Below are 47,083 nucleotides of genomic sequence, written 5' to 3'. Positions count from 1 at the left end.
TGGCGGGCCATCGCCACGCGCTACGAAAAGACCGCCGCCAGCTTCACCGGCGTCCTCTGCCTCGCAGCCGCCCTCGATTGGCTCAAGCGATGACACGCCCTAGCTTCGAACGCATCTGCACCTGTTCGTCGATGCCTACAACCACGCTCGTCGGCTCAAGACCCTGCGGGGCCTGACACCCACCTAGTTCACCCTGAACGCCTGGACGAAAGAGCCCAATCGCTTCAAGATCGACCGTCACACCTCATCCCGGGACCATACACGCGTCCGGGCTGATCGAATCACATGTAAAGCGTCGCAAGATCGAACGTCGCCGATTCACGATCTCCGCTGATCGCATCGGTCAAAGATCGCGGCCCGACTGGAGGGTTGCGCACGGATCTGATCGGGCGCTTCGAGCTGACACGAGGGGCATCCTTTTCCCAAGGTCGAGACTGAAGCAACGCTGCCGAAACTCAGGATGGAAGAGGCCGCACCCAATGAAATAACTGGCGCCAATCGCGGACTGGGGCCAAATCATCGCGCAACATGCGCCCCTGGTCGATTTAACCTTTGCCGCATCAAGACTCAGCAGCTGAGCCTATCGCGGTCCGCGACGCAGAAGGGGGCAGGACAAACGGCCGCTTGTCGAAGCGTTTCGGACCCCGATCGAGCATGTGACCACTCATCCGAGATCACCACGACAGAGATTTTAGGTCCGAGTACTATTGCGTCTCTCCGAACTGATCGGTGAGTCAGCGTTTCGGCGCGAGCGCTATAGTGGGGGACTGGTGGTGCCGCAAGAGGGATTCGAACCCCCGACCCCCTCATTACGAATGAGGTGCTCTACCAGCTGAGCTATTGCGGCACGAGGCGGTGCGGACGGGTGCGTCGGCGCGGCGTCGTTGGCAGGGTTCATATCGGGCCGCCTTGCGGTTGGCAAGACTCTGCGTGCGTCGAAGGCGCCGGGGGTGGAGTGCGATGCAACGGTGCCACTATGGGACGGCATCGGAGAACCGAAACACGCCTGAGGAAATGGCTTGCTTGACGGACCGGGGGGTACCTCGCAGGGTCCGGCATCGCCCGTTCAGGAATCGCCATGTCGCTCATCGCCCGCCTGCGTGCCTATGCCGCCGACGCTTTCGGGCTTCGGGGAACCGCCGATGCCGTGGGGGAGGCGGACGAACGCCTCGCCGCCATCGCGCTGCTCGTCCACGTGGCACGGGCCGACGGCATCCTGGCGCCGGAGGAGACCGAGCGCCTCGCCCGCCTCGTCGAGGGACGCTTCGCCGCGACGCGGTCCGAGGCCGAGGCTCTCATCGCGCGGGCCGCAGCCTACGACGCGCAGACCCGCGACATGGCGGCCCTCGTCGAGGTCATCGGCCACGAGGCCGGGCACGAACAGAAAGCGCGGCTCCTCGCCATGGCGTGGTCCGTCGCGGGAGCCGACGGCGAGGTCCATGAGTTCGAGGAAGCCCTGGTCTGGCGCCTCGGCGGTCTGCTGGGCTTCGACGAGGCCGGCATCCTCCTCGCCCGCGCCGGCGATCCCCTGGCGGCCCGGCCTTAAGACGGAGCCGTGCGATGATCGTCGGCCTCACCCTGATCCTCGCGGCTCAGCTCGTCGGGGAAGTCCTGGCTCGAGTCACGGGTCTTCCCGTGCCAGGCCCGGTCATCGGCATGGCGCTGCTGCTGATCTTCCTCGTGCTGCGCGACCGCTACGCCCGGACCGCCGCCCGCATCCTGCCGAAGCCCCTCGTGGACGGGCAACTCGAAAGCACGGGGCGGGGGCTGCTCGCCAACCTTTCGCTGCTGTTCGTCCCGGCCGGAGCCGGCATCGTCGGGCGCCTCGATGTGATCGCCGTGAACGGGATGGCGCTCGCCGTCATCGTGGCGGTGTCCACCCTCACGACCCTCGCGGCCACGGCCCTCACCTTCGTGTGGGTGGCGCGGTGGCTGCGGACGGGGGAGGAGCGGTGACGGGCGATTTCGCCGTATGGGTCTATCTCTCGCGCACCCCACTCCTGTGGCTCACGGTGACGCTTCTGGCCTACGCGGTCGCCGACCGGATCGCCACGGCGACGAACCGCCACCCCGTGGCGAATCCCGTGCTCATCGCCATCGCCCTGACGGCTGCGGTGCTGGAGGTGACGCGCACGCCCTACGCCACGTATTTCGAGGGGGCGCAGTTCGTTCACTTCCTTCTCGGCCCCGCCACCGTCGCGTTGGCGTTCCCGCTTTACGAATACCGCGCCACGGTCCTGCGCGCGCTGGCGCCGATGCTGGCGGCCCTGCTCGTCGGCTCGGTTGTGGCCCTCACGTCGGCCCTGACGCTGGGGCATCTCCTCGGCGTGCCGCGCGAGGTGATCGTGTCGCTCGCGCCGAAATCGGTCACCACGGGCGTCGCCATGGGCATCGCCCAGACGCTCGGGGGCGACCCGACGCTCGCCGCCGTCCTGGTGATGCTCACCGGTATGACCGGGGGTATCCTCGTGACCCCGCTGATGAATCTCCTGCGGATCCGCGACATGCGGGCCCGGGGTTTCGCCGCCGGCCTGGCCGCCCACGGGGTGGGGACGGCGCGGGCGTTTCAGGTCGATGTGGTCGCGGGCGCCTTCGCGGGCATCGCCCTCGGGCTCAATGCCTTCCTCACGGCGATGCTGGCCCCCATCGCCGTGAGCTTCCTGAAGTAGCGCGCCTCAGCCGGCGACGGGCGTCGGCACGAACCGGCCGTCCGCGCCGGCGCGCATCTCGATGCGCCGGTCGTGCAGCGCGTGCAGGGTCGAGCGGTGACCGATGGAAACGATGGTGGTCTCCGGCAGACGCTCCCGCAGCATCCGGTAGAGGGCGGCCTCGCTCGGCTCGTCGAGGGCGGCGGTGGATTCGTCGAGGAACAGCCATTGGGGTTTGGCCAGCACCGCGCGGGCGAGGGCGAGGCGCTGCTGCTCGCCGCCCGACAGACGCTGGTCCCAGGCATCGACCTCGTCGAGGCGATCGACGAGTTGCGGCAACTGCGCCGCCACCAGGGCTTCGCGAATCGCGGTGTCGGAGAACTGGTCGGTGGTGGCGGGGTAGACCACGGCGCCGCGCAGCGTCCCGAGGGGAAGGTAGGGCCGCTGCGGCAGCACCAGGGCCGACTGGCCCGGCGGCACCGCGATCCGGCCCTGGCCGAACGGCCAGATGCCCGCGATGGCCCGGAAGAGGGTCGATTTGCCCGCGCCCGACGGGCCGGTGACGAGGGTGGCGCCGCCACGGGACAGGGTGAAGCGGTCGGCCCGCACGATCTCGCGGCCGTCGGGCAGCGCCAGGGTGACGCCCTCGGCGGTGACGTCGCTCCCCGAGGCGTTGGCCTGGGCGAGGCCGTAGCCGGCCCCTGCCATGGCCTCGGCCTTGGTCATGGCCCGCTTGAACGACGACAGGCGGTTGGTGTTGGCCTTGTAGGCCGCGAGGGTGGTGTAGGCGTTGATGAAGAACGACAGCGACGATTGTACGTTGCTGAAGGCGTTCACCGTCTGCTGCAGGGCGCCGAAGGTGATCTTCTTCATGAAGTACGAGGGCGCCGCGATGACCAGAGGCACGATGGTGCTGGCCTGGGTGTAGCCGAACGAGAAGGCGATGAGCTTGATGCGCCGGAAGATGATCTGCACGTAGTTCTCGATGATCCCGTCGAACAGGGACCGGAGCCGCACGGATTCGGCGCGCTCACCCCGCAACAGGGCGATCTGCTCGCCGTAGATGCGGCTGCGGGCCAGGGAGAAGCGGAAATCCGCCTCGACCCGCTCCTGGCGGAAATCGAGGCCGATGAGCGGTTTGCCGATGAGATGGGCGAGCCAGGTGCCGACGACCGCGTAGGTGATGACGGCCCAGACGAGGAAGCCCGGCACCACCGTGTCGGTGAACGGCAGCACGAAATCCCGCGACAGGGTCCAGAGGATCACCATGAAGGAGACGAGCTGGGCAGCCTGCGACAGCAGACGGATCGACAGGCTCGCGGTCTGCGAGATGAAGGCGTTTACGTCCGCCTGGATGCGCTGATCCGGGTTGTCGGCATGCTCGTCGGTGAAGGGGATGCGGTAATGCGTGCCGTCGCCCAGCCAGCGCTCGTAGAAGCTCCGGGTCAGCCAGGTCCGCCAGCGGATATGCAGGGACTGGTCGACGAACAGATCGAACATGCCGATGCTGACGTTGAGGATCGCCAGAGGCACGAAGATCCACAGAATCTGGTACCAGAACGCATCGAGGTTGTATTCCTGGATGGCATTGTAGAGATCGCGATACCAGAAATTGAACCGCAGGGTCAGGGCGACATCGGCGAAGCTGACGAAGATCGAGAGCGCCACGAGGCGCTGGCCGATCTTGCCCTCGGTGCGGCCGAACCAGCGGAACAGGCCGATCTCGCGGGTCGGGGCATCACTGTTGGCGAAGTAGGGATCGGCGATGAGGGTGATCGCCCGGATCGCCTTGAGGTGCGAGATGGCGAGCACGATCCCGGCGAACACCACGGCGCCCGTGGCGGCGAAGGCCGGCGGCAGCAGGGCGGCGAGGGTCGGCGCCAGCAAGCCCAACGCCGCCAGCAGTTTGGCCCCGGCGAACAACAGGTAGCCTATGCCGTAGACCGAGATGAAGATCTTCAGGTAGGCGGAGATCTTGCCCGAGGCGAGCAGGATGCCCGCCATGGCGAAGCCGCTCAGGGAGACGTAGAGGGGCGGCGTGGCCTCCCCGGGAAACGCCACCAGAACGAGGGCGAACAACGCCGTCGCGACGGCCTGCAGGCCGAGGCCCGTCCTCAATACGCCCACGTGCTCGTCTCCCCCGAACGTCGCTTCAGCCCGCGCGTCGCGGCGGCGTGCCGGGCGCGGGCGGGGTTCGGAGTGACGGGGGGTCGTGGCGAGATCGTGGCCGTCTCAAAGCGGACCGGACAAAAGTCCTGCCGGGCACGCGGGACGAAACGTCCTACTGCCAGTCCCAATCGCCGTAGCCCGGTTCGCGGCAGCGATAACCGATGGGGCATTCCGGGTTGTCCCGGGTCGGCACGAATTGCAGATCCGCGATTTCCGTGAGTTCGCAGAAGCTGCGGTCACGCACGAAACGACGGTAGGTCTGGCCACCGGTATCGAGGAAAACCGCCCCCCGATCCTTCACCAGCGCCATGGCGTCGGTACAGATCATGCGGTTCGTCGTCCCGGCATTCTGGGCGCTCGCCGGCACCGTCAGGACGGCCCAGAGGGCGAAGGCGAGGCGGCGCGTCACGAGGGCTGGGGGCCGTTCCGTTGATTTCAGAGGCTCCAAGCATGGCAGTTTCCGAATGGCGCGAAAAGGCCTCGGACCCGTCCTGCCGTTCGGGTGCCGCAATCCTCGGGTCTATCCACCGGCCATTGCGCTCAACAGGCACACTGTCCCGTACAGTCGGGTACGGCGCCAACCATAACGGACCTTCAGATGTCGGGACTTTCCATTCTCAACCTCGATGCCGTGCGCAACGCACCCCTGTCGCGCGAACCCTATACCTATTTCCTGGGGACGGATGTTCTCGATCGGGCGGCCATCGACGGGATTCGCGCGGACTTCCCCGCCATCGCCAAGCCCGGGTACCTCACCGTCGACGAGGTGGCGCTGAAAGGTCGGTTCAAGGCGCTCATCGACGAACTCGAGAGTGACGCGTTCTCCCGCATCCTGGGCGAGAAATTCGGCATCGATCTCGTATCGTGCCCGCGCCTCACCACCATCATGAAGAAGAGCCAGCTGAAATACGGCTCGATCCACACGGACGGCCCATCGAAGGTGATGACGCTGCTCGTCTACATGAACGATGCCTGGGACGCGCCGGCCGCCGGGCGCCTGCGGGTGCTGTACGACGGCAAGAACTACGAGCCCTTCGCCGTCGAGGTCCCGCCCACCATGGGCACGATGTTCGCCTTCCTGCGCGCCGACAATTCCTGGCACGGCCACGAGCCGTTCGAGGGCGAGCGCCGGGTGGTGCAGGTCGCCTGGGTCCGGGACGCGGCCGAGCTGGAGCGCAAGAAGAAGCGCAACCGGACCGCCCAGTTCCTGAAGGGCATCTTCGGCCGCTGAGTCCGGCCGGGCGCCGCCCCGGTCACGGCGAGACCGCCGCAACGGGCCTCGGGGGCGGGCGTCCCTCGTGTCAGGGGCGGCGGCGATCTCGACGGCGCCCTCCGGCCACAGCCACCGGGCGGCCCTGCGACCGTGATGGGGCCATCCTGGAACACCCCACAATGCCGCCCTCGGTCGGATCGACGGGATCGGAGACGGCTGCGCGCTGCCCGGCGTGAAGCTCCTCGACCGCCTCTTTCCCGACGCCCCGCCGCGCGATCTCGGCCTGCTCCGACGCCGCTCCGCGCGCGGAGGCGTCGGACGAGGCCGTCCGTGCCTGTCGGTGCATCCGGGACGATCGGCTTTGTCGGGGAAGCGACCCTATCTCCTCCAATCCAGTCCCGCATACACAACGATTGTCCCCGTGCGGGACTCTTGAGGGAAGACTCAACCAGCGATTCACCTTACGAAGTTGCCTCGGGGTCCAGGCATGTCCCGTTTCGGCAAGTGAAACCCCGGCCTGTCGCGGCAGGCTTGGAACGGATCGTTTGGTATGGTCGGCAAGTTGATCGCGGTCGCCAACATGAAGGGCGGTGTCGGAAAGACGACCACCGTCATCATGCTGGCCGAAGCCTTGGCCGCGGGGGGAGCCCGCGTGCTGGTCGTCGATCTCGATCCGCAGGCGAGCGTCTCGGTCTGCCTCGCCGGGGAAGCGCTCCTGGGGGAGCTCATCGCCAAGGGGCGGACCCTCGAAGCCTATCTCGCCCTGAAACTGATTCTCCGCGAGAAGCCGCAGCTCCAGCCGCGCATCCGCTCGGGCCTGAGCATCACCACCCATCGGGGCGCGCCCCTCGCGCTGTCGCTTCTGCCCGCGGGACCGCACTTACGGTTGGTGGAGCGGGAAATCCTCTACACCCTGAGTGCCCGTGAGCTGTCGATGAAGGAGATCGACGCCAAGCTGCGCCGCCTCTTCGCCACGGATTTCCAGCCCCTGGCACGGGCCTACGACTATATCCTGTTCGATTGCGCACCCGGATTGTCACCGATGACCGAGGTGGCCATCCGGGGAGCGGATCTCGTCCTGGTCACGTCGATTCCCGACTATCTCTCGACCTACGGCCTCGACGCCTTCGTCCAGACCCTGTGGGCCTGGGACGAGGAGGAGGCACTGCGGTCCCGGCGTCCGCCGCATATCCTGGTGACCCGGTTCCAGCGCCAGATCCGTCAGCACAAGCAGATCCTCGCCCGCCTGGAAGCGGAATCCGAAGCGAGCGATGCCGGATTTCGGCTCCTCGCCACCCGCGTTCCCCAGGCCGCCTCCCTGGCCGAAGCCCTGGTGCCGCACACGGTGCCGCCGACCTTCGTCGGCAAGTACGGCCCCTACATCGCCACCGTCCTCAGCCCGCTGGTCGATGAGGTGAAAGGCATTTTTCATGCAGCTTGACGTGGACGGCGTCGCCCTTCTCAGGGCGATCGCCCAGACGCCCGGAGCCTTTCCCGACATCCGGGAAGAGGCCGCCAAGGTCGCCCGCGCCCTCGTGATCCGGCAGCTGAAGGCAAGGACCTTTCCGCTCGCCGGCATCCGACAGATCTACGACATCCTGGGGCACGCGGCGTTCACCCTGGTGATCGACGGGCTGACGGAGACCGAAGCGCGCGCCCTCGTCTCCCGCTTCGATCCCCGCCATCCCGACGGGAAGACCGCCCCAGCCCATTGGCTGCGCCGTCAGATCGTCGCCCTGGCCGGCGGCGCCGCCCCATGCGCCCATGGCGCACCGGCGAAAGCGCCCCGCTCACCGCCCCGCGCCGAGGCCCCTGTGCCGCGCGCCATCGGGTCCGCCGCCTTCGGCGCTCGCTGGGACGGACGGGACCACGACCCACCCGCGCGCAAGCGCAAAGGGGGAAACTAAGCCAGTTTCCGACACTGCTCCGGTCGGTCCATTCGGTTTCCGACGCGGGCCTGCCCCCTCCAGGAAGGACAGAGCGATCGCGGATGGCCCCGATTCGTCATCCCGGGACGCCGGAGGCGAGCCCGGACCCGGGAGCCGCCGATGGCGAAGAACCTTTGCCCCCTGCGGTTCTCGATCACGGGTTCCGCTCCGTGGCCCCGGGATGACGACCGGACCGGGCCTTCCGAAAGATCAATAATCCATCCCCGATCGCCCTGCCTGTCCGGCAGGGGTGCCCGTCCCGCCGTGTCGATCCGAGGTGATCAATCGAGGACAGCGCCCCTTCGAGGCCCGTGGGCGTCCACGACAGCAAAAAAGGGGCCTCCTCGCGGCGGCCCCTTTCTGTCGATCTCTCGAAGTCAACCTCGTGTCGAAACCCGGCCGACCGGGCTTGGACACCTTGGTGGGGTCTTGGGCGTCTGGACTTCTTAGAAGTCCATGCCGCCCATGCCGCCGCCCATGCCGCCGGCGCCACCCATGGGAGCGCCGCTGTCCTTCTTCGGAGCGTCGGCGATCATGGCCTCGGTGGTGACGAGGAGGCCGGCGATGGAGGCGGCGTCCTGCAGGGCGGTGCGCACGACCTTGGCCGGGTCGACGATGCCGGCCTGGATCATGTCGACGTACTCTTCGGTCTGGGCGTTGAAGCCGAAGGTGATCGAAGAGGTGTTGTCGGTGATCTTGCCGACCACGATCGAGCCTTCGACGCCCGAGTTGGCGGCGATCTGACGGATCGGGGCCTCGAGGGACTTCAGCACGATCTTGATGCCGGCCTGAACGTCCGGGTTGTCGCTCTGGAGAGCGCGGACGGCCTCACGGGCGCGGAGCAGGGCGGTGCCGCCGCCGGGGACGATGCCCTCTTCCACCGCTGCGCGGGTGGCGTTGAGCGCGTCGTCGACGCGGTCCTTCTTCTCCTTGACCTCGACCTCGGTCGCGCCGCCGACGCGGATGACCGCGACGCCGCCGGCGAGCTTGGCCAGGCGCTCCTGCAGCTTCTCACGGTCGTAGTCCGAGGTGGTCTCCTCGATCTGCGCCTTGATCTGGCCGACGCGGGCCTCGATGTCGGCCTTCTCGCCGAGACCGTCGATGATCGTGGTGGTCTCCTTCTCGATGCGGATGCGCTTGGCGCGGCCGAGCATCGGCAGGGTGACGTTCTCGAGCTTGATGCCGAGGTCCTCGGCGATCATCTGACCCTGGGTCAGGATCGCGATGTCCTCGAGCATGGCCTTGCGGCGATCGCCGAAGCCCGGAGCCTTGACGGCCGCGACCTTGAGGCCGCCGCGCAGCTTGTTCACCACGAGGGTGGCGAGCGCCTCGCCCTCGATGTCCTCGGCGATGATGACCAGGGGCTTGCCCGTCTGCACCACGGCCTCGAGCACCGGCAGCATGGCCTGCAGGGAGGAGAGCTTCTTCTCGTGGATGAGGATGTAGGGGTCCTCGAGCTCGGCGACCATCTTCTCCGCGTTCGTGATGAAGTACGGGGAGAGGTAGCCGCGGTCGAACTGCATGCCCTCGACGACGTCGAGCTCGGTCTCGGCGGTCTTGGCTTCCTCGACGGTGATGACACCCTCGTTGCCGACCTTCTGCATGGCGTGGGCGATCATCTCGCCGATTTCCTTGTCGCCATTGGCCGAGATGGTGCCGACCTGGGCGACTTCCTCGGACGAGGCGACCTTCTTGGCGCGGCCGGTGATGTCCTTCACGGCAGCGGCGGTGGCGAGGTCGATGCCGCGCTTGAGGTCCATCGGGTTCATGCCGGCGGCGACGTACTTGGCGCCTTCCCGGACGATGGCCTGGGCCAGCACGGTGGCGGTGGTGGTGCCGTCACCCGCGATGTCGTTGGTCTTCGAGGCCACTTCGCGCACCATCTGGGCGCCCATGTTCTCGAACTTGTCGGAGAGCTCGATCTCCTTGGCGACCGTCACACCGTCCTTGGTGATGCGGGGGGCGCCGAAGCTCTTCTCGATGACGACGTTGCGACCCTTGGGGCCCAGCGTCACCTTCACGGCGTCGGCCAGGATATCGACGCCGCGCAGCATCTTCTCGCGGGCATCGGAGCTGAAACGGACTTCTTTGGCTGCCATGTGCTCAAATCCTCATGCGGTGGGAAGCCCCGAGGCGCGGATGGATCGCGCTCGAAGGGCTTTGGGGATGAAAGGCGGACCCGAACCTTTAGGCGACGACGCCCATGATGTCGGATTCCTTCATGATCAGGAGGTCCTGACCGTCGATCTTCACTTCGGTGCCGGACCACTTGCCGAACAGGACGCGGTCGCCGGCCTTGACGTCGAGGGGGTTCACGCGGCCGGCCTCGTCACGGGCGCCGGGTCCGACGGCGACGATCTCGCCCTCTTGCGGCTTCTCCTTGGCGGTGTCCGGGATGATGATCCCACCCTTGGTCTTCTCCTCGCCCTCGATACGGCGGACGACGACACGGTCGTGCAGCGGACGGAACTTCATGAGCTGCCCTCTTGCTCTCAAATCGGGGATGGCGTTGATGCGGCCCGGAAGCGCGCTCAACCCAGGCCGTTAGCACTCTCAATCGGTGAGTGCTAACGATGGCGGGGAGGTAGGCGCATGCCTCGCACGAGTCAAGACTGTCGCAGGCCTTCGCGACGGTCGCGCGACGGCGATCCGCTCCCAATCCGGCCCGCCACAGACGATTCTTTCCCGATGATCAGCCTTCATGGACCACAGGGCACGGTCGAGCCCCCCGCTTCGGACCGCCCGGTGCACGGCTCCGCCGTCTGGATCGACCTCGTGAATCCGAGCGCCGAGGAGGCGCAGCGCGTCGAGGATGCGACGGGCCTGCGGGTCCCATCGCGTAAAGCCCTGAGCGAGGTGGAGAATTCGAGCCGGCTGCGGCGGCTGAAGAACGGCTTCTCCCTGTCGAGCCCGATGATCACCTTCGACAGGGTCGATTCGCTGCTCATGCCGCTGGGCTTCGTCCTCACGAAGGACCACCTCGTCACCGTGCGATTCCACGACCTGCGGGCCTTCGAGGCGGTGAAGAAGCGGATCGCCGAGGGCGACGGCCCGGCCACCACCAGCACGGAGATCTTCCTCCTGCTCATGGAGGAACTCGTTGACAGCCTCGCGGACGCCCTGGAGGAGATGGGCGCCGACCTCGACGCCCTCTCGACCCGGGTATTCGACTTCGACGTGCGGGCCGGCGCATCGGCCGGCGATGACACCCTGAAGAGCCAGACGCCCCGCCGCCGCGATCTGGCCCTGCGTCGGATCCTGCGCGGCATCGGCCGGCGCGGCAAGGCGCTCGGCAAGCTCCGGGCCAGCCTCCTCGGCCTGGAACGGATCGTTCCCTTCGTGGCCAACGAGTGCGAGCACCTCCTGGCGGCCGAGCAGAAGCCGCGCTTCGAGGCCGTGCGACGCGACATCACGTCCCTCGACGAGTTCGAGATCCGCCAGTCGGAGAACGTACAGTTCCTCCTCGACGCGACCCTCGGCCTCATCAACATGGAGCAGAACAACACCTTCCGGGTGCTGACCGTGGTCTCGGTGGTGGGCATCCCCCCGACCCTCATCACCTCCCTGTACGGCATGAACTTCAAGCACATGCCGGAACTCGACTGGACCTACGGCTACCCCTACGGCCTCGCCCTCGTGGTTCTGAGCGCCCTCGTTCCCCTCATCTTCTTCCGCCTTCGCGGCTGGATCTGATTCGCCGCGTACCCCGGATTGACGGATTCTTCGGGCAAGCGTCCCAAGGCTGACGCGCCGGGGAGCGTACGCCTCCCCAACGAGGATCGTGCCCCGCCGCCATGGCCGTGATCTGCGCCTTCATCCTCAATGCCGGGCTGAACTTCGTCCTCGGCCTGCTCATCGCCAAGCTCCTCGGCCCGTCCGACTTCGGTCTGTTCGCCCTGGCCACCGCCGGGGCGGTCGTCGCCAACACGATTCTGTTCGAGTGGCTACGCCTGTCGGCGACGCGGTTCTACTCGGCCCGTGTGCGCGTGCAGGAACCGTGGATCCGTCAAGGCTTGGACCGGGCCTACGCGGTGGTCGGCGTCGCCCTGTTCGCCGCCGCCCTCGTCTGCGCCGGCTTCGGGTTGGCGGCCGGCCCCGGCGGACGCATGGCCATCGTGGCGGGCACGGCCGTGGCCGCCCTCGGCATCGGGGTGTTCGACTACCACGCGGCCCTGGCCCGCGCCCGCTTCGACGGCGGCCTGTATTTCCGGCTGGTCGCCATCAAGAACGGCCTCGCCTTCGTGCTCATGGCCGGGGCCGCCTGGCTCCTTCCCCAGCCCGCCTGGGTGCTGGCGGCGGCGGGCCTGAGCCAGTTCCTCGCCGCGGCCCTCCTGTGGCGGCCGATGCGCGATCCCGCCGCTCCGCGTATCCGGGTCCGCCTCGCCGAGACCTGGCGCCTGTTCGTCGTCTACGGCCTGCCGCTCATCGCCGCCAACGCGATCTATCAACTCCTGCCGTTCCTGAACCGGGGCGCCATCGCGGCCCAGGCGGGGCTGGCGGAAGCCGGCTACTTCGCCCTCGCGGCCGACGTCACCACCCGCAGCATCGGCACCCTCGGCACCGCCCTCGACCTCCTGCTGTTCCAGCTCGCCGTTCGGGCCGAGGAGGAGGAGGGGCGCGCGGCGGCCGAGGCGCAGATCGGCCGCAATGTCGGAACCGTGGTGGCCCTGCTGCTGCCCTGCGCCGTGGGTTTCTGGGCGATCCTACCGGCCCTCGAGGCCCTGGCGGTGCCGGAAGCCTATCGCGGCCCGTTCGCCGGTTACGCCGGCCTGATGATACCCGGCTTCTTCTTCCTCGCCATGACGAACTTCGCCCTCAATCCCGTCTTTCAGATCCGCCGCAGGACCCTGCCGGTCATCGCCGCCGCCCTCATCGGCCTCGCCGTCGATGCCCTGGGCCTCTGGCTCCTGCCGCCCCATCTCGGCCCCGCCGGCATCGCCGTGGCGCAAACCGTGGGGCTCGCCGCCGCGACCCTGATCCTCGCCGTGCGGACGCTGACGGGGCCGCAGCGCCTGCGCCTGCCGTGGCGCGACATCCTGACGGCGAGCCTCGCCTGCGCCGCCATGGCCGTGTGCCTCGCACCCGTGCGCGGCCTCGATCCCGTGCCGGCCCTCACCTTGAGCCTTATCCTCGGGGTTCTCGTCTACGGCGGCTTCACCTGGGTCTTCGACATCGCCGGCCTGCGCAGCCTCATCGCGGCGCGCTGGGCCGAACGATGGGGCGCAGGAGGACCGGCCTCGCGTCCACCGAGCGGCGACACCGCGCCGGATGCATTTTCGAACAAGTCCCCTTAAGATCGGCGCCAAGGACAAAGACCGGGCGCATGCCGTCCGGCCAGGGCGGGAAACGATGCGGTCATACGAGCCTGAACACGCCGACGCGGCGGCCGATCTCGTGCGCGACGCCGCCGCCCGGTCGGAACGCCTGCGCCTCGTCGGCGGCGGCACCAAGGCCGGGATCGGCCGCCCCGCCCAGGATGAAGCGACGCTTTCCACCGCCGGCCTGTCGGGCATCACCCTCTATGAGCCCGCCGAGATGGTGATCTCGGCCCTGGCCGGAACGCCCCTGGCGCAGGTTCAGGCGCAACTCGCCGAGCGCGGCCAGATGCTGCCGTTCGAGCCGATGGATTTCTCCCACCTTCTCGGCTCCACCGGTACGCCGAGCTTCGGCGCCGTGGCGGCGACCAACAATTCCGGCCCGCGCCGGATCAACGCGGGGGCGGCCCGCGACAGCCTCATCGGCGTGCGCTTCGTCAACGGCCGGGGCGAGATCATCAAGTCCGGCGGTCGGGTGATGAAGAACGTCACCGGCCTCGATCTGGTGAAGCTCATGGCCGGCGCCTGGGGAACCCTCGGCCTCCTCACGGAGGTGACCTTCAAGGTTCTGCCCGTGCAGGAGCGGGTGGCGACCCTGGTGTTCCCGGGCCTCGACGATGCCCGAGCCGTCGCCGCCCTCTCGGCGGCCCTCGGCTCGCCGTTCGAACTCACGGGCGCCGCCCATCTGCCCGCCGGCTGCGGCGACGCGCTGGCGCGCACGGCCATGCGGGTCGAAGGGTTTTCGGATTCGGTCACCTATCGCCTGGGCGAACTGACGAAGCTCCTGCGGCACTTCGGTGCGCCCGAGATCGTCGAGGGTGAGGCCGGCACCGATCTCTGGACGCATATCCGCGATGCGATTCCCCTGGTGGAGCCGCGCGACGCCGCCATCTGGCGCATCTCCACCGCGCCCGACCGGGGTCCGGCCCTGACGGCCGCCGTCGCGGCGTCGCGCGCCGCACGGTGGTTCTACGATTGGGGCGGCGGTCTGATCTGGCTCGCCACTCCGGCCGAGGGGGATGCGGGAGCCGACGCCGTGCGGGCGGCCGTGAAGGCGAGCGGCGGCCACGCCACCCTGGTGCGGGCGCCCGATTCCGTGCGCGCCGCCGTGCCGGTGTTCGAGCCCCTGTCCGAGCCCTTGATGCGCATCACCGCCGGCCTGAAGGCGGCGCACGACCCGAAGGGCGTGTTCAATCCGGGCCGGATGTACGCGGGCATCTGAGCGGGCCGCGACATTCTTACCCGAAGGCACCGGCCTTCGGTTCCGGCTATCAAACGGGTCGGCCGAGACTTGGAGCCATTCCAAATGGTTCGGCTCCGCGGCCGTTTCGCACTAACATCGGGTGAACTGACGGCCCGCGCCCATTCCGGTGGGGAGCGAGGCCGCGAAGGGTGGATCGGGAACACGCCGTGCAGACCAATTTCAGCCTGACGCAGCTCGCCGATCCCGCCATGGCGGCGTCGGAGAAGATTCTGCGGACCTGCGTCCATTGCGGCTTCTGCACCGCCACCTGCCCGACCTATCTGCTGCTCGGCGACGAGCTCGATAGTCCGCGCGGGCGCATCTACCTCATCAAGGACATGCTGGAGCAGGGCAAGGCCGCCGTGCCCGAGGTGGTCAAGCACGTCGACCGCTGCCTGTCGTGCCTGTCATGCATGACCACCTGTCCGTCGGGGGTGCATTACATGCACCTCGTCGACCACGCCCGCACGCATATCGAGGAGACCTATCGCCGGCCCGTGGCCGACCGGGCCCTGCGCGCCCTGCTCGCCTTCGTGCTGCCCTATCCCAACCGCTTCCGGCTGGCCCTGCTCGGGGCCAAGATCGGCAGTCCCCTACGGCCCCTCGTGGCGCGTGTGCCGGGCGTCGGCAATCGCCTGGCCGCCATGCTCGACCTCGCGCCGGCCGAACTGCCGAACCGCAATCGCACCGACCGGCCCGGCACCTTCCCGGCCGAGACCCGGGCGCTCGCCGCCAGTGCCGCGCTCCATGGCACGGAAGCGCCGGCCCGCACGGGTCGCGTCGCCCTCCTGCGCGGCTGCGCCCAGAGTGTCCTGCGGCCAGACTTCAACGAGGCGGCGATCCGCCTCCTCACCCGCCACGGCGTCGAGGTGGTGCAGGCCAAGGGCGAGGGCTGCTGCGGCGCGCTCACCCACCATATGGGCAAGGCGGATTCGTCCCACGCCCAGGCCAAGCGCACCATCGACGCCTGGATCTCCGAGATGGACGGCGCCGGCCTCGACGCCATCGTGGTCACGGCCTCGGGCTGCGGCACGACGATCAAGGATTACGGCTTCATGTTCCGCGACGACCCGGCCTATGCCGAGAAGGCCGCACGGGTGTCAGCCATCGCCAAGGATGTGACCGAATACGTCGCCGGCCTCGGTCTGATGCCCCCCATCGTCGAGAGCGACCTCGTGGTGGCCTATCACTCGGCCTGCTCGATGCAGCACGGCCAGGGCATCCGTACGGAGCCGAAAAACCTCCTGAAGACGGCCGGCTTCACCGTGAAGGACGTGCCCGAGGGCCACATCTGCTGCGGCTCGGCCGGCACCTACAACATCCTCCAGCCCGAGATCGCCGGCCGGCTCCGGGACCGCAAGGTCGCCAACATCGAGCGCATGCGCCCCGACGTCATCGCCACGGGCAACATCGGCTGCGCGACGCAGATCGGGAAGGGCACGGCGATCCCCATCGTGCACACGGTGGAATTGCTCGATTGGGCGACGGGCGGGCCGAAGCCGGCGGTGTTGGAGACCCTCGATCAGCGGTCGAACTGATAGGTGAGGGGAACCCAGCGGTAGCCGGCTCCCTGCCGCACGACGTAGCCCAGCGACGGGAACGAGGTGTGGTAGGCCGCCACCAGAATCCCGTCCGTCGCCGTCATGTCGTAAATGGTTCGGCGGGTGGCGGCCCCGCCCGCCTTGTCCATGTCGAAGAAGGCGTGCCACTCGGGATGCGCCAGGGACGCGACCTCGTGATGGGCGCAGTCGCCCCAGACCAGCAGCCGCTGGCCCGCGCTCTCGATGTGGTAGGCGAGGTGGCCCGGCGTATGGCCGAAGGCCGCCAGGGCGGTAATCCCCGGCACCACCGTGTCGCCCGGCTTCACGAAGGTCGTGCGGTCGGCAAGCGGCAGCAGATGACTGCGGAAGACCCGGGCCGACTTGGCTTCGTTGCCCTCGGGAGCAGCCGCCAGACGGGCCTCGTTGCGCCAGAACGCGTCCTCGACGGCACCGACGACGTAGCGCGCCCGTGGGAAGAGGGGGCGCCCCGCCGTCATGAGGCCGCCGATATGGTCGGTGTGGCAATGGGTCAGCACGACGACGTCGATGGAGTCCCGGGCGAGTCCCGTCCGTTCGAGCAGTCCGGCGAGGCGTCCCCCGACGGGGCGGGGCGCGAAACCAACCTCGCCGTTTCCGGTGTCGAACAGCACCGTCTCGCGGCCGGTCTGAACGACGACGGGCGTGAAGCCGGGCTTGAAACGGTTCGGCGGCAGCCGGTTCTCCCGCATCAGGGCCTCGACCTCGCCCCGCGCGCGATCCTCCCCGACGATGGGCCAGGGGCCGTCGATCATCGGGGCGGCGTCGAGCAAGCTCGTCACCGTGAGTTCGCCGAGCCGGAAGCGATGGATCGCGGGCGACAGGTCCGGTGGGCACGCTTCGGACGGCTGAGCCAAGGCCGGACGGGCAACGGCCAAGGCGAGGGCGGAGGCCGCGAGACCACGGCGGGTGAGATCGATCATGACGGGCATTCCCTCAGCCGACCGCTTGGATCAGGATGATCTCGGAGGGGTCGGCGCCATGGAACGCTAGCCGGCCGGGGGAGGGCGGCGCTTGAACGAACCTGCTGCTGCGGCGACGCTCCGCCCCCTCTGGCACGTCGAGGGCGACCAGACCTTCTTCGCCGGGCGCCTCACCTACAATGCCAGCCATCGGCACGGCGCCCCGGTCTATCTCGCGGGCCTCTACGGGACGTTTCGCATCCGCTTCGACGGGATGGAGTGGATCACCTGCCGGACGGCCTTCGTCCCAGCGGGCGTGGCACACGAACTCGATTGCGGGGGCGATCCCCTGGGGGTGTTCTATCGCGAACCCGATGCCACGCCCCACGCCCTCGCAGCCCTGATGCCGGGCGCCGCATCCATCGCGGGCACCCTGGTGGCGACGGGGGGCGAGATCCTGCCGCTGCGCGCCCTCTACGAGGACCGCGACGCCTGCGCCTGGGCGAGCGCGGCCCTCGCCGACCTCGCGGGCTTCTCGCTTCGGCGGTCGCGCAGTGACTTCGACCCTCGCATCACCCGCGTGATGGCACGCCTGCGGGACGCCGAGGCCGGCGCGCCATCGGCCGAAAGCCTCGCCGGATCGGTCGGCCTGTCGTCCTCCCGCCTGCAACACCTGTTCACCGAAACGGTGGGCGTCCCGGTCCGGCGCTACCGGGCCTGGCTGCGCATGCGGCGAGCCATCGCCACCATCATCGCGGGGGCGAACTTCACGGGCGCGGCGCACGCGGCGGGCTTCGCCGACCAGGCACATTTCGCCAACGATTTCCGTCGCACCTTCGGGGCGCCGGCCTCGCGCAGTCTTTTGGGGGTTCGGCGGTAGGGCCGCAGCCTCAGGATCGTGGACCGTCTTGAACCGCCGCCAGCACGAACACGCGGATGGCGGAGGACAGGTTCTGCCCGTCCCGCCCCGCGTCGATCTCGCCGATGAGGGCCTGGACCGACAGGCCGCGCGCCTCGGCAATGCCCCGGAGCGCGTCCCAGAAGGGGTCTTCCAGGGACACGCTGGTGCGGTGGCCGGCGATCATCACCGAGCGCTTGGTGATGCCGCCGGTCATGGGGTGCGCCTCACTCGGAATCCGGCCCCACGAGCTTGTGGCCCTCGTGACGTGCGAACTCGATGGCCTTCTTGGCCTCAGCAAGGGTCTTGGCCTTCTTCGGCCGACCGAAGGCGATGCGGTTCTCGGCCGCCTTCGCCTCCTTCTCGCCCCGCGCCTTCGCCTTGCGGGCCTCGCGCAGGTTGATGATCTCGGCCATGCGCGATTCCTCTCGTTACTCGGCGCTGGGGGCCAGCATGGTCTCGGGGCGCACCACGCGCTCGAACTCTTCCTCGGTGACGTAGCCGAGCCGCAGGGCCTCTTCCTTCAGGGTGGTGCCGTTCTTGTGCGCGGTCTTGGCGATCTCGGCGGCCTTGTCGTAGCCGATGGAGGGGGCGAGGGCCGTCACCAGCATGAGCGAGCGGCTCATGAGATCGGCGATCTTGTCCTCGTTCGCCTTGATGCCGATGACGCAATTGTCCGTGAAGGAGATCGCGGCGTCGGCCAGCAGCCGCACCGATTGCAGCACCGCGTTGGCGATGACGGGCTTGAACACGTTGAGTTCGAAATGGCCTTGGCTGCCGGCGAAGCTCACGGTGGTGCCGTTGCCGATCACCTGGGCGCAGACCATGGTCAGGGCCTCGCACTGGGTCGGGTTCACCTTGCCGGGCATGATCGACGAGCCCGGCTCGTTCTCCGGCAGGGACAACTCGCCGAGGCCCGAGCGCGGGCCCGACGCCAGCAGGCGGATGTCCTGGGCGATCTTGAACAGGCCGGCGGCCAGCGCCGAGAGCGCGCCCTGCGTGAACACCAGGGCGTCATGGGTGGCGAGGGCCTCGAACTTGTTCTCGGCCGAGGTGAAGGGCAGGCCCGTGAGTTCGGCGACCTTGGCGGCGAATTTCTGCGCGAACTCGGGATGCGCATTGAGGCCTGTGCCCACCGCCGTGCCGCCCTGGGCCAGGGCCAGGACACCCGGCAGGGTCGCGCGGACCCGGGCGCCACCCAGCGCCACCTGGGCGACATACCCGGAAAATTCCTGCCCGAGGGAGACCGGGGTCGCGTCCTGCAGGTGCGTGCGGCCGATCTTCACGATGTCGGCGAAGGCATGCGCCTTGGCATCGAGGGCGTCGTGCAGGTGCTGGAGGGCGGGGAGCAGCCGGTCGTTGATCTCGCGAGCGACCGCGATGTGCATGGCGGTGGGGAACACGTCGTTCGACGACTGACCCCGGTTGCAATGGTCGTTCGGGTGCACCGGCGACTTGCCGCCGCGCTTGCCCCCGAGGAGCTCATTGGCGAGGCTGGCGATGACCTCATTGGCGTTCATGTTGGACTGGGTGCCAGAGCCCGTCTGCCACACCACGAGGGGGAACTCCTGATCGTGCTGACCCGCCACCACCTCGGCGGCGGAGGCCGCGATGGCCTGGGCCACCTTCGGATCGAGGCCGCCGAGGTCCTGATTCACCAGGGCGGCGGCCTGCTTGACGAGGCCGAGCGCATGCACGAGGGGCGCCGGCATCCGCTCGGTGCCGATCTTGAAGTTCTGGATCGAGCGCTGCGTCTGAGCCCCCCAGTAGCGATGCGCCGGGACCTCGATGGGGCCGAACGTATCGGATTCCGTACGGGTGGCGGGGGTTTCTGCGCTGTGCGTCTCGTGCGGCGACATCGTGGCCTCTTCGTCCGGCTTCGGCGCCCCCTACTTAGACCGGGCGGACCGAAACCGCGATGGCGCCGGGTGACGGTGCCGCCCGCCTCTCACGGGTTTTTCCGCCGAGGACCTCTCGCCGGACCCGGGATTCAGGACACGCTCATGACGCACGCCGCCCCGTGCCCACCCGACGCGACCGCGCGCTTCCGCCCGTCCGTGCCACGTCCCCTGCGGGAGCCCCTCGGCCTCCTCGACTTCCTGAAGGCGGCCCGCGCCAACCCCATCACCACCTGGCTCGACGACCACTTCGAAAAACCCGTGATGGCGGGGGAGGGCGTGCTCGGCCGCGTCACCGTGGTGAGCGACCCCGCTCTCATCCGCTACCTGTTCGTGGACAACGCCGCCAATTACCGCAAGGACGACCTGCAGCGCCGCGTCCTCGCGCCGGGCCTCGGCAATGGCCTGCTCACGGCGGAGGACGAGGAGTGGAAGCTCCAGCGCCGCACCCTGGCCCCGATCTTCTCGGCCCGCCACGTCCTGGGCTTCGCGGAACCGATGAACGCGGCCGGCGCCCGCATCGCCAAACGCCTCGCGCGGCGCGACGGCACCGCGATCGATGCCCCCCTGGAAATGACCCGCGTCACCCTCGACGTCCTGGAACGGACGATCTTCACGGAAGGTTTGGCCAGCGATCCCGACGCCCTCGGCCGGGCCATCACCCGCTTCCTCGAAGCGGTCGGACCCATCGATCCCCTGGACGTGTTCGGTGTTCCGAGCTTCGTGCCTCGGATCGGCCGCCTGCGGGCGCGGCCTGCCATCCGGTTCTTCGCGGAAGTGGTGGACGCCCTCATCGACAAGCGCCGCGCCCTCATCGCATCGGGCACGGCGCCGACGGACCTCCTCACCCTGCTGCTCGAAGCGCAGGATCCCGAGACCGGCCAGGGACTCACCGATCTGGAGGTGAAGGCCAACATCGTCACCTTCATCGCCGCCGGCCACGAGACCACGGCCAATGCCCTGACCTGGGCGCTCTACTGCCTGTCGCAGGACGCGGAGGCGCGGGCGCGCATCGAGGCGGAGGTCGATGCCGTACCGGACGGGGAGGGGTTCGATGCCGAGCGCCTGCCGTTCACGAAGGCAGTGATGGAGGAGACCATGCGGTTGTTCCCGCCGGTGCCGTTCCTCAGCCGCGAGGCGATCGGGCAGGATCGCATCGGCCGGATCAAGATCCCGCGCGGCTCCCTGGTGATGGTGGCGCCCTACGTGCTGCACCGCCACCGCACCCTCTGGGACGATCCCGCCGCCTTCATGCCCGAGCGGTTCCTCGGCGAGGCCCGCAAGGCGATTCCGCGCTTCGCCTACCTGCCGTTCGGAGCGGGGCCGCGTATCTGCATCGGCCAGAGCTTCTCCGTGCAGGAAGCCGTGATCGTCCTCGCGCACATCGTGCGAGCGGTTCGCCTGAACCTGACGGCGGATCATCCGCCGGTCATGCCCCTGCACCGCGTCACCCTGCGACCGGAGCACGGGCTACGGATGCGGGTCGCGCGGCGCGGCTGACGCCCTGACGCTCAGCTCTTCTTGCGGAACGCGTCGAGGCTGACGACCTCGGCACCGGCTTCGCTACCCTCACCCTCGGCCTTTTTCGGCGCCGACTTGGCGGCGGGCAGCTTGGCGGCGGCCTTGTCGCCGTCCTCCGCCTCCTTATCCGGTGCGGGGCCGATCTTCGGCACGCTGGAACCGATGGCGGCGAGCCCGGTGCCCTTGGGCTTGATCTCGCTCGGCTCGGAGGCGGCGCCCCGCGGCGCGGTCTTGCCCGTCGGCAGGGGCGTCACCTCGTCGTCCATGGCCTCGACGGCCTCTTCCATGCCCTCTGTCAGGTCGAACTTGAGGCCGAACTGCACCGAGGGATCGAAGAAGCCCGACAGGGCATCGAACGGCACCAGCAGGCGCTCGGGCACGCCCGAGAACGACAGACCGACCTCGAAGGTGTGCTCGTGGACGTTCAGATCCCAGAACTGATGCTGGAGCACGATGGTCATGTCCTGCGGGTACTTCTCGCGCAGGCGCTGCGACATCCGTACGCCGGGCGCTTCCGTCCGGAACGAGACGTAGAAGTGATGCTCGCCGGCCAGCCCGTCCCGGGCGGCATCGGTGAGGACCTTGCGCACGACACCCCGCAGGGCATCCTGCACCAGAAGATCGTAGCGGATCAGATCGTCTGCCATCTGTGGTCGCTTATACCCGGTGCCTGGCCGCCGTCGCGCGCCCAAGGGCGCACCGGGGTCGGATGAAAATCGAGCGGAGGCCCGTCAGCGGGCATCTCCGGTGTTCTGCCTGACGCGCCACGAACTTTCCGCCCGAACCCCGGAGCCTGTCCAGACCGCATCCGATGCGTCCAAAAGCCCGTGGTTCCGTTGGAAGGTGCCGGGTACCGTCTCCGGGTCGGAGCGCCCCTCCGAGACGGGGAACGCTCGTCACCGTCGCCGGTGCTTCGGGCAGCCCGGCGAACATAGAGAGAGTCCGGCCGCTTTTGAAGCCCGATCCGCGCCTCCCGCCCGAACGTGATGGCTCCGGGACCACCACGCGGTGGTCCGCGTCCGCACGGGCCGGCCTCGCCGTCCTCGCCATGACGGTCCGGGCGGCCTTTCTCCTCGGGACCGCGAGCCTCCTCGCCCTCCTGATCGTCCGGGTCGGCGCCGATTGGCTCGACGGGCTCGACCCGTTTTCCGCCGCCGGGCGCAGCCCCTTGCGGCCGCGCCAGTTCGCCGCCCGCAGCCTCGCCCTGGACGTGATCCGCCAGGGGATCCTCGCCGGCCTCGTCCTCGTCGCTGCCCGTCGGATGGCCGGGGCGGACTGGCGCCGTGCCCTGGCCCTGACGGCGCCGGCCGGGAGCGGCCTTCCGGCCAGGCGCCTCGCGGGGCTCCTCGTCGCCTGGCCCCTCCTCCACATCGCCTGGGTCACGGGCACGGGGGAGGCGTTCGGCGCGCCCGTCGCCCGCAACGCCACCCTGTCGCCGACCCTTCAGATCGGCGGCATCGTCCTGTGGTTCGGCAACGTCGTGGTGCTGGCGCCCGTGGCCGAGGAATTGCTGATGCGCGGCCTCGTCTTCGCGCGGGGCCTGCGGGACGCCGGCCCCGTCCTGACCGTGGCGACCACGGCCGTCCTGTTCTGCGCCGCCCACCTCTCCGGGTTCGGCCTCGCCCGCCCGGTTTCGCTCCTGCCCCTCGCGCTCATGCTCGGGTGGCTGCGCTGGCGGACGGGCCGCCTGTGGCCCTGCATGATGCTCCATGCCTGGAGCAACCTCTGCGTGGTGGCGTGGATGCTGTCGCCCGGCGGGTGAGGATCGTTAGGGACAAGCCCAGCGAACCGCGCGCCCGACCTCGCCTCGATCCCGCGAACGCGGTATCCCAGGCCGTCAACCGGAGCCGCGATGCACGCCTATCATCAGCTTCTCGACCGCATCCTGCAGGAGGGCGTCCGCAAGGACGACCGCACGGGCACCGGCACCCTGTCGGTGTTCGGCCACCAGATGCGGTTCGACCTCGCGGCCGGCTTCCCCCTGGTGACGACGAAGCAGCTGCACCTGCGCTCGATCATCCACGAATTGCTGTGGTTCCTCACCGGGGACACCAACGTGCGGGCGCTGCAAGCCAACGGCGTTACCATCTGGGATGAATGGGCCGACGCGAACGGCGATCTCGGTCCCGTCTACGGCCGGCAATGGCGCTCCTGGGCGAAGCCCGACGGCGGCAGCGTCGACCAGATCGCCTGGGTCCTTGACGAGATCCGCCGCAATCCGGATTCGCGCCGCCTCGTGGTCTCGGCCTGGAATCCGGCCGACCTCGACCGGATGGCACTGGCGCCCTGCCATTGCCTGTTCCAATTCTACGTCGCGCAGGGGCGGCTGTCGTGCCAGCTCTACCAGCGCTCAGCCGACGTGTTCCTCGGCGTACCGTTCAATATCGCGAGCTACGCCTTGCTGACGGCCATGATCGCGCAGGTCTCGGGCCTCGCGCCCGGCGACTTCATCCACACCCTCGGCGATGCCCACCTCTACGTGAATCACCTGGAGCAGGCCCGGCTTCAGCTGAGTCGCGACGAGCGCCCCCTGCCGCGCCTCGTCCTCAACCCCGCCGTGACGTCCCTGTTCGATTTCCGCTTCGAGGACATCGCCATCGAGGGTTACGCGCCCCATCCCGCCATCCGCGCGCCGGTGGCCGTCTGATGGCGCCTCCCCGCATCACCCTCATCGCCGCCGTGGCGCGGAACGGCGTCATCGGCCGCGACAACGGCCTCGTCTGGCGCCTACGCAGCGACCTCCAGCGCTTCAAGGCCCTGACCCTCGGCAAGCCCGTGCTGATGGGGCGCAAGACCTTCGACTCCATCGGCCGCCCCCTGCCGGGCCGGCGCATCCTGGTGCTGACCCGCGACACCGCCTTCGCCGTCCCAGGCGTCGAGACCGTGCACGATTGGGAGGAGGCCGTAGCTTCGGCGATGGAAGCCGGGGAGCTGATGGTGGCCGGCGGCGCCGAGATCTATCGCCTCGCCCTGCCGGAGGCCGACCGTATCCACCTTACGGAGGTCGATCTCGCGCCGGAGGGCGACACGGTGTTCCCCGAATTCGACCGCGCGGCCTTTCGCGAAACCCTGCGCGAAAGCCATCCGGCGGGGGCGCACGACGCCTGCGGGTTCACCTTCGTCGACCTCGATCGAAACCGGTGACGCGGGTTTGCCCGCGACCGATGGCGCAAAGGTTCCGGCGGCGGTTGTCTTTCTTGCGCCCCGTGCCCAAATCCGAGCTAGGCCCGGATTCCCGACCCTCGACCGCCCGGCGACCAACCTTGACAGGATGGCGGGCGGCCTCGCAGGTAGGCCGGACCGATCGAGACCGTAAAACGCTTCTGTCCACGCGGTGAGGGACAGCCGGTCGACCGCGAGGTATCCGGCCGGACGGCGCGAGTGGGCTTCGTGCCAACGAGACTTTGCGCGGCGAACACGCTGCTGGAACGGGAGATATCGGCGAGCATGCCTTGGAGCAATCAGAGCGGCGGCGGTGGCGGCAACGGGGGAGGGCCCTGGGGCCGGGGCGGCGGCGGCAATGGCGGCGGGGGTGGCCCGTGGGGCAATGGCGGGGGCGGCGGCGGTAAGACGCCCCAGGACCTCGAAGAGCTTCTCCGGCGTGGCCAGGACCGTCTGCGCGGCGTGATGCCGGGCGGCTCCATGGGCGGTGGACGCGGTGTTCTCATCGCGGGCGGCCTCCTCGTCGTCGCCTGGCTCGCCACCGGCATCTACTCCGTGGCGCCGCAGCAGGTCGGCATCGAGACGATCTTCGGCCGCTACCACGGCACCACGGGCCAGGGCCCGCACTACAACTTCCCCTATCCGATCGGCGCGGTGACGAAGCCGAACGTCGGTCAGGTCAACAGCATCCAGATCGGCTACCGCGCCGGCCCGCAGGGCCGCAGCACCGACAAGCCCGACGAGAGCCTCATGCTCACGGGCGACGAGAACATCGTCGACCTCGACTTCGAGGTGCAGTGGCGCGTCAACCCCCTGAAGGCGTCGGACTACGTCTTCAACCTCGAGAACCCCGAGGGCACGATCAAGTCCATCGCCGAGAGCGCCATGCGCGAGGTGGTGGGCCGGCGTAACATCCAGGCGATCCTCACCAACGAGCAGTCGAGCGTCGCCCAGGAGGTGAAGGAGATCACCCAGAAGGCGCTGGACGAGTACGGCGCCGGCGTCCGCATCGAGGTGGTGCAACTCGTGGCCGTGAACCCGCCGCCCGAGGTGCGTCCCGCCTTCATCGACGTGAACGCCGCGCAGCAGGACGCCGAGCGCGCCCAGAACGAAGCCCGCACCTACGCGAGCCGCGAGGTGCCGCAGGCCAAGGGTAAGGCCGCCCAGATCGTCCAGGCGGCGGAAGCCTACAAGACCCAGGCCACGGCAGAGGCCACCGGTCAGGCCGCCCGCTTCCAGCAGGTCTACGATTCCTACAAGGGTGCCCCGGTGATCAGCCGCGAGCGCATCTTCCTCGAAACGATGGAGCGGGTCCTGGGCTCGGTCAACAAGGTGATCATCGATCAGAACGGCACCGGCGTGAACACCGGCGGGGCCGGAATCGTGCCCGTCCTGCCGCTCGGCGAACTCGGCGCCCGCAGCACCGGTGGAGCCGCCCGATGAACAATCCCACCCTGCGCACCGGCGCCCTCATCGCGGCGGCCGTCGTCGTTGTCCTGCTCTACGCCTCGGTCTTCACCGTGGGCCAGATGCAGCAGGCCCTCGTGCTCCAGTTCGGCCGCGTCCGCGCCGTCTTGAACCAGACCGGCACCGACAAGCCCGGCCTGTATTTCAAGGTTCCGTTCATCGACAACGTCGTGCTGTTCGACAAGCGCGTCCTCGACCTCGACCTGCCGGTGCAGACCCTGCTGACGGCCGATCGCCAGAACCTCGAAGTGGACGCCTTCGCCCGCTACCGGATCGTCGATCCGCTGCGGTTCTACCAGTCGGCCAACAACATCCTGCGGGCCAACACCCTGCTGGCCAGCTTCACCAACTCGGCCCTGCGCAACGTGCTCGCCCGCTCGACGCGCGACGCCATCGTACGCACCCAGCGTTCGGATCTGATGAACCAGATCCAGGGCGACGTGAACCGTCAGGCCAAGGAACTCGGCATCGAGATCGTCGACCTGCGCATGACCCGAGTCGATCTCCCGGCGCAGAACAGCACCGCCGTCTATCGGCGCATGACGACGGAGCGCAACCGCGAGGCCGCCGACATCCGCGCCAACGGCGACCAGATCGCCGCGACCATCAAGGCGAAGGCCGACCGCGACGTGACCGTGTTGCTCTCCGAGGCCAACCAGACCGCCGAAACCCTGCGCGGCCAGGGCGACGCCGACAAGAACCGCATCCTCGCCGCCGCCTATGGCAAGGACGCCGACTTCTTCAGCTTCTATCGCTCGATGCAGGCTTACGAGGCCGGGCTGAAGGGCGCGGACACCCGTCTCGTCATCTCGCCGACCTCGGACTTCTTCCGTTACTTCAACGATCCGCAGGGGCGCGCCCCCGCGCCGCCCGCACGGACGGGAGCCGATACGGGCACCACGGGTTCGGTGGGGCGCTGAAGCACGACCACCCTGCGACAATGACCCCTCGGCCGGCACCCCAGTGCCGGCCGTTCCCTTATCAGCCCAGCCCCTTGATCGCCGCCGCCCGGGGACGATCTAGGCAGGGCATTTCAGCCAAGAGGTCGATCATGGACTCCGTCGTGCGCGCCGTTCCGGCGCCCCGCCTGCGCGCGCTGCGCCGCTCCCTCTGCTCGGTCCTCGTCGCCGCCACGGTCGCGACGTCGGTGAGCGTCACCGGCCTGTCGCAGCCCGCCTTCGCCAAAGGCCCGGAATCCCTGGCCGATCTCGCCGAGCAGGTGACCGATGCGGTCGTGAACATCTCCGCTTCCACCACCGTCGAGGCCCGGCCGAGCGTCCGTGGCGGCCCGCAGCTTCCGCCCGGCACGCCGTTCGAGGACCTGTTCGAGGAATTCTTCAACAAGCGTGGCGGCCGGGGCGGCGGCGATGGGGACGCGCCGCGTCCGCAATCGCGCAAGTCGAACTCCCTCGGCTCCGGCTTCATCATCGACGCATCCGGCATCGTGGTGACGAACAACCACGTCATCGGCGACGCCAACGACATCCAGGTGATTCTTCACAACGGCACGAAGCTGAAGGCCGAGATCATCGGCAAGGACCCGAAGATCGATCTCGCGGTGCTCCGCGTGAAGCCGGAAGCCGACAAGCCCCTGAAGGCAGTTCCCTTCGGTGACTCCGAGAAGATGCGGCCGGGTGACTGGGTCATCGCCATCGGCAACCCGTTCGGCCTCGGCGGCTCGGTCTCGGCCGGCATCGTCTCGGCGCGGGGCCGCAACATCGAGTCCGGTCCCTACGACAACTACATCCAGACGGATGCGGCCATCAACAAGGGCAATTCCGGCGGTCCGCTGTTCAACATGAACGGCGAGGTCATCGGCATCAACACCGCGATCCTGTCACCCACGGGCGGCTCCGTCGGCATCGGCTTCGCGGTTCCGTCCGCCACGGCCGCGCAGGTCATCGACCAGTTGCGCGAGTTCGGCGAGGTCCGTCGCGGCTGGCTCGGCGTGCGCATCCAGAACGTCGACGACGCCACGGCGGAAGCCCTCGGCCTGAAAGGCGGCGCGCGCGGCGCCCTCATCGCCGGCGTCGACGAGAAGGGCCCGGCCAAGACATCCGGCCTCGAAGTCGGCGACGTCATCGTGAAGTTCAACGGCACGCCGGTGAAATCGTCGAGCGACCTGCCGCGCATCGTCGCCGCGACGCCGGTCGGCAAGGTCGTCGAGGTGCTGGTGGTGCGCAAGGGCGCGGAGACCACGAAGTCCGTGACCCTCGGTCGCCTGGAGGACAACGAGAAGCCGCAACTCGCCAATGCCCGTCAGCCCGAGGCCGAAAGTTCCGTGCGTCAGGCGCTGGGCCTCAACCTCTCGAACCTCAACGACGACCTGCGCCGCCGCTACGGCATCAAGGACGGGCTGAAGGGCGTCGTGATCATGCGAGTCGATCCGAATTCGACGGCGGCCGACAAGCAGATCAAGCCCGGCGAGCTCATCGTCGAGGTCGGGCAGGAACCGGTGAGCACCCCGGCCGAGGTGACGAAGCGCGTCGAGCAGCTGCGCAAGGAGAACCGCAAGTCGGTGCTCCTCATGGTGGCGAGCGCCTCGGGCGACGTCCGCTTCGTGGCGCTGGGCCTCGACTGATCCTCCGGTCCCGAACCGTGAGACGAGGCCGTCGCCCCCGCAGGGCGGCGGCCTTTTTCAGTTCACGAACTCGCTGGCGGCGTATCCCTGGAGGTACAGGAGCGCGGTGAGGTCGCCGTGGTCGATCCGGACCTGCGCGGCGGTGGCAACGGCGGGCTTTGCCCGGAAGGCGACGCCGAGACCGGCCTCGGCCAGCATGTCGAGGTCGTTGGCGCCGTCACCCACCGCCAGGGTCTCGGCGGCATCGAGGCCGAAGCGGCTGCGGAGCGTCGTCAGAGTCGCGCGTTTCATCGCCTTGTCGACGATGGGCTCGCGGACGGCTCCGGTGAGGTGACCGTCCGCGATCTCGAGCGTCGTCGCGTGGGCCTCGTCGAACCCGATCCGTTCCGCCACCGGCCCGGTGAACAAGGTGAAGCCGCCGGACACGAGGCAGGTATGGGCGCCGTGGGCCTTGAGGGTCTGCACCAGCGTCCGGGCACCGGGCATGAGGGAGATGCGCTCCGTGATCAGGGTGTCGATGGCGCCCACCGGAAGGCCGCGCAGGAGGGCGACCCGCTCGCGCAGGGCCGGGCCGAAGGCGACCTCACCCCGCATGGCCCGCTCGGTGATGGCGGACACCTCATCGCGCAGGCCGATGGTATCGGCGAGTTCGTCGATGCATTCCTGCTCGATCATGGTGGAATCCATGTCGGCGAGGAACAGGCGCTTGCGCCGGTGCGGCCCGGTCGGCAGCACGGCGACATCGAAGGGTTCGGCCGCGAAGGCGGCGCGCAGGCGCCGGGTGAGGGCGGGGGCGTCGGCGGAGTCGCCCGGCACCAGCACCTCGGCGGCGGTCTCCCCGTGCAGGATACGCGGCTGATGCTCCGTGCGCAGGACCCGGCGGGTCTCGGCCAGGACCGCGTCGGTGATGGCGGGGCGCGCGGGATTTGCTATCAGGATCGCGACGAGGGACATCCGGGAGCTCACACGCCTTGCCGCCGGTCACGGACACAGCACACGCGGAGGGCCGGCCGGCGGCCATCCTCATCGCAGGGCCGACCGCCTCGGGCAAGTCGGGCCTCGCCGCCGCCCTGGCGCGCCGGTTTCAGGGCGTCGTCATCAACACCGATTCCATGCAGGTCTACGCCGATCTGCGCCGTCTCTCCGCCCGCCCGAGCGCGATGGAGGAGGCGCATGTCCCGCACCGACTCTACGGGCACGTCGACGGCGCCATCAACTATTCGGCCGGGCATTTCGCCCGCGAAGCCGCGAGCCTCCTGGCGGATATCGCGCGGGAAGGCGTGCTGCCGATCTTCGTCGGTGGTACCGGCCTGTATTTTCGTGCCCTGGAGGAGGGGCTGTCGGAGTTGCCTCCGGTGCCCGAGGCCGTGCGGGCTGCGATCCGGGCACAGGCCGAGGGCCAGCCGACGGAGGCCCTTCACGCCGCCCTCGCGGAGCGCGATCCCGAGGGCGCGGCAGCCCTGCGGCCGAGCGACCGCGCCCGGGTCATGCGCGCCCTCGAAATGTTCGCCGCGACGGGCAGGCCCATCGCGGCGTTTCACGGGCAGCGGACCCCCGGCCCCCTGGCGGGCCTGCGGCTGCTGAAGCTGTTCCTCGCCCCCGAACGCGAGACCCTGCGGGCCGCCATCGACGCGCGGTTCTTGGCGATGATCGCCGACGGGGCCCTCGACGAAGTCGCGACCCTGCGCGACCGCCGCCTCGACCCGATGCTGCCGATCATGCGCGCCCACGGCGTGCCGGGGCTCATCGCGTATCTCGACGGAACCCTCGACCGGGACGAGGCGATCCGGCGCGGTCAGGCCGACACGCGCCGCTATGCCAAGCGCCAGTTCACCTGGTTTCGCCACCAGATGGGCCCGGACTGGGCCTGGACCGCCCCGGAGGCGGCCGTGGCCCTGGCCGAGGCGCGGCTTACTTATCTAGCCGGGCGATGAGGCTCGACGTGTCCCAGCGGTGGCCGCCCATGCCCTGCACGTCGGCATAGAACTGATCGACGAGGGCCGTCACGGGGAGCCGGGCGCCGTTGCGGCGGGCTTCGGCCAGCAGGATACCGAGATCCTTGCGCATCCAGTCGACGGCGAAGCCGAAGTCGAATTTTTCGGCGTTCATGGTCCGGCCGCGATTCTCCATCTGCCAGGAGCCGGCGGCCCCCTTGGAGATCACGTCGAGCACCGCTTCGACGTCGAGGTCGGCGCGCTTGGCGAAATGGATCGCTTCCGCCAGGCCCTGGACCACCCCCGCGATGGCGATCTGGTTGACCATCTTGGTGAGCTGTCCCGAACCCGAGGGACCCATGAGTCGGCTCGCCTTGGCAAAGCACAGGATCGCGGCCTCGACGCGCGCGTAGGTCTCGGGCTCGCCGCCGCACATCACCGTGAGGGCCGCGTTCTCCGCCCCCGCCTGACCGCCGGAGACGGGTGCGTCGATGAAGTGCAGGCCGGCGGCCTGCGCAGCCTCGGCCAATTCGCGGGCGACCTCCGCCGAGGCGGTGGTGTGATCGACGAAGACGGCGTTCTTCTCCATGCCGGCGAAAGCGCCATCCTCGCCCAGGGTCACGCCGCGCAGGTCGTCGTCGTTGCCGACGCAGGCGAACACGATCTCCTGGCCTCGGGCCGCCTCGCGCGGCGTCGGCGCCGAGGCGCCGCCATGGGCCTTCACCCAGGCCTCGGCCTTGGCCGCCGTGCGGTTGTAGACGGTGACCGTGTGGCCCTTGGCGGCGAGGTGGCCCGCCATCGGTCCACCCATCACGCCGAGGCCCAGGAACGCGACCTTCGCCATCATCCGTCTCCACCGTTCAAACTTGCGATGGATGGGGGTCTAGGTTCGATGGCGCGGGGGGTCAAACGGACGACTCAGCCGCCCGTGACGCTCATGTGGCGCGGCACCGCCGCCGGGCGGGCCCGCTCGATGACGAAGTCGTGGCCCTTCGGCTTGCGCGCGATGGCGTCGATCACCGCCTGGGTCACCAGGGCGTCGTCGGGCGAGGCGCGCAGGGCCGCGCGGAGGTCGGCCGCATCCTCCTGGCCGAGGCACATGTAGAGCTGGCCCGTGCAGGTGAGGCGCACGCGGTTGCAGCTCTCGCAGAAATTGTGGGTGAGGGGCGTGATGAAGCCGAGGCGGCCGCCGGTCTCGGCGATGCGGACGTAGCGCGCCGGGCCGCCCGTGCGGTCGGGCAGGGGGGTCATGGTGTAACGGCTCTCCAGGCGGGCGCGGGCCACGGAGAGGGGCAGGAACTGATCCGTCCGGTCGCCTTCGATCTCGCCGAGCGGCATCACCTCGATGAGGGTCATGTCCATGCCGTCGCCATGCGCCCAGGCGATCATGTCGGCGATCTCGTCCTCGTTGACGCCCTTCAGCGCGACGGCGTTGATCTTGACCTTGATACCGGCCTTCTGCGCCGCCGCGATACCGTCGAGCACCACCTTGAGGTCGCCACGCCGGGTGATGGCGCGAAACTTGTCCGGGTCGAGGGTATCGAGGGAGACGTTGACGCGGCGAATGCCGAGATCGGCGAGTTCGGGGGCGAAGCGCCCGAGCTGCGTGCCGTTCGTCGTCAGGGTCAACTCATCGAGCGCCCCGCTGTCCAGATGGCGCGACAGGCGCCGGAACAGATGCATGATATCCCGCCGCACCAGGGGTTCGCCCCCGGTGATGCGCAGCTTGCGCACACCGCGCCCGATGAACACGGCGCAGAGGCGATCGAGCTCCTCCAGGGTGAGAAGATCGCGCTTCGGCAGGAAGTTCATCTCCTCCGACATACAGTAGACGCATCGCAGATCGCAGCGATCCGTCACGGAAATGCGCAGGTATGTGATCGCCCGTTGGAACGGGTCGATCAGCGGAGCGACGGCGGGAACGGCGTCGGCGTCGGTGCGGGGACCCCACATGCGTGACTCTGAACTCTGCTGGGGGGAAAGCACTGGCGTTTGGTCGCGTGACGAACCTAGCATGAAAACGCATATGAGGTCTTGCGTCCGCCCGGGCAAGCGCGCACCGGGGGTGACGCGTGCGCACGTCCCCCGTTTCCGGAGTCAGCCATGAACCAAGAGACCCTGGATCGACAGGCCCCCATGTCGGCGCCGGAGCGCTGGCCGACGGAGATCCGGCTGTCGGGCGACAAGCGCACCCTCCACGTCGCCTTTGAGGATGGCGGACGCTTTGCCCTGCCCGCCGAGTACCTGCGGGTGTCGAGCCCGTCGGCGGAGGTGCAGGGGCATTCGCCGGCCGAGCGCAAAGTGATCGGCGGCAAGCGCGACGTCGCAATCCTCAACGTCGAGCCGGTCGGCAACTACGCCGTGAAGCTCACCTTCGACGACATGCACGACACCGGCCTGTTCGGCTGGGGCTACCTCTACGATCTCGGCCGCGAGTCCAGGAACCGCTGGGCGACCTACCTGTCGGAACTGGAGGAGCGCGGCCTGTCACGCGATCCCGCCGGGAAATCCGCCAAGGCGAGCGGCGGCGGTAACTGCGGCAGCGGCTGCGGCTGCCACTAGGGGATTCGCTTGAGCGTCCGCGGCGCCCACGCCGTCCCGGCGACGAGCCGGCGGGTCCTCGCCCTCGCGTTGCCGATGACGGTCGCCAACGTGACGACGCCGCTCCTCGGCTTCGTCGGCGCGGCGGTGATCGGGCGCCTCGGCGACGCCGCGCTGCTGGGTGCCATGGCGCTGGGCGCCGTGATCTTCGACGCGATCTTCTGGTCGTTCGGGTCCCTGCGCATGGCCACGGCCGGGCTGACGGCTCAGGCCGTGGGCGCCCGCAACGGCGCCGAGGTCGACCGCACCCTGGCGCGGGCGCTGGCCGCCGGCATCCTCGTCGGCGCCGCGATCGTGATCCTGCAGGGTCCCATCGGACGGGGCGCCTTCGCGTTGAGCGGCGCCAGCCCGGCGGTGATCGCGGGCCTGTCGGACTATTTCCACATCCGCATCTTCGCCGCGCCGTTCACCCTCGCGAACTACGCGATCCTCGGCTCGGTCCTGGGGCGGGGCCGGACCGATCTCGGGCTCGTGCTCCAGATCGCCATCAACTGCGTCAACATCCTGCTCACCCTCGCCCTGGTGCTCGGCGCCGACATGAGCGTCGCGGGGGCCGGCCTCGCCACCCTCATCGCCGAAGCGGCGGGTGTCGGCCTCGGCCTCGTGATCCTCGCCCGCCTCGGCTCGCACCCCTTCGCGGTGCCGCTGCGGGTCGTCGCCGATCCCAAGGCGCTCGCCCGGATGCTCAGCGTCAATGCCGATGTGATGATCCGGACCTTGCTGCTGGTCGGTTGCATTGCGGCGTTCTCGGCGCTCGGCGCCCGCTCGGGCGACGTGGTGCTCGCGGCCAACGCCGTCCTGTGGAATCTCTTCATGATCGGCGGCTTCTTCCTCGACGGTTTCGCCACCGCCGCCGAGACCCTGTGCGGACAGGCCGTGGGGGCCCGCGACCCGGTGGGATTCCGCCGAGCCGCGACCTTGAGTCTCGCTTGGTGCCTCGCCTTCGGGGCCGCCATCGCGGGCGTATCCCTCGCCGGGGGCGGCGCCTTCATCGATGCCGTGACCACGAGCCCCGAAGTCCGTGCGATGGCCCGTCTCTATCTGGTTCCGGCGGCCCTCGCCCCCTTCGTGGCGGCGCTCCCCTTCGCCTTCGACGGCATCTATATCGGCGCCACCTGGACCCGGGCGATGCGCAACCTCATGATCGCCGCGACGGCGGCTTACGCCCTGGCGCTCCTCGCCTTCCACGGGCTCGGCCTCGGCAATGCCGGGCTCTGGGTCGCCTTTCTCATTCTCCTCGGTGGTCGCGGCATCGGGCAGGCCCTGGCCTATCCGAGCCTGACCCGGCGGACATTTTCCCCAGGCGTGACGACGCCTCTTCCGGAGGCCGTGCATCAGGGGCAGTGAATCGGCCCTGTCGCCTGTACTGTCGCGCGGCAAGATCAGGGTATTTGGACACTCTCCCGCGCCGCGCATTGTCTTGTGGACACCCAGGATAATCCGGCAAAATCCCTGATTAGAATGATTCCGATATGCTAACGTGACGAAGAAGCCTCTTTGCTTGCCTTCGCGGCTGGTCTACGCGCTTTCCAATCATGCGCGAGATTTCCATGACCGCCCGATTCATGCTCCCTCGATTCCTGCCGTCCCTCGCCCTCGCGGGCCTCCTCGTCACCGGCGGGTCCGCCGCGCTGGCGAAGGAGATCCCCATCGGACCGCACGTGGTCGAGAACGGCCTCGAAGTCGCCGCCGTCTATCTCCAGCCCATCGAGATGGACCCGCCGGACATGATGCGGCCCGCCGCGACCTCCGATCTTCACCTCGAAGCCGACATCCGCGCCGCCAAAGACAACCGCAACGGCTTCGCCGAGGGCGATTGGGTGCCGTCCCTCGCCGTCTCGTTCGAATTGACGAAGCTCGAGGGCGACGCCGCCACGGGGCCGAAGGTCACCGGCACCCTCATGCCCATGGTCGCCAATGACGGCCCGCATTACGGCGACAACGTCAAGCTGTCGGGCCCCGGCCGGTACCGCCTGAAGCTCACCGTGGCGCCCCCCGGCGCGAACCAGCATTTCGGCCGCCACGTCGACAAGGAGACGGGCGTCGCCGAGTGGTTCAAGCCGTTCGACGTGACCCAGGACTTCACCTTCGCGGGCATCGGCAAGAAGGGCGCGTACTGATCGTGGCCCTGACGTCCCTTCGCCTCGCCCTCGGCATCGCCGCCGTGGTTCTCGGCGGCCCGGCCCTGGCCGAGGACCTGCCCGTCATCAAGGTCGAGATGCGCGACGGGGTGATCATTCCCGACGTGATCGAGGTCCCGGCCAACACCCGGTTCAAGCTCGAGATCACCAACACGGGCAAGAGCCCGGTGGAATTCGAGAGCACGGAACTCAAGCGCGAGAAGGCGCTGGCGGCCGGCGCCACCTCGGCCATCGTGTTCCGCACCATCGATCCCGGCCGCTACGACGTGTTCGACGATTTCCATCCGGAGGCCAAAGCCACCCTGGTGGCGAAGTAGGACGGAAGATTCCTCATGGCGGCATCCGCCTCCATCACACCCGGCGAAGCCTGGGTCGACGCCAAGCTCGCCGCCTTCGGCGACTGGCTGCAGCGCCATGGCGGCGTGATCCGCACGATCCAATGGATCGTCGTGGCGATCTACCTCGTCCTCGTGGCGGTACCGGCCTTCCTGCCGTTGCCCGGCCGCACGGCCCACCTGTGGAACGACCTCACGGTGTTCGCCCAGTTCGCCTTCTGGGGCATTTGGTGGCCGTTCGTTCTGGTGAGCATGGTGGTGGTCGGTCGCGCCTGGTGCGGCATCCTCTGTCCCGAGGGCGCACTCACGGAGTTCGCCAGCCGCTGGAGCTTGGGGCGCGCCGTGCCGCGCTGGCTGAGCTGGGGCGGCTGGCCATTCGTGGCCTTCGCCGGCACCACGGTCTACGGCCAGATGGTCAGCGTCTACGGCTATCCGAAGCCCGTGCTCGCCGTGCTCGGCGGCTCGACACTGGCGGCCATCGTCATCGGCCTGCTCTATGGCCGCAACAAGCGGGTGTGGTGCCGCTACCTCTGCCCCGTCAACGGCGTGTTCGCCGTGCTGGCCAAGCTCGCGCCCATCAGCTTCCAGGTGGATCACGCCGCCTGGGCCGCCTCGCCGAAGCCGAAAGGCGCAGCCTTCAACTGCGCGCCCCTGGTGCCGGTGAAGACCATGAACGGGGCCGGCGCCTGCCACATGTGCGGGCGCTGCTCCGGCTATCGCGGCGCCGTGCGCCTCGCCCGCCGCTCGCCGACCCACGAGATCGTGCATGTAGCCGGCAACGAGCCGAGCCTCGACCAGACCACCCTGATCCTGTTCGGGATGATGGGGCTCGCGGTGGGCGCGTTCCAATGGTCGTCGAGCCCGTGGTTCATCGACGCCAAGCAGTGGCTCGCGACCTGGCTCATCGAGCACGGGACGAGCTGGCCCCTGGAGACGACCCTGCCGTGGTTCGTCCTCACTAATTACCCCGAGCACAACGACGTCCTCACCCTCCTCGACGGCGTGCTGTTGCTGGCCTACATCGCCGCCACGGCCCTCGTCCTCGGCCTGTCGCTGTCGGGGCTGGTGGCCCTCGGGACCCGTGCCCTCGGGGCGTGGTCGTCGCGGCACTTCCACCACCTCACCCAGACGCTGATTCCCGTGGCGGGTTGTGGCGTGTTCCTCGGCCTCTCGGCCCTGACCGTGACGTTCCTGCGCGGCGACGGGATCAACCTGCCCTACGTCTCGGAGCTGCGCGGCGGCTTGCTGCTCGGCAGCAGCCTGTGGAGCACGTGGCTCGCCTGGCGGGTCTCGGGGCTCTACGCGGCGGGCCTGCGCCGGGCCGCCGCCACCCTCGCCATCGCGGCGGCCTGCGGCCTCTCGGTCTTCGGCTGGGTGCTGCTCTTCTGGATCTGGTAACCGGCGCCCCGGCGCGCCCATACGTGTAAGGACACCCGCGCATGATCGGCGCTTTCGTCATCGCCTTCCGCGAGGTCATCGAGGCCGGGCTCATCATCGGCATCGTCCTGGCGGCGACGCGCGGCATAGCCGGCCGTGGCCGCTGGATCGGTCTTGGCATCCTGGGCGGCCTCGCCGGAGCCGCCCTCATCGCATTGTTCGCGGAAAAGATCTCCGATGCCTTCGAGGGCACGGGGCAGGACATCCTCAACGCTGCCGTGCTCATCGTCGCCGTGCTGATGCTCATCTGGCACAACACCTGGATGAGCAAGCACGGCCGCGAACTCGCGAGTGAGTTGCGCGCGGCGGGCGATCGGGTCCGCACCGGCCAGAGCACGGCGGCCGCCCTCGCCCTCGTGGTCGGGGCCGCGATCCTGCGCGAGGGCGCCGAACTCGTGCTGTTCCTCTACGGCCTCGTCGCCTCGGGTACGTCGGGCCTCGACATCCAGCTCGGGGCGCTCGCCGGCGTCGGCGTGGGCGCCGCCCTCTCGGGCGTCAGCTATTTCGGCCTCGCCGCGATCCCGACCCGCTACGTGTTCTCGGTGACGAGCGCCCTCATCATCTTCCTCGCCGCCGGCCTCGCCTCGCAGGCGGCGCAGTTCCTCGCCAATGCCGGTGTCGTGACGGTCCTCGACCGGCCCCTGTGGAACACCGCGTCGGTCCTGCGTGAGGATAGCTTGGCCGGTCGCGTTCTCCACGCGCTGGTCGGCTACACCGACCGTCCGAGCGTGCTGCAGGGTGTGGTCTATCTCGGCACCATCCTGATCATGATCGCCCTGATGCAATGGTCGTCGGGCGGCAAGCCCCGGCAGGTTCGCACGGCCTGAGGCCCGCATGCACGTTCATCACGCGCCCGACGCCCCGGCGGCCGACACCATCGGATTCGACAGCTTCCTCGCCGTCGATATCCGGGTCGGCACCATCGTTTCGGCCGAGGCGTTTCCACAGGCGCGCAAGCCGGCCTTGAAGCTCGTCATCGACTTCGGCGCCGCCATTGGCCTCAAGCGGTCGAGCGCGCAGATCACCGAGCATTATCGAATCGAGGATCTGCCCGGCCGTCAGGTCGCCGCAGTGGTGAACTTTCCGCCCCGCCGGATCGGACCGTTCGTGTCGGAGGTCCTGACCCTCGGCTTTCCCGATGCGGACGGCGCGGTGGTGCTGTTCGCCCCCGACCGCGCCGTGCCGAACGGCGGCCGCCTGTTCTGATCTACCGGCGCGGAGGCGCGCCCGCGACCCAGGCGACGATCCGCGCGGACAGGTCGGCGGAATCGCCCGCCAGCGTCACCATCTTCTGGCGGCTCGTCTCACCGGAGACGATGCGGATATCGCGGCGGCGCAGGTCGAGCGCCTCCGCGAGGTAGGCGATGAGGGCCGCATTGGCCGCCCCCTCCACGGGGGGCGCGGCGACGCGCAGTTGCACCGCTCCCCGTCCGTCGGCCCCGGTCACGACACCGTCGAGGCCCGTCCGGCTGGCCCGGGGCGTCAGCCGGACGGCGAGGCGAATGCCGTCCGGAATCGGCGCCCAGGGTAGGGGCTGCGTCACAGTTCGCCGGTGAGGAACTGCGCCCGCCCATGGCCGAACGACCAGTCGGCATCGCTGTTGACCATGCACGACACCATCACGTCGGAGGGGGCGATGCCGCAGGCGGCGTGGAGCTTCTCCGTCAGCAGGCGATAGAAGTCCTGCTTCGCTTCCTCGGAGCGCGGACGGGTGAACACCTGCACCACGACGACGTCCTTCGTGCGCGGGATGCCCAGCCCCGTATCCTCAATGATCATCCGTGACGGCTTGTGCTCCGTGACGATCTGGTAGCGATCGCCGGCCGGCACCTTAAAGGCTTCGAGCATCGCCTCATGGGCGGCATCCAGGAGGGTCTTCAGCTCGGCGTCGGTGCGGCCTTCGAGGAGGTCGAAGCGGATCAGCGGCATGGCGGTCTCGGGGTTGTTTCGTCGAACGGTGGACAGGCTCCACCCCGCGGCGGCTCTACAACATTCGGCACCCGGGCCGAAGATCGGAAGCGTCGAGCTGTCAGCGTGACGGGGTGACCCCGGCGCCGATGTTGCACTAAGGTGCGCCGCATCAATACGGGAAGCCTCGATGTCCGATCTCCGTCTCCGCCGCAGCGTGCTGTACATGCCCGGCTCGAACCAGCGCGCCCTCGAAAAGGCCCGTACCCTCGCGGCCGACGCGCTGATCCTCGACCTCGAGGATGCCGTGGCACCGGAGGCCAAGGAGATCGCCCGCGAGCAGGTCTGCGCGGCGGTGAAGGAAGGCGGCTACGGCGACCGCGAGATCATCATCCGGGTCAATGCCCCGCAGACGCCCTGGGGTGAGTCCGACCTCAAGGCGGCCATCGAGGCGTGTCCCGACGCGATCCTGATGCCGAAGGTGTCGTCCCCGGCGGTGCTGGAGAGCATCGCCAACCATCTCGAAGCCCTGGAAGCACCCGACAGCATCGCCGTATGGGCGATGATCGAGACCCCTGCCGCCATCCTCAACATTCAGGAGATCGCCAAGGCGAAGCGCGACCGGCGCACCCGCCTCGCCGGCTTCGTCCTCGGCACCAACGATCTCGCCAAGGACACCTGGGCGCAGCTCGTGCCCGGCCGCGTGCCGATGCTGCCCTGGATGATGTTCACCCTCGCGGCAGCCCGCGCCGAGGGCCTGGCCATCCTCGACGGGGTCTGGAACGACATCGGCGACGTCGAGGGTTGCCGCGCCGAGTGCCAGCAGGCGCGAGACCTCGGCTTCGACGGCAAGACCTTGATCCACCCCAACCAGATCGAGCCGGCCAACACCTGTTTCGCGCCCTCCGAGGAGGAGGTCCGCCGCGCCCGCATCGTCATCGAGGCGTTCGACAAGCCCGAGAACCTCAAGCGCGGCGCCATCAAGATCGAGGGCCGCATGTACGAGCGCCAGCATATCGGCATGGCCCGCCGCGCCGTGAACTGGTCGGAGGCCATCGCGGCCAAGGGGCAGTAAGCGCCGGCGCGAAACGTGGCCGGGGCGAGTGCCCCGGCCCGCTCATCCGTGCAGGTGATCGAGGACGGCTCGGCCCGCCGGGGTGACGGCGTAGCGCGTGCGCTGGGTGCGCGGCGCCCGTTCGGTGACGGTGAGGAGCGCGACCTCGCCCACTAGGGTCTCCACCGCCCGTAACACCAAGGCGTGCTCGACGCCAAACACGCGCGCGAAACTCCGGCTGTCGGCGGCAAGCCCGAGATGCAGGGCCGCGAGGATGCCGGCTTCGAGGGTCGAGATCCCCGGCTGCAGGGCGGCGACGGACTCCGTCACCGCCAGGAAGGTCTCGGCGTCGGCGGGCGGTTCGCTCACGCGGCGGCCGGGGCGCGGAGTTGCACCATCACCGATTTCGAGGTCGGGGTGTCGCTGCCCTCGCCGAAGGTCGAGAGCGGCACGAGGACGTTGAGCTCGGGGTAATAGCCGGCCAGAGACCCGCGCGGCATGTCGAACGGCACGAGGCGGAAGCCTTCGGCCACTCGGGTCACGCCGTCCTGATGGGTGCCGACGATGTCGACCCGGTCGCCGGTCAGCGCCCGAATCTCGGCGAGGTCGTCGGGATGGGCGAAGACCACGCGGCGCTCGCCATAGACGCCGCGATAGCGGTCATCCAGGCCATAGATGGTGGTGTTGTACTGGTCGTGGCTGCGGAAGGTCTGGAGCACGAAGGTGCCGGGGGCCTGGCCGGCGCGCTGGTGCTCGGTGGCCTCGGGCAGCCGGTCGGCCGAGAAGTTGGCGCGCCCCGTCGCGGTCTCGAAGTTGCGCTCCGCGGCCAGATTCCGAAGCATGAAGCCGCGCGGCCGGCGCACCCGCACATTGTAGCCCGTGAAGCCCGGGATCGTCCGCTCGATGAGGTCGCGGATGCGGTCGTAATCCTCGGCGAGCCCGGCCCAATCGACCTTCTCCGAACCGACGGTCGCCTGCGCCATGCCGGCGATGATGGCGATCTCGGACAGCAGCTCCTTCGAAGCCGGCTTGTTGATGCCGCCCGAGCCGTGGACCATGCTCATGGAATCCTCGACCGTGACAATCTGGATCTTGCCCTGAGGGTTGCGGTCGATCTCCGTCCGCCCGAGGCAGGGCAGCAGGTAGGCGACGCGACCCGGCACGAGGTGCGAGTGGTTGAGCTTCGTCGCGATGTGGACGGTGAGTTCGCAGGAGGACAGGGCCTTGGCGACGAGGGCCGTATCCGGCGTGGCGCGGGCGAAGTTGCCGCCGAGCCCGATGAACGCCTTCGACGAGCCGTCGAGCATCGCCCCGATGGCCGCGATGACGTTGTGGCCGTGCTGGCGCGGCGCCGGGAAGCCGAATTCGGCCTCCAGGGCATCGAGGAGGGCGGCGGGCGGCTTCTCATTGATGCCGACCGTCCGGTCGCCCTGCACGTTGGAATGGCCGCGCACGGGGCACAAACCCGTGCCGGGACGCCCGACATGGCCGCGCAGGAACAGCACGTTGGCGAGTTCGCGAATGGTCGCGACGGAATGGCGGTGCTGGGTCACACCCATGGCCCAGGTGCAGATCACCTTGTCGGCCCCGAGATAGACCTCCGCCGCCACCTCGATATCGGCGCGGCTGAGGCCCGACTGGTCCTCGATGGCCTCCCAGGTGGTGGCGTCCACCACGGCCCGGTAGGCCGCGAGGCCCTCGGTGTGATGGGCGAGGAACGACCGATCGAGCACCGAGGGCTTGCCGGCGGCGAGCGCCGCGTCGTCGGCGGCGAACACCGCCTTGGCGATGCCGCGGAAGGCCGCCATGTCGCCGCCGAGACGCGGCTGATAGTAGTGGCTCGCCACAGGGGCACTCGCCCCGCGCAACATCTCGACGGTGTTCTGCGGATCGGCGAAGCGTTCGAGGCCGCGCTCGCGCACGGGGTTGAACACCACCACGCGGGCGCCGCGGGTCGCGGCCCTGCGCAGGTCGCCGAGCATGCGCGGATGGTTGGTGCCGGGGTTCTGCCCCACCACGAAGATGGCGTCGGCCTTCTCGAAATCCTCGAGCAGCACCGTGCCCTTGCCGATGCCGATGGCCGCCTGGAGGGCGACGCCGCTGGCTTCGTGGCACATGTTCGAGCAATCGGGGAAGTTGTTGGTGCCGTAGTGGCGCGCGAACAACTGATAGAGATAGGCGGCCTCGTTGGAGGCGCGACCGGAGGTGTAGAACTCGGCCTGATCGGGGGAGGCGAGGGCGCGCAAGGCGGCGCCGATGGCCGCGAAGGCGTCCGCCCAGGTCGTCGGCACGTAGCGGTCGGATCCCGCATCGTACCGCATGGGGTGGGTGAGACGACCCTCGCCCTCGAGGGCGTAATCGGTCCAGCCGCGCAGCTCGCTCACCGTGTGCTTGGCGAAGAATTTCGGCGGCGTGCGCTTGTCGGTGGCTTCCCAGGAGACGGCCTTCACGCCGTTCTCACAGAATTCGAACGATGACCCATGGGCGGGATCGCCCCAGGCGCAGCCCGGACAATCGAAGCCGTCGGGTTGATTGGCCTTCAGCATGGCCCGTGCGCCGGAGAGCGGCGCGCGGCTGCTCAACAGGTGCTTGCCACAGCTTTTCAGCGCACCCCAACCGCCGGCGGCGGACGAACGCTTCGGGGTGGCGACCGGCTGATCCATGGACGATCCTGGTTGAAATGCGTGAGGCCGTGGCGGCCCTCGTTCCCCCGCAGGTATCGCACCGCACAGCGTGCGCTCAATCGCGTGAAAACGCAGGCCAGTCATGCGCTTGTGAGGCGCGTAGCTTCGCCCCTGGGGAGTTTCGCGCCGGTTAAAGACTGCGCTGCCGCAAGCAGGTGGGGTATGCGTCTATGGAGGGGGCCGTGTCGCCCCGAACAGCCGGGGAACACAAGGATGCGGACTCCCATACGGGTGAGCGCGGCCGTCATCGTCGGGCTCGCCGTCGCCTTCGGCATGATGGCCCACGACCGGCAACGGGGGGCCGAATGGGCGATCTCGCCCGAGCAGATCGCCGATGCGCAGGGCGCCGGAAAACTCGGCGTCGAGATCGGGCCGGGCCGGTTCGCCATCGTGCCCGTCGCCAGCGAAGGCGCCGATCTCCTGCCGATCAAGTGGGGTCTGATCGGCCTGCTCGTCGCCTGTATCGTCCTCGTCGGAACCGGTCAGCGGGGGCGGCTTCGCCTCTGAGCTCCATCGGCGCTGTCGTCCTCCACCCCCCAAGGGGCGGAGGTCCGAAGCCGGTTCAATCCGCCATCGTGGCGAGGGACTTCGCCTCGCGACCGACGACCCCCGCGAGGCTCACCGCCTCCTCGGCCGCCATCCGGGCGACGAGGCCCGTCTTGATGGCCTCGATCAGCGCAGGCCCCTGATAGACGAGGGCCGAGTAGAGTTGCAGCAGGCTCGCCCCGGCCAGGATCTTGGTCCAGGCGGCTTCCGCCGAATCGATGCCGCCGACGCCGATGAGGGGCAGCCGCGATCCGACCCGCAGGTAGGCTTGCGCCAGGAGGCGGGTCGCGGGCCGGAACAGTGGACGGCCCGAGAGGCCGCCGGTCTCGTGGGCCGCCGCCTCCGTCAGGGTCGCGGGCCGCGCGATGGTGGTGTTGGACACCACCATTGCCTGGACACCGCGCTTGAGTGCCGTGGCCGTGATGGAATCGAGGGTGTCGAGGGTGATGTCGGGGGCGATCTTGAGGAGGATCGCCGTGCCGGGATGGACCACGTCACGCGCCTCCACCACCCGCGCCAGGAGATCGTCGAGGAACGCCTCGCCCTGGAGGTCGCGCAGACCCGGCGTGTTGGGCGAGGACACGTTCACGGTGACGAAATCGACCAGGGGCGCCAGGGCGCGGGTGCAGGCGACGTAATCGGCCAGCCGATCCTTCGCGTCCTTGTTGGCGCCGATATTGACGCCGATCCGGCCGGGCCGTCCCTGGCGGGCGGCGAGGCGGCGGCACACCACCTCGAGCCCTTCGCTGTTGAGGCCGAACCGGTTGATGACGGCGCCATCGGCGGGCAGACGAAACACGCGGGGCGCCGGGTTGCCCGGCTGGGCCAGGGGCACCACGCCGCCGACCTCGACGAAGCCGAACCCGAGGCCCAGCAGCGCATCCGGCACCTGCGCGCCCTTGTCGTAGCCCGCGGCCAGACCGACGGGATTGGGGAAGCGCCGGCCCAGCACCTCGACGGCGAGCCGGGCATCGTCGGCGGCGGGCCGGCGCGGCGGCAGCAGGGACAGGCCCCGGATGGTGAGATTGTGCGCGGCCTCCGCGTCGAGGCGGTGCAGCAGGGGTTTCGCCAGGGGAAACAGATTGGGAAGGGGAAACAGCGCGCCGATCATGCCACGTCTCCGAAACCGCGCGGAAATGCGTGGCGCCCGTCCGGCCCCACCGGCAGATCGTGTACGGCGCGGACGGCGGAGACGGGCAGGTCACCGTAGAGATGCGGGAACAGGTCGCCGCCCCGCGACGGCTCGAAACGCAGGGCGTCGCCCAGGACCTCGGTCTCGACGGCGACGAGGACGAGGTCGTGCACCCCCGCGAAATGCCGCGCCGCCGTTTCGGCGGCCTGAGGGGCGGTGGAGAAATGAATGAAACCGTCGGCCACATCCACGGGCGCCCCGGTGAAGCGGCCCGTCGCTTCGGCCGCCGCCCAGAGATCCCGTGGGCAGATCTTGTAGACGAGGGGCATCCGGTTTCCTTGACGGCGCGGGTATGGCGTTCGGGGCGTTGAAGGGCGCGCGTCGCCTGATCGCGCGGCCACCGGCCCGGCGATAGAGCGCCGGCCCGGTGGCCGCAACCTCAGCCGCGCACGGCCGGACAGGCGATCGCGGCGAAACAGAACGGCCCGCGCCCGGTATCGTACCGTTGCTTTCCCGATGTTTTAGTTCTACTTTCCTACTCGTAGGCTGAGCGTCTCACGAACTTCCCGCCGCGAGCCTCTCGATGTTGTCGCACGAGCAGATCTGGACTGCCATCGACCGGCTGGCGGAGCGCCACGGCTTCTCGGCATCCGGACTCGCGCGCCGCGCCGGCCTGGATGCCACGAGCTTCAACCGCTCGAAGCGCATCGGTCCGGATGGGCGCAAACGCTGGCCTTCGACGGAGTCCATCGCCAAGGTCCTGGCCGCCACGGGCGCAAATCTTGACGATTTCCTGCGGCTCATCGAGGTTCGCACCGGCCCCGTCCGCTCGATGATTCCCCTCGTGGGCATGACGCAGGCCGGCTCGGGGCGACTGTTCACCGACGAGGGCATGCCCACGGGCGGTCCGGGCTGGGAGGAGATCGAGTTTCCCGATCTCGCCGACGACCGGTCCTTCGCCCTGGAAGTGCAGGGTGATTCCATGGCGCCGCTCTACCGCGACGGCGATGTCCTCATCGTCTCGCCCTCCGCCAGCGTCCGCAAGGGCGACCGCGTGGTGGTGCGCCTCGATGCGGGCGAGGTCCTGGCAAAGGAACTCAAGCGCCGCACCGCCCGCACCATCGAACTCGCCTCCCTGAATCCCGAGCATCCGGATCGGATCGTCAATGTCGGCGACATCGCCTGGATCGGCCGGGTGATGTGGGTGCGGCAGTAGCGTTGCGGGTGGCGTGCACGGGGACGCTTTGGTCCTCCCCCCGGTTCGGTCTATGCCTCCCCCGAGACTCGATTTCCCGAACCGTGGAGATGCCATGGCCTTGCCGCCGGACGATGGGTCGCCGGAGCCCCGGCCGGATGTGGAGGAACACGCCGTCCTGGCGGCGTCCCGCGTTCCCGCCTTCCTCGTCGAGGCCGCCCCCGGGGGAGGGCGCATCGTCTTCGCCAATCCGGCCTTCCTGGCCCTGATCGGCCACGGGGCCGAGTCGGTGCTCGGCCGGAGCCCCGCCCTGGCCCTGGGCTGCGCCGAAGACCGGATAGCCCGCGCCCTCCTCGATACGGCCCTTGCCGACGCGCCGCCGGAGGGAAGCGAACTCCTGGTCCGGACGCGATCGGGCGCCGCGTTCTGGGCCCAGATCCTCGTGGCCCCCCTCGACGCGGTCGCCTCGCCCGGCACGCCCCGATGCATCGTGCAGGTCGTGGACGTGTCCCGGCGCCGCGATGCCGAGAGCGCCCTCGACCTGTCGCGGCAACGTGAGGCCCTGGGGCTCCTGACGAACAGCGTCGCGCACGAATTCAACAATTTTCTCCAGATCCTCATCGGCTACATCGACGGTCTCAAGCGGCGCCTCGGCGACCGCGACGAACCATTCATCCAGCGGGCCATCCTGCGCTCGACGGATGCGGCCGAGCGGGCGACGATCCTCACCCGACAGCTCCTCGCCTTCTCCCGCCGGATCGCCCCGGACGTGCGGCCGGTGGACCTCAACGCCCTGATCACCGCCTTCGGCGCACGGGCGAAGACGACCCTACCGGCGCGGATCACCCTCGACGTTCGGACCACGCCCGGCCTCGCCTGCGGCCTGAGCAACCCCCGTCAGGTGGAGCTCGCCCTCACCCTCATCCTCGCCAATGCGTGCGAGGCGATGCCGGGGGAAGGCCGCATCACCATCGCGACCTTCGCGGTGCCCCCCGGCGACCGCGGCCTGCAACGGCCGGCCGACGGCGCCGTCGGCATCACGGTGACGGATACGGGCCACGGCATGTCGCCCGAGATGGCGGCGCGGGCGCTCGCCCCGTTCGTGACCAGTCGCGAGGCCGGACGCGGCACCGGCCTCGCCATCGTCCACGGCCTCGTCAAACGCCAGAACGGCACCGTGGTGCTCGACAGCAAATCCGGCGAGGGCACCGTGGTGCGCTTGGTGTTTCCGGCCGTCGTCTAGGGCCTGTCGTCGCTTGAACGGAGTGGCGCGTTTTGCGTTTTCGTCTCTCTGATTGCGGGAGGGACGATGCTGAGCGACGCGCAATGGTCTGAACTGGAGCCTCTGGTCGAGGCGTGCCGGCCCAAGGCCAAGACGCCGCCGCAGGACCTGCAACGCACGCTCTCGGCGATCCTGTGGCGGCATCGGAACGGCGCCAAATGGCGGGCGATCCCGGAGGAACTGGGTCCGTGGTGGCGGGCCGCCCAGATCTTCATCCGCTGGTCCCGGGCCGGTGTCTGGGAGCGGCTGCTCAGCCTGGTGCAGGAGCGCGGCGTCCAACTCGGGATGGTGTTCCTCGACGGCACGACCGTG

The 47,083-nt window shown here is 69.1% G+C and carries 49 protein-coding genes, 1 tRNA gene and 2 pseudogenes; 33 read left to right on the top strand and 19 right to left on the bottom strand.

The features are described from left to right. Nucleotides 1-93 (top strand): annotated as a pseudogene (locus BM249_RS21395) (IS5-like element ISMex42 family transposase); the annotation flags it as partial. A 10-nt stretch (nucleotides 94-103) separates the two neighbouring features. Continuing rightward, nucleotides 104-276, top strand: a pseudogene (locus tag BM249_RS22055) (IS481 family transposase); the annotation flags it as partial. A 495-nt stretch (nucleotides 277-771) separates the two neighbouring features. On the opposite strand, the gene BM249_RS18485 reads toward BM249_RS22055, so the two are convergent. After that, a tRNA-Thr gene (locus tag BM249_RS18485) sits at nucleotides 772-847 on the bottom strand. Nucleotides 848-1,078: 231 nt separating this feature from the next. On the opposite strand from BM249_RS18485, the gene BM249_RS18480 reads away from it, so the two are divergent. From BM249_RS18480 to BM249_RS18470, 3 genes are read left to right on the top strand one after another with little or no spacing between them, the layout of a single operon-like run. Then, nucleotides 1,079-1,546, top strand: coding sequence for a tellurite resistance TerB family protein (locus BM249_RS18480; protein WP_091974774.1), 468 nt, complete (start codon nucleotides 1,079-1,081; stop codon nucleotides 1,544-1,546). Nucleotides 1,547-1,560: 14 nt separating this feature from the next. Further along, nucleotides 1,561-1,956, top strand: coding sequence for a CidA/LrgA family protein (locus BM249_RS18475; RefSeq protein ID WP_091974772.1), 396 nt, complete (start codon nucleotides 1,561-1,563; stop codon nucleotides 1,954-1,956). Beyond that, the gene (locus BM249_RS18470; protein WP_091974771.1) at nucleotides 1,953-2,669 is read left to right on the top strand and encodes an LrgB family protein; all 717 of its coding nucleotides are present in this window, start codon (nucleotides 1,953-1,955) and stop codon (nucleotides 2,667-2,669) included. Before BM249_RS18475 ends, BM249_RS18470 begins: the two co-directional genes overlap by 4 nt. Nucleotides 2,670-2,675: 6 nt before the next feature. On the opposite strand, the gene BM249_RS18465 is transcribed toward BM249_RS18470, so the two are convergent. After that, the gene (locus tag BM249_RS18465; RefSeq protein ID WP_091974769.1) at nucleotides 2,676-4,775 is read right to left on the bottom strand and encodes an ABC transporter ATP-binding protein/permease; all 2,100 of its coding nucleotides are present in this window, start codon (nucleotides 4,773-4,775) and stop codon (nucleotides 2,676-2,678) included. 154 nt (nucleotides 4,776-4,929) lie between these two features. Next, nucleotides 4,930-5,226: a hypothetical protein gene (locus tag BM249_RS18460; RefSeq protein WP_091974767.1), complete on the bottom strand. Its 297-nt coding sequence runs from the start codon at nucleotides 5,224-5,226 to the stop codon at nucleotides 4,930-4,932. A gap of 189 nt (nucleotides 5,227-5,415) precedes the next feature. Here BM249_RS18460 and BM249_RS18455 point away from each other — a divergent pair, with 189 nt between their 5' ends. The 3 genes from BM249_RS18455 to BM249_RS18445 all read left to right on the top strand — a co-directional run bounded on the left by BM249_RS18455 (nucleotide 5,416) and on the right by BM249_RS18445 (nucleotide 7,937). Beyond that, nucleotides 5,416-6,048 carry a 2OG-Fe(II) oxygenase gene (locus BM249_RS18455; protein ID WP_091974765.1) on the top strand — a complete coding sequence of 211 codons (633 nt, stop codon included), beginning with the start codon at nucleotides 5,416-5,418 and terminating at the stop codon, nucleotides 6,046-6,048. Nucleotides 6,049-6,580: 532 nt separating this feature from the next. Beyond that, nucleotides 6,581-7,471, top strand: a complete 891-nt coding sequence (locus BM249_RS18450) for a ParA family protein (RefSeq protein ID WP_091974763.1) — start codon at nucleotides 6,581-6,583, stop codon at nucleotides 7,469-7,471. Continuing rightward, nucleotides 7,461-7,937 carry a hypothetical protein gene (locus BM249_RS18445; RefSeq protein WP_143103799.1) on the top strand — a complete coding sequence of 159 codons (477 nt, stop codon included), beginning with the start codon at nucleotides 7,461-7,463 and terminating at the stop codon, nucleotides 7,935-7,937. Before BM249_RS18450 ends, BM249_RS18445 begins: the two co-directional genes overlap by 11 nt. 467 nt (nucleotides 7,938-8,404) lie before the next feature. Here the strand turns inward: BM249_RS18445 and groL are convergent, their stop codons facing one another. Together groL and groES are read right to left on the bottom strand one after the other, a co-directional pair. Next, the gene (gene groL, locus BM249_RS18440) at nucleotides 8,405-10,057 is read right to left on the bottom strand and encodes a chaperonin GroEL (protein ID WP_091974759.1); all 1,653 of its coding nucleotides are present in this window, start codon (nucleotides 10,055-10,057) and stop codon (nucleotides 8,405-8,407) included. An 88-nt stretch (nucleotides 10,058-10,145) separates the two neighbouring features. Further along, the gene (gene groES, locus BM249_RS18435; RefSeq protein ID WP_018042554.1) at nucleotides 10,146-10,433 is read right to left on the bottom strand and encodes a co-chaperone GroES; all 288 of its coding nucleotides are present in this window, start codon (nucleotides 10,431-10,433) and stop codon (nucleotides 10,146-10,148) included. 213 nt (nucleotides 10,434-10,646) lie between these two features. Between groES and BM249_RS18430 the strand changes: the two genes are divergently transcribed. From BM249_RS18430 to BM249_RS18415, 4 genes are all read left to right on the top strand, one after another. Continuing rightward, entirely contained in the window at nucleotides 10,647-11,651 is a 1,005-nt protein-coding gene (locus BM249_RS18430) for a magnesium transporter CorA family protein (protein ID WP_091974757.1), read from the top strand. A gap of 101 nt (nucleotides 11,652-11,752) precedes the next feature. Then, entirely contained in the window at nucleotides 11,753-13,252 is a 1,500-nt protein-coding gene (locus BM249_RS18425) for a lipopolysaccharide biosynthesis protein (protein WP_091974755.1), read from the top strand. 55 nt (nucleotides 13,253-13,307) lie between these two features. Further along, the gene (gene glcE, locus BM249_RS18420; RefSeq protein ID WP_091974754.1) at nucleotides 13,308-14,495 is read left to right on the top strand and encodes a glycolate oxidase subunit GlcE; all 1,188 of its coding nucleotides are present in this window, start codon (nucleotides 13,308-13,310) and stop codon (nucleotides 14,493-14,495) included. 188 nt (nucleotides 14,496-14,683) lie between these two features. Further along, entirely contained in the window at nucleotides 14,684-16,054 is a 1,371-nt protein-coding gene (locus tag BM249_RS18415; RefSeq protein WP_091974784.1) for a heterodisulfide reductase-related iron-sulfur binding cluster, read from the top strand. On the opposite strand, the gene BM249_RS18410 is transcribed toward BM249_RS18415, so the two are convergent. Next, on the bottom strand, nucleotides 16,039-17,016 hold the full coding sequence (locus BM249_RS18410) for an MBL fold metallo-hydrolase (protein WP_425284854.1): 978 nt from the start codon (nucleotides 17,014-17,016) through the stop codon (nucleotides 16,039-16,041). The two genes, BM249_RS18415 and BM249_RS18410, sit on opposite strands and share 16 nt — an antisense overlap. A 91-nt stretch (nucleotides 17,017-17,107) precedes the next feature. Here BM249_RS18410 and BM249_RS18405 point away from each other — a divergent pair, with 91 nt between their 5' ends. After that, nucleotides 17,108-17,875, top strand: a complete 768-nt coding sequence (locus BM249_RS18405; protein ID WP_091974750.1) for a helix-turn-helix domain-containing protein — start codon at nucleotides 17,108-17,110, stop codon at nucleotides 17,873-17,875. A 10-nt stretch (nucleotides 17,876-17,885) separates the two neighbouring features. Here BM249_RS18405 and BM249_RS18400 read toward each other — a convergent pair whose 3' ends face one another. From BM249_RS18400 to fumC, 3 genes are read right to left on the bottom strand one after another with little or no spacing between them, the layout of a single operon-like run. Then, a complete protein-coding gene (locus BM249_RS18400; RefSeq protein WP_091974748.1) occupies nucleotides 17,886-18,110 on the bottom strand; it encodes a ribbon-helix-helix domain-containing protein in 225 nt (74 codons plus the stop codon). 10 nt (nucleotides 18,111-18,120) lie between these two features. Further along, nucleotides 18,121-18,309 carry a DUF4169 family protein gene (locus tag BM249_RS18395; protein ID WP_091974746.1) on the bottom strand — a complete coding sequence of 63 codons (189 nt, stop codon included), beginning with the start codon at nucleotides 18,307-18,309 and terminating at the stop codon, nucleotides 18,121-18,123. Between the two features lie 15 nt (nucleotides 18,310-18,324). Beyond that, a complete protein-coding gene (fumC, locus tag BM249_RS18390; protein ID WP_091974744.1) occupies nucleotides 18,325-19,752 on the bottom strand; it encodes a class II fumarate hydratase in 1,428 nt (475 codons plus the stop codon). 144 nt (nucleotides 19,753-19,896) lie between these two features. Here fumC and BM249_RS18385 point away from each other — a divergent pair, with 144 nt between their 5' ends. Then, nucleotides 19,897-21,291: a cytochrome P450 gene (locus tag BM249_RS18385; protein WP_091974742.1), complete on the top strand. Its 1,395-nt coding sequence runs from the start codon at nucleotides 19,897-19,899 to the stop codon at nucleotides 21,289-21,291. 11 nt (nucleotides 21,292-21,302) lie between these two features. Here the strand turns inward: BM249_RS18385 and BM249_RS18380 are convergent, their stop codons facing one another. Continuing rightward, nucleotides 21,303-21,959 (bottom strand): SspB family protein, encoded by a 657-nt coding sequence (locus BM249_RS18380; RefSeq protein WP_091974740.1) that lies wholly within the window; start codon nucleotides 21,957-21,959, stop codon nucleotides 21,303-21,305. Between the two features lie 305 nt (nucleotides 21,960-22,264). Here BM249_RS18380 and BM249_RS18375 point away from each other — a divergent pair, with 305 nt between their 5' ends. The 6 genes from BM249_RS18375 (at nucleotide 22,265) to BM249_RS18350 (ending at nucleotide 28,522) form a co-directional block, all read left to right on the top strand. Beyond that, nucleotides 22,265-23,074: a CPBP family intramembrane glutamic endopeptidase gene (locus BM249_RS18375; protein ID WP_244528854.1), complete on the top strand. Its 810-nt coding sequence runs from the start codon at nucleotides 22,265-22,267 to the stop codon at nucleotides 23,072-23,074. Between the two features lie 90 nt (nucleotides 23,075-23,164). Then, on the top strand, nucleotides 23,165-23,959 hold the full coding sequence (locus BM249_RS18370) for a thymidylate synthase (RefSeq protein ID WP_091974739.1): 795 nt from the start codon (nucleotides 23,165-23,167) through the stop codon (nucleotides 23,957-23,959). Continuing rightward, a complete protein-coding gene (locus BM249_RS18365; protein WP_091974737.1) occupies nucleotides 23,959-24,456 on the top strand; it encodes a dihydrofolate reductase in 498 nt (165 codons plus the stop codon). Before BM249_RS18370 ends, BM249_RS18365 begins: the two co-directional genes overlap by 1 nt. A 303-nt stretch (nucleotides 24,457-24,759) precedes the next feature. After that, nucleotides 24,760-25,917, top strand: a complete 1,158-nt coding sequence (gene hflK, locus BM249_RS18360; RefSeq protein WP_091974735.1) for an FtsH protease activity modulator HflK — start codon at nucleotides 24,760-24,762, stop codon at nucleotides 25,915-25,917. Beyond that, on the top strand, nucleotides 25,914-26,861 hold the full coding sequence (hflC, locus tag BM249_RS18355; protein ID WP_091974733.1) for a protease modulator HflC: 948 nt from the start codon (nucleotides 25,914-25,916) through the stop codon (nucleotides 26,859-26,861). Before hflK ends, hflC begins: the two co-directional genes overlap by 4 nt. 131 nt (nucleotides 26,862-26,992) lie before the next feature. Further along, entirely contained in the window at nucleotides 26,993-28,522 is a 1,530-nt protein-coding gene (locus tag BM249_RS18350; RefSeq protein WP_091974731.1) for a Do family serine endopeptidase, read from the top strand. A gap of 57 nt (nucleotides 28,523-28,579) precedes the next feature. Here BM249_RS18350 and serB read toward each other — a convergent pair whose 3' ends face one another. Beyond that, nucleotides 28,580-29,476 carry a phosphoserine phosphatase SerB gene (gene serB, locus BM249_RS18345; RefSeq protein WP_091974729.1) on the bottom strand — a complete coding sequence of 299 codons (897 nt, stop codon included), beginning with the start codon at nucleotides 29,474-29,476 and terminating at the stop codon, nucleotides 28,580-28,582. A 17-nt stretch (nucleotides 29,477-29,493) separates the two neighbouring features. On the opposite strand from serB, the gene miaA reads away from it, so the two are divergent. Next, the gene (miaA, locus tag BM249_RS18340; RefSeq protein WP_091974727.1) at nucleotides 29,494-30,456 is read left to right on the top strand and encodes a tRNA (adenosine(37)-N6)-dimethylallyltransferase MiaA; all 963 of its coding nucleotides are present in this window, start codon (nucleotides 29,494-29,496) and stop codon (nucleotides 30,454-30,456) included. On the opposite strand, the gene BM249_RS18335 is transcribed toward miaA, so the two are convergent. Together BM249_RS18335 and moaA are read right to left on the bottom strand one after the other, a co-directional pair. Next, nucleotides 30,434-31,300 carry an NAD(P)-dependent oxidoreductase gene (locus BM249_RS18335; protein ID WP_091974780.1) on the bottom strand — a complete coding sequence of 289 codons (867 nt, stop codon included), beginning with the start codon at nucleotides 31,298-31,300 and terminating at the stop codon, nucleotides 30,434-30,436. The genes miaA and BM249_RS18335 overlap by 23 nt on opposite strands. Before the next feature lie 74 nt (nucleotides 31,301-31,374). Continuing rightward, the gene (moaA, locus tag BM249_RS18330; RefSeq protein WP_091974725.1) at nucleotides 31,375-32,409 is read right to left on the bottom strand and encodes a GTP 3',8-cyclase MoaA; all 1,035 of its coding nucleotides are present in this window, start codon (nucleotides 32,407-32,409) and stop codon (nucleotides 31,375-31,377) included. Between the two features lie 150 nt (nucleotides 32,410-32,559). On the opposite strand from moaA, the gene BM249_RS18325 reads away from it, so the two are divergent. The 7 genes from BM249_RS18325 to BM249_RS18295 all read left to right on the top strand — a co-directional run bounded on the left by BM249_RS18325 (nucleotide 32,560) and on the right by BM249_RS18295 (nucleotide 38,176). Beyond that, nucleotides 32,560-33,018 carry a gamma-butyrobetaine hydroxylase family protein gene (locus BM249_RS18325; protein ID WP_425284853.1) on the top strand — a complete coding sequence of 153 codons (459 nt, stop codon included), beginning with the start codon at nucleotides 32,560-32,562 and terminating at the stop codon, nucleotides 33,016-33,018. A 75-nt stretch (nucleotides 33,019-33,093) separates the two neighbouring features. After that, on the top strand, nucleotides 33,094-34,404 hold the full coding sequence (locus BM249_RS18320) for an MATE family efflux transporter (protein ID WP_091974776.1): 1,311 nt from the start codon (nucleotides 33,094-33,096) through the stop codon (nucleotides 34,402-34,404). A gap of 188 nt (nucleotides 34,405-34,592) precedes the next feature. Continuing rightward, on the top strand, nucleotides 34,593-35,177 hold the full coding sequence (locus BM249_RS18315) for an iron transporter (RefSeq protein ID WP_091974723.1): 585 nt from the start codon (nucleotides 34,593-34,595) through the stop codon (nucleotides 35,175-35,177). Between the two features lie 2 nt (nucleotides 35,178-35,179). Next, a complete protein-coding gene (locus tag BM249_RS18310) occupies nucleotides 35,180-35,515 on the top strand; it encodes a cupredoxin domain-containing protein (protein ID WP_091974721.1) in 336 nt (111 codons plus the stop codon). 15 nt (nucleotides 35,516-35,530) lie between these two features. Continuing rightward, the gene (locus BM249_RS18305; RefSeq protein ID WP_091974719.1) at nucleotides 35,531-36,931 is read left to right on the top strand and encodes a 4Fe-4S binding protein; all 1,401 of its coding nucleotides are present in this window, start codon (nucleotides 35,531-35,533) and stop codon (nucleotides 36,929-36,931) included. A 41-nt stretch (nucleotides 36,932-36,972) separates the two neighbouring features. After that, entirely contained in the window at nucleotides 36,973-37,797 is an 825-nt protein-coding gene (locus BM249_RS18300) for an FTR1 family iron permease (protein ID WP_091974718.1), read from the top strand. A gap of 7 nt (nucleotides 37,798-37,804) precedes the next feature. After that, the gene (locus BM249_RS18295; protein ID WP_091974716.1) at nucleotides 37,805-38,176 is read left to right on the top strand and encodes a tRNA-binding protein; all 372 of its coding nucleotides are present in this window, start codon (nucleotides 37,805-37,807) and stop codon (nucleotides 38,174-38,176) included. A 1-nt stretch (nucleotide 38,177) separates the two neighbouring features. Here the strand turns inward: BM249_RS18295 and BM249_RS18290 are convergent, their stop codons facing one another. Together BM249_RS18290 and BM249_RS18285 are read right to left on the bottom strand one after the other, a co-directional pair. Beyond that, nucleotides 38,178-38,513 carry a DUF167 domain-containing protein gene (locus tag BM249_RS18290; RefSeq protein ID WP_091974714.1) on the bottom strand — a complete coding sequence of 112 codons (336 nt, stop codon included), beginning with the start codon at nucleotides 38,511-38,513 and terminating at the stop codon, nucleotides 38,178-38,180. After that, nucleotides 38,510-38,899 carry a tautomerase family protein gene (locus BM249_RS18285; protein WP_091974712.1) on the bottom strand — a complete coding sequence of 130 codons (390 nt, stop codon included), beginning with the start codon at nucleotides 38,897-38,899 and terminating at the stop codon, nucleotides 38,510-38,512. Before BM249_RS18285 ends, BM249_RS18290 begins: the two co-directional genes overlap by 4 nt. A 169-nt stretch (nucleotides 38,900-39,068) precedes the next feature. Between BM249_RS18285 and BM249_RS18280 the strand changes: the two genes are divergently transcribed. Then, entirely contained in the window at nucleotides 39,069-39,953 is an 885-nt protein-coding gene (locus BM249_RS18280; protein WP_091974710.1) for an HpcH/HpaI aldolase/citrate lyase family protein, read from the top strand. Between the two features lie 42 nt (nucleotides 39,954-39,995). Here the strand turns inward: BM249_RS18280 and BM249_RS18275 are convergent, their stop codons facing one another. Both BM249_RS18275 and BM249_RS18270 read right to left on the bottom strand, forming a co-directional pair. Then, nucleotides 39,996-40,301, bottom strand: a complete 306-nt coding sequence (locus BM249_RS18275; RefSeq protein ID WP_091974708.1) for a hypothetical protein — start codon at nucleotides 40,299-40,301, stop codon at nucleotides 39,996-39,998. Next, entirely contained in the window at nucleotides 40,298-42,595 is a 2,298-nt protein-coding gene (locus BM249_RS18270) for an FdhF/YdeP family oxidoreductase (protein ID WP_091974706.1), read from the bottom strand. The genes BM249_RS18275 and BM249_RS18270 overlap by 4 nt, the downstream gene beginning before the upstream one ends. A 234-nt stretch (nucleotides 42,596-42,829) precedes the next feature. Between BM249_RS18270 and BM249_RS18265 the strand changes: the two genes are divergently transcribed. Then, on the top strand, nucleotides 42,830-43,123 hold the full coding sequence (locus BM249_RS18265; protein ID WP_091974704.1) for a hypothetical protein: 294 nt from the start codon (nucleotides 42,830-42,832) through the stop codon (nucleotides 43,121-43,123). A gap of 55 nt (nucleotides 43,124-43,178) precedes the next feature. Here BM249_RS18265 and BM249_RS18260 read toward each other — a convergent pair whose 3' ends face one another. Both BM249_RS18260 and BM249_RS18255 read right to left on the bottom strand, forming a co-directional pair. Then, the gene (locus BM249_RS18260; protein ID WP_091974702.1) at nucleotides 43,179-44,273 is read right to left on the bottom strand and encodes a quinone-dependent dihydroorotate dehydrogenase; all 1,095 of its coding nucleotides are present in this window, start codon (nucleotides 44,271-44,273) and stop codon (nucleotides 43,179-43,181) included. After that, complete coding sequence (locus tag BM249_RS18255; protein ID WP_091974700.1) at nucleotides 44,270-44,623, bottom strand: DUF952 domain-containing protein; 354 nt, start codon at nucleotides 44,621-44,623, stop codon at nucleotides 44,270-44,272. The genes BM249_RS18260 and BM249_RS18255 overlap by 4 nt, the downstream gene beginning before the upstream one ends. 254 nt (nucleotides 44,624-44,877) lie before the next feature. Between BM249_RS18255 and BM249_RS18250 the strand changes: the two genes are divergently transcribed. The 3 genes from BM249_RS18250 to BM249_RS18240 all read left to right on the top strand — a co-directional run. Beyond that, nucleotides 44,878-45,510, top strand: a complete 633-nt coding sequence (locus BM249_RS18250; protein ID WP_091974698.1) for a S24 family peptidase — start codon at nucleotides 44,878-44,880, stop codon at nucleotides 45,508-45,510. A gap of 94 nt (nucleotides 45,511-45,604) precedes the next feature. Then, nucleotides 45,605-46,732 carry an ATP-binding protein gene (locus BM249_RS18245; RefSeq protein WP_091974696.1) on the top strand — a complete coding sequence of 376 codons (1,128 nt, stop codon included), beginning with the start codon at nucleotides 45,605-45,607 and terminating at the stop codon, nucleotides 46,730-46,732. A 66-nt stretch (nucleotides 46,733-46,798) separates the two neighbouring features. Further along, nucleotides 46,799-47,083, top strand: a 285-nt coding sequence (locus BM249_RS18240) for a transposase (RefSeq protein ID WP_143103798.1), incomplete at its 3' end; no start/stop codon positions are given.

Source organism: Methylobacterium gossipiicola, assembly GCF_900113485.1.
Lineage (GTDB): Bacteria > Pseudomonadota > Alphaproteobacteria > Rhizobiales > Beijerinckiaceae > Methylobacterium > Methylobacterium gossipiicola.
Note: the sequence above shows the minus strand (reverse complement) of the source record. Positions and strands in the feature narration are given on the sequence as shown.

Excerpts from the sequence above, each read along its gene's own strand:
- BM249_RS18480 (WP_091974774.1), top strand. The coding sequence starts at position 1,079 with ATGTCGCTCATCGCCCGCCTGCGTGCCTATGCCGCCGACGCTTTCGGG.
- BM249_RS18475 (WP_091974772.1), top strand. The coding sequence starts at position 1,561 with ATGATCGTCGGCCTCACCCTGATCCTCGCGGCTCAGCTCGTCGGGGAA.
- BM249_RS18455 (WP_091974765.1), top strand. The coding sequence starts at position 5,416 with ATGTCGGGACTTTCCATTCTCAACCTCGATGCCGTGCGCAACGCACCC.
- BM249_RS18450 (WP_091974763.1), top strand. The coding sequence starts at position 6,581 with ATGGTCGGCAAGTTGATCGCGGTCGCCAACATGAAGGGCGGTGTCGGA.
- BM249_RS18445 (WP_143103799.1), top strand. The coding sequence starts at position 7,461 with ATGCAGCTTGACGTGGACGGCGTCGCCCTTCTCAGGGCGATCGCCCAG.
- groL (WP_091974759.1), bottom strand. The coding sequence starts at position 10,057 with ATGGCAGCCAAAGAAGTCCGTTTCAGCTCCGATGCCCGCGAGAAGATG.
- groES (WP_018042554.1), bottom strand. The coding sequence starts at position 10,433 with ATGAAGTTCCGTCCGCTGCACGACCGTGTCGTCGTCCGCCGTATCGAG.
- BM249_RS18430 (WP_091974757.1), top strand. The coding sequence starts at position 10,647 with ATGATCAGCCTTCATGGACCACAGGGCACGGTCGAGCCCCCCGCTTCG.
- BM249_RS18425 (WP_091974755.1), top strand. The coding sequence starts at position 11,753 with ATGGCCGTGATCTGCGCCTTCATCCTCAATGCCGGGCTGAACTTCGTC.
- glcE (WP_091974754.1), top strand. The coding sequence starts at position 13,308 with ATGCGGTCATACGAGCCTGAACACGCCGACGCGGCGGCCGATCTCGTG.
- BM249_RS18410 (WP_425284854.1), bottom strand. The coding sequence starts at position 17,016 with ATGATCGATCTCACCCGCCGTGGTCTCGCGGCCTCCGCCCTCGCCTTG.
- BM249_RS18400 (WP_091974748.1), bottom strand. The coding sequence starts at position 18,110 with ATGACCGGCGGCATCACCAAGCGCTCGGTGATGATCGCCGGCCACCGC.
- BM249_RS18395 (WP_091974746.1), bottom strand. The coding sequence starts at position 18,309 with ATGGCCGAGATCATCAACCTGCGCGAGGCCCGCAAGGCGAAGGCGCGG.
- fumC (WP_091974744.1), bottom strand. The coding sequence starts at position 19,752 with ATGTCGCCGCACGAGACGCACAGCGCAGAAACCCCCGCCACCCGTACG.
- BM249_RS18385 (WP_091974742.1), top strand. The coding sequence starts at position 19,897 with ATGACGCACGCCGCCCCGTGCCCACCCGACGCGACCGCGCGCTTCCGC.
- BM249_RS18380 (WP_091974740.1), bottom strand. The coding sequence starts at position 21,959 with ATGGCAGACGATCTGATCCGCTACGATCTTCTGGTGCAGGATGCCCTG.
- BM249_RS18370 (WP_091974739.1), top strand. The coding sequence starts at position 23,165 with ATGCACGCCTATCATCAGCTTCTCGACCGCATCCTGCAGGAGGGCGTC.
- BM249_RS18365 (WP_091974737.1), top strand. The coding sequence starts at position 23,959 with ATGGCGCCTCCCCGCATCACCCTCATCGCCGCCGTGGCGCGGAACGGC.
- hflK (WP_091974735.1), top strand. The coding sequence starts at position 24,760 with ATGCCTTGGAGCAATCAGAGCGGCGGCGGTGGCGGCAACGGGGGAGGG.
- hflC (WP_091974733.1), top strand. The coding sequence starts at position 25,914 with ATGAACAATCCCACCCTGCGCACCGGCGCCCTCATCGCGGCGGCCGTC.
- BM249_RS18350 (WP_091974731.1), top strand. The coding sequence starts at position 26,993 with ATGGACTCCGTCGTGCGCGCCGTTCCGGCGCCCCGCCTGCGCGCGCTG.
- serB (WP_091974729.1), bottom strand. The coding sequence starts at position 29,476 with ATGTCCCTCGTCGCGATCCTGATAGCAAATCCCGCGCGCCCCGCCATC.
- BM249_RS18335 (WP_091974780.1), bottom strand. The coding sequence starts at position 31,300 with ATGGCGAAGGTCGCGTTCCTGGGCCTCGGCGTGATGGGTGGACCGATG.
- moaA (WP_091974725.1), bottom strand. The coding sequence starts at position 32,409 with ATGTGGGGTCCCCGCACCGACGCCGACGCCGTTCCCGCCGTCGCTCCG.
- BM249_RS18325 (WP_425284853.1), top strand. The coding sequence starts at position 32,560 with ATGAACCAAGAGACCCTGGATCGACAGGCCCCCATGTCGGCGCCGGAG.
- BM249_RS18320 (WP_091974776.1), top strand. The coding sequence starts at position 33,094 with ATGACGGTCGCCAACGTGACGACGCCGCTCCTCGGCTTCGTCGGCGCG.
- BM249_RS18315 (WP_091974723.1), top strand. The coding sequence starts at position 34,593 with ATGCGCGAGATTTCCATGACCGCCCGATTCATGCTCCCTCGATTCCTG.
- BM249_RS18305 (WP_091974719.1), top strand. The coding sequence starts at position 35,531 with ATGGCGGCATCCGCCTCCATCACACCCGGCGAAGCCTGGGTCGACGCC.
- BM249_RS18300 (WP_091974718.1), top strand. The coding sequence starts at position 36,973 with ATGATCGGCGCTTTCGTCATCGCCTTCCGCGAGGTCATCGAGGCCGGG.
- BM249_RS18295 (WP_091974716.1), top strand. The coding sequence starts at position 37,805 with ATGCACGTTCATCACGCGCCCGACGCCCCGGCGGCCGACACCATCGGA.
- BM249_RS18285 (WP_091974712.1), bottom strand. The coding sequence starts at position 38,899 with ATGCCGCTGATCCGCTTCGACCTCCTCGAAGGCCGCACCGACGCCGAG.
- BM249_RS18280 (WP_091974710.1), top strand. The coding sequence starts at position 39,069 with ATGTCCGATCTCCGTCTCCGCCGCAGCGTGCTGTACATGCCCGGCTCG.
- BM249_RS18270 (WP_091974706.1), bottom strand. The coding sequence starts at position 42,595 with ATGGATCAGCCGGTCGCCACCCCGAAGCGTTCGTCCGCCGCCGGCGGT.
- BM249_RS18265 (WP_091974704.1), top strand. The coding sequence starts at position 42,830 with ATGCGGACTCCCATACGGGTGAGCGCGGCCGTCATCGTCGGGCTCGCC.
- BM249_RS18260 (WP_091974702.1), bottom strand. The coding sequence starts at position 44,273 with ATGATCGGCGCGCTGTTTCCCCTTCCCAATCTGTTTCCCCTGGCGAAA.
- BM249_RS18255 (WP_091974700.1), bottom strand. The coding sequence starts at position 44,623 with ATGCCCCTCGTCTACAAGATCTGCCCACGGGATCTCTGGGCGGCGGCC.
- BM249_RS18250 (WP_091974698.1), top strand. The coding sequence starts at position 44,878 with ATGTTGTCGCACGAGCAGATCTGGACTGCCATCGACCGGCTGGCGGAG.
- BM249_RS18245 (WP_091974696.1), top strand. The coding sequence starts at position 45,605 with ATGGCCTTGCCGCCGGACGATGGGTCGCCGGAGCCCCGGCCGGATGTG.